Raw genomic sequence first — 57,274 nt, 5'->3', positions numbered from 1 at the left:
CTTTGACGGCAAGGCAATGGAAAATCTGGGGCTTCTCTGGGTGTATACCGGCGCGCCGCAGAATGTGATTGTGCGCGAAGATGCGGGAATCAGCAGCCTTGCGGAACTGGCCGGACAGCGTTTCAATCCCGGCATCAAAGGGTCTGCAACCGAAAGCACAACAGAGGCCGTTTTCCAGACACTTGGCCTGTCATCTGATTATGTCCGTGGTTCGACCACCGATGTCGTCGACATGATCAAGGATAACCGCGTGACTGGATATGTAAAATCCGGTGCGGGGCTTAAACTTGATAGCTCGACCCTTGATATCGCGACTTTTACACCGATCAAGGTTCTGAGCCTTACCGATGCGCAGAAACAGACCCTCCTTGAGAAAATGCCGGATGTGTCAGTGGTAGATATTCCTGAAGGTGCCGCTGATGGCGTTCCGGCCTATTCGACCTGGAGCTTTGGTGTCGGTGTTGGAGCTTCTGCCAATCTGTCCGAAGATGCGGCCTACAAGATTGTTGATGCCATCATGACCGACAAGGAAGTCCAGGGGGCCGCAATGGCGAGCGTCAAGGGCGTTAATCTTGCAGAGCTGACGCTCCAATATGCGACCATTCCCCTGCATCCGGGGGCCGCGAAATGGTTCCGTGAAAACGGGTATGAAATCCCGGCGAACCTCGATCCCGCAAAATAAAAACAAGCCTTGATACAAAGGGAAAACCGCCATGTCTGGACGTCTCCGGGACGGGTTTGCGTTGCTCGTCGGCATCTTCGTATTCTACACGGCCGCAACAGGTCCGTTTGAAAGTCTGATCCAAAGGGCGGTTTTTCTTGCGCTGGTTACCTGTCTTGGTCTGAGCCTTTTTCCGCTGGGGCAGGGCACGCCCTGGCGGAAGGCAGGCTTGGTTATAGATCTGGTTTTGGCTGCGGTAACAGTCACAGCCTGTTCCTATATTGTTGTGAACTACGACGAGATCATGACGACCCTGCCATGGGCGACCCGGCTTGATATGGTGTTGACACTTGGCCTTGTCGTCACGGTTCTTGAAGTAGGTCGTCGTGCCGTCGGCCTGATCTTCCCGGTACTGGTGATTGCCGGATTGATGTATGCGCTGCTTGGAAAATACATTCCCGGCAGCATGGGGCATCGTGGCTTTGACCTTGAATTTGTCACAGAAACCATTTTCCTCGGCGATCTGGGGATATGGGGGATGCTGACCGGAGTTGCGGCAACCGTGATTGCTGCCTTTGTCCTGTTCGGTGCCTTGCTGCTCCATACCGGCGGGGGGCAGAGCTTTATGGATCTGGCCATGCGGCTGGGCGGACGGCAAAGAGGTGGTGCAGCAAAAATCGCCATCATTTCCAGTGGCCTGTTTGGCATGATTTCCGGCTCGGCCGTTGCCAATGTTGCAACCACGGGAAATTTCACCATTCCGATGATGCGCCGTCTTGGTTATCCGGCGCCACTTGCCGCCGCCGTTGAAGCCGTGGCTTCAACCGGTGGGCAGATCGCCCCGCCCATCATGGGGGCAGCCGCCTTTGTCATGGCCGAGATCCTTGGCATTGCCTATGTCGATGTCATGGTGGCTGCGATTATTCCGGCTGTCCTGTTTTACCTTTCGGTTTTTGTGACGGTCCATATCGTTGCGACCCGCCGTAATCTTAGCCTTGTGCCAGAAGATGAACTTCCGGCATGGTCGGAAATTCTCGCACTGCGCAAGGTCTTGCCGATTGTGGCCGCCCTTGGCTGTCTTGCCATTGGCATTTTCATGGGGCGGTCGGTTGCGACTTCGGCCTTTTACGGCATGGCCGGTCTGCTGGTTGCGTTCATTGCGACCTCTGTCGGGCGGCTTTCCATGCGCGAAATGTGTGTGCGCGTTCTGGACGGGGTCACCGATGCCGGCAAGGGGATGGTGATTATTGGTGTCCTGCTTGCCGGGGCGCAAATCCTTGTTTCCATGATCAATATGACCGGCATTGGTGTGACGCTCAGTTCGATGATTGTCGCAATTGCCGGTGACTCAACCGTTCTGGTGGCGGTGATTGTTGGTCTGGTGTGCCTGATCATGGGCATGGGTTTGCCGACCACAGCGGCCTATGTGCTGGTTGCGGCTGTTCTGGCCCCGGCAATGACGGCGGTCGGAATTGACCCGCTGACCGCACATCTGTTTGTTTTCTACTTCGCGACCATTTCGGTGATCACGCCACCGGTATGTGTGGCGGTATTTGTCGGCGCAGGTATCGCGCAGACCAACTGGCTGCCAGCCGCATTTGAAGCCGTGCGTCTCGGGGCGCTGACCTATGTCGTGCCGTTCATGTTGCTGCTTTATCCCGGCATGATTGGTAGTGGCGGAACGCTGGCCGTGATCAATGCGGTTCTGTCGGGGCTTGTTCTGGTCGTTGCCATACCGGCATTGCTGGGCGGGCAGCCGCTTTGGGGGCGCCTGTGGGTGGATCGGGGCTTGTTACTGATTGTGATTGCCATTGCGCTGTGGCCTGCAATGCTGACCCCGTTGATTGCTGCGGGATTGCTTGGGGCGTGCCTGTTCTTCGGGCGGAGCGCCCGCCGCGCCATGCAGGAGGTCGGGCAATGAAAACCATCCGCATTGGGACTGGTGCCGGGTTTTCTGGCGACCGGGTGGAACCGGCGGTCGATCTGGCCCAACACGGCGACATTGATTATCTGGTTTTTGAATGTCTGGCTGAACGCACCATCGCCCTTGCCCAGCAGGCAAAGATGCGTGATCCGGATGCCGGGTTTGATCCGTTGCTTGAACGGCGTATGCGTGCCGTGCTTCCTGTGTGCCATGAAAAATCCATTCGGGTCATCTCCAATATGGGGGCAGCCAACCCGGTTGCCGCCGCCAGACATACAGTGGCGATTGCCCGTGAGCTTGGCTTGACCGGATTAAGGGTGGCGGCGGTTCTGGGTGATGACGTGCTTGATATCCTGTCGCCCGACGAATTCCACATTACCGAAACAGCCGCTACGTTACGTGATTTCAAAAAGCAGGTTGTATCGGCGAATGCCTATCTTGGTGCAGGCGGGATTGTTGATGCACTTGCGGCGGGGGCGGATGTGATCCTGACCGGCCGGGCTGCCGATCCGGCAATGTTCCTGGCACCACAAATCTTTGAATTTGACTGGAAAATGGATGACTGGACCCTGCTTGGCCGGGGAACGCTGGTTGGTCATCTTCTCGAATGTGGGGGGCAGATCACGGGCGGCTATTTTGCTGATCCCGGTCTTAAGGATGTCCCCGATCTTGCCCGTCTGGGCTTTCCGATTGCCGAAGTCAGTGCCGATGGAAACGCGGTGATTACCAAGCTTGAAGGTTCGGGCGGCTGTGTGACGGCTGCGACCTGCAAGGAACAACTGCTTTACGAAGTGCATGATCCGAAAAAATACATTCAGCCTGACGTGGTTGCCGATTTCTCGGGTGTCCGTATCGAAGAAATCGGGCCGGATCGGGTCGCCATATCCGGTGGTGATGGTTCGCCCAGAACAGGAAGCCTGAAAGTCTCGATCGGTTATATCGATTCCTGTATTGGCGAAGGTCAGATTTCATATGCAGGTCCGGGTGCTGTGGCACGCGGGCAGCTTGCACTCGATATCCTGGATCAACGCCTGGCTTTGGCCGGAATTGACTATGAGGAAAAGCGGGGCGAACTGATCGGGGTTAATTCGATTGTGACCAAGGCCGACATGGCAGGGGCACCGCCAAACGAGGTTCGCCTGCGCTTTGTTGTGCGGACAGATGACCTTGCGAGTGCAGCCCGTATCGGCGAGGAAGTCGAAAGCCTGTATCTGAATGGTCCCGCTGGTGGTGGGGGTGTTACCAAAACCGCACGCGAAATCGTCGCAATCGTGTCGGGGCTGCTGCCCGAACATCAGGTGCAGACACGTTTCGAAATGATGGAGGCCTGATGATGTTGTTACGTGACATTGCGCATTCCCGAACTGGCGACAAAGGCAATATTTCCAACGTGTCCGTTATCGCCTTTGACCCAAAGGACTGGGATGTTCTGGTCCGGCAGGTGACGGCAGAACGGGTGCGTGCCCATTTTGGTGCCATGATCACCGGCCCGGTCGAACGTTACGAACTGCCGCAGATATCGGCCCTCAATTTCGTCATGCATGATGCGCTGGCCGGTGGTGTTACCCGTTCGCTGGCCCTTGATCCGCACGGAAAATGCCTGAGTTCGCTGATCCTGACACTCGATATCGATATGTCAGCGGCTTAGGGCAGGCGGCGGGAAAACCGGAAAGTTATCTCGTCACGCCGCCTTGAAAATGATCGGGGTGTCGCCTTCGTGCCACTGGTCATACTTGATCATGGCGCACTCAAAGAAAGATGATTTCAGGAAGTCATTCAGCCAGCGTTGCAGATGGACAAACGGCATGGCGTCAAATGCTTCAAGGTCGGTATTGGCAAACTGGCGGATAAAGGGCGCAATGGCAAAATCAGCCAGTGCCGGGCGCGACCCGAACAGATATTTGCCAACCGCCAAACGGCCATCAAGCCGGTTAAGGATCTTTTCCGCATCCCGGCGATGTTCGGCCGGATCAGCATCCTCGTAGCGGTTGAAATATTTATAGCGATCAAGATGATATTTGAACGGGCCGTCATTTTGCGAAATCAGGGCCAGCATATCATCAAGTGTGCCGCTTTCGGGATTAAGCCAGTCATGCGGGTCATTCTCGGCCAGTGCCCAGACCATGATTTCAAGGCTTTCATCAATCACCGTGCCATCGGGCAGGATCAGGACCGGAACGGTGGCCTTTGGCGATGCATCAATCATGCTTTGCGGTTTGTCGCGCAAGACAACTTCGCGCAGTTCCACATCAATATCGGCTGCCAGAAGCGCAATACGTGCGCGCATGGCATAGGGACAGCGACGGAAGCTGTATAAAATCGGGCGAGCGGACCCGTCTGTTACACTGTCAGCAGAAGATTTGATTTCGGTGGTTTGGTCATGATTGGGCATATATCCGGATTAAACGGTGCATGCGGCGAATGCAACTGCTTATGCGTGCAAAGTCGGGCAGATGAATGTGATCTGGTGAAAATTGATCAAAACGGCGTTTTTTGATCAATTTTGGTCGTTGCGGGCTTGATTTTCAGGGGCAGTTTGTGAAAGGACAGTGCACCAGTTTTACGTCCGGGCCGAGGAAAGAGGGCAGACGCCAAAGCGTCGATGCGATATCCTGTGGCCTGACAGTTAAAAGCCGATTGGAAAGAACAAGGGGCAAGTCCTATGACACCGACCGAAATCGCGCGCGTTACCGATTATCTGCGCCGTACCTTTGACAATAACCAGATCGCGATTGATGCACCGAAGAAAAAAGGTCATCCGATCGAGATGCGCGTTGGTGACGAGTTCGTTGGCGTTCTGCATCGTGACGAGGATGAAGGCGAAGTCAGCTATTCGCTGAATATTGTCATCCTTGAAGAAGACCTGCCGCCGGCACCGTGATCGGCAAAGCCGTTCAGACATGAAAACGCCCCGCGCCATTTTGGTCGGGGCGTTTTTTTATATCACGACAGCATCTGGCGGATTTCATCTGGGGTCGGGACCTTGCCTTCGACCAGAATGTCATCATCAATCATCAGGGCCGGGGTGCGCATGATCCCGGCATCAATGATCCGGTTCACGTCGGTGACTTTTTCGATCTCATATTCAAGGTCAAGGGCCTGTGCAGCGGCTTCGGCGTTTTTGGCCAAGGCCTGACATTTTGCGCATCCGCTGCCGTAAATACTGATTTTCATCTGAGCACTCCTGTTGAGCGAGACTATTGGAAATTGCCATAGATAAAGCCTGAAACGGTGGCCATGACGACGACAAGCGCGCAGTAAACCAGTGTCTTCTGCGTGCCGATTACGGTTCTGATCACCAGCATATTGGGCAGGGACAGGGCAGGCCCCGCCAGCAAAAGCGCCAATGCCGGGCCTTTGCCCATGCCAGCCCCCATCAGGGCCTCGACAATCGGAACTTCCGTCAGGGTCGAGAAATACATGAAGGCCCCCAGAACCGATGCAAGTGCGGTCGAGGTCAGGGAATTATCCCCCACGGCGGCCTGCACCCATTGTTCGGGGACAAGTCCCTCGTGGCCCGGTCGGCCAAGCAGCAATCCTGCGATAAAGACACCGATCACCAGAAGCGGCAAAATCTGTTTGGTGAAATCCCAGCTTTGCGTCACCCATTCACGATCCTGATCACGCGAAAGCGCCACCATCATCAGGCCGATAATGCCGACGCCAAAGGTCAGTTGCGGATAGTGCGGAAACAAAAGCGCAATCGCGACAAGAAGGGCTGCAAGGACAAGAACCTGTTTGGGCGGCCAGTTCCATTGCCAGATCAAAAGCCCGGCAAAACCGGCCGCAAGCAAGGCCGTGATGACCCATTTAACCTGATAGACCGCCATCCAGCCCGGACTGTCAGGAACCGACGCCCAGTTGGCAAACACCAGAATACCGATCATCAGGCCGAAAAACGCGATGGTGATCGAAAGCGGCTTGCCTTCGTCATCTGCACCAAAACCGCGTCTGGATTTCAGGGCGCGTTCGCCTTCCTCGCGGCGATAGATCAGATGCATGATCAGGCCAATGACAATCGCAAAGGCGATGGCACCGATCCCGCGCGCAATGCCGATTTCTGCCCCCAGAACCTTGGATGTCACGACGATTGCAATCACATTGATTGCCGGACCGGAATATAAAAACGCGATGGCCGGGCCAAGTCCGGCACCACGTTTGTAAATGCCCCCGAAAAGCGGCAGGACCGTACAGGAACAAACCGCAAGCAGCGTTCCCGAAACGGACGCAACGCCAAGCGCGACCGGGCGTGATGCATCCGGCCCGAGATAGCGCATCACCGATCCCTGACTGATATAGATCGCCATGGCACCGGCAATGACAAAGGCCGGAAGCAGGCATAAAATGACATGCTCGCGTGCGTACCAGTTGGTCAGATAGACGGCTTCAAGCACGGCATTGTCAAACCGTCCTGTTCCTGCCGGAATGAAATAGATTGCCAGAAAGCCCAGTGCGATGACGGCAAACAGGCGGCCTTCACGGGGATTCTCGCGATAAAGCGTCATCAGGCTATTGAGCATTCACGGGCTCCCATTGGCGCCGTTCGGGCAGGTTGATCAATATCTGTTTTAAAATCTATCAAATGTCGGGGCATAAAACCTTGAGCTATCGCAACCTGTGATCACCGGACGGTTTTCGGATGTGCCAATAAAAAACGCCCCGAACCAATGCGGATCGGGGCGTTTTGCAATTGATATGCGGGGTGTGTGATCGGGGTTAAGCCGCGTTGCTGGCGTCTTCGGATTTGATGACCTTGTGGGTATCTTCATTCATGCCAAGCTTCCAATAGCTTGAAATATAAAGATCATCCTTGCCAAGTCCACGTTCCTCGCGGAAATAGCTCCGCAATTCCTTCATAGCACTGAATTCACATGCCGCCCAGACGGATGCCCGGCCTTCAAGCCAGCCAATCTTGCGCACCACATCAACAAGGGCGGTGGTGTTTTCACCCGGACGCGGGTTGATCACCCACTCAATCGTCATATTGGCGGGCTTTCGGATCGACTGAATATCGGCCTCGGACCGGACCTCGATCACGGCATAGCCGCGTGCATCTGCATGCAGGGTTTCAAGATTGACCGAAACAGCGGGCAGGGCCGTCATATCGCCAACAATCAGGAACCAGTCAGCCGTCGGATCAACCAGCTTTTTCGGGCCGGGGCCGCCAACCGTGATTACATCACCGGGTTTGCAATTTACCGCCCAGTTTGATGCCGGGCCGCCATGATCATGGTCGTCATCGGCATCGCCATGCATGACGAAATCAAGATCAATCTCGCGGCCCTGATCGGTCATGCGGTCATGACGCACCGTATAGGTCCGGCGCAACACACGGTCCTTGTCATCGCCATCAATCGGGAAGATCAGTTTGACATAGGCACTTTCCTGATCCTCAGGAAAGCCTGCCATGCCGTCACCGCCAAGGGTAACGCGCAGCATATTGGGGGTGACTTGCGTTTTTGCGATCACGACAAGATCGCGCGGGGCAGGTCTGTTCATTGAAGTCTCCTAGGAACCACAGGGGTCGAGGTTATCAGCCATCAGGTTGGCGATTTCGACAAAGTCCCTGATTTGTTGGGGCGTAAGGCCGCGTGTCATGCGGGATCTGACATCTTGCTCGACCGCACGGAAGGCTTCCATGCGGGTCTCGCCTGCGGTCGTCAAATGCAGCGTCTGACTGCGTCGATCAATGGGGTGCGGGCGGCGTTCAATCAGCCCGTCATTTACAAGTTCCTGCAAAAGCCGTGTGATGCGGCCTTTGTCCTGACCTGATTTTTCGGCCATCTGCTGGGCGGTGATGCCCGGAATGCGGACGATCCATTTCATTACGCGCTTGTGCGAAATCGGCATCGGCATATCGGCATCAACCATCGCATTCATCAGGCTGCGTTTATAGGCATGGACAAGCCGATGCAGGGTTTCACCCGGGACGTGTGCCTGATCCTGTTCGATCATGATCTCTCTCGCTTTCTTGTATTCACAGGCCCGCCGGGCTTGTGATCCTGCCGGTGCGAAGGGCATGGCGACGACCTTCGCAAATAAGGGCCGATGTCAGGGCGGCACCACTTGCCACCATCATGATGGTATCAAAGTCAAACGAAGTCCCCGTGCCGATCAGGATCGCGGCAAGGGCCGCACCGACCGATTGCCCGGTCAGGCGTGCGGTTGACAACATCCCGCTGGCCCCGCCCGAACGTTCGCGCGGCGCACTGGTCAGCATCAGGCGGTTATTTGGGGCCTGAAACAGTCCGAACCCGATCCCGCAGATCGCAAGGGCAGCAATAATTCCGCCATAGCTTCCACCTGCCGGAACAAAGGTGACGGCAGAAAGCCCGACGGCAAAGACCATCATGCCAAGCCCGGTCAGACGGATCGGCGAATATTTATCGGCCAGCCGTCCGGCAACGGGGGCGGCAACTGCGGTGGCAAGCGGCCAGGGCGTCATCAAAAGTCCGGTCATGGTCGGGCTATAACCCAGCACGTCATGGAAATAGAAAGGCAGGGTGACAAACGCAATCATCTGGGCGCAAAAGCCAAAGATCGATGACCCGATGGAACAGGCAAAAATCGGCAGCTTCAAAAGATCAAGCGGCAACATCGGCCGATCCTTGGACAATTGGCGTCGCACCAGAAACGCACCGGCAATGATCGCAATGGCAAATTGCGCAGTAATCAAAGCCGGGCTGCTTTCGGTGCCCACATTGCCAAGGGCCGAAATCAATCCGCCAAAGGCCAGGACATTCAAAAACGCACTGATGAAATCAAACCGGGTGCGGCTTGGCGCGTTAAAGGGCAGGGCGAAATAGCCGACAATGATCGCCAGAACCGAAATCGGCACATTGATCAAAAACAGCCAGTGCCAGCTTGCGACCGCCAGAATGGCCGAGGCAATGGTCGGTCCACCTGCGGCCGACACCGAAACCGTCATGGCGATCCAGCCAATCGCACGGCCAAGTTTGGCCTGCGGGAAGATATGGCGCATGACCGCACCATTGATGCTCATCAGTGCTGCGGCACCAAGGCCCTGCAACACGCGGGCTGCGGTCAGAATTTCGATATTCGGGGCCATGGCACACAGCAATGATGCGATCCCGAAGATCGCAATGCCGCTCAGATATACCTTGCGAAACCCGATGGCCTCGCCAAGGGCGGCAAGCGGTAACAGGGCAACAACAATGGCCAGCTGATAGGCAGTGACAACCCAGATGGCATGGGCGGGCGAAACGCCCTGATCCTGCGCAATGATCGGAAGCGCCACATTCATGATCGTGCCATCCAGCACGGCCATCATGATGGTCAGCAACACCGCGATGGCGGCAAATCCGGCCCGCGGGCTTGGCAATCCGTCCGGGTAAATGGTGGTCGAAATCTTCATGGGGCGATTTCACTTTCAGACTAACAATGGCGCAAGGCGGCACATTCCAGCGGACGGCAAAGCATTGCGCAATTCGGTGACACGCGAGGGGTGCGGGGCGGATACAGAAGCCGGGGAATGGGGGGCGAAAGGCGTCTGTATCTGCGAGCTTATTTGGTTGACTATATCAACTATATGAAAGTAGTTGATTGTGTCAACTATGTTTTCTGATCTTCTGGTCAGAGAGATGTCAACAGCCCTACAGCCGACATTAAACGATAATAACAGTGAACGTATGATGTCAGCTTTTCTGTATCGCTAACCGTTCGGGTAGTTGATCGTATTGATTGAGAAGGTATGGTTGGTGACGGCGTTACAAGAATGAAAACCTATCGTCGTCAATCCCTTGGGGGAGCTGTTATCAGCTAGAGGGACCACGTTTAATGGTGCGGATAAGATTCGCGACAGGGATGATTGCTGCACAAGCAAGTATATTGTTGGCGGGGTGCGACGTTGACGAAAATGTGAGCAAGCTGCTTTCCGAACGCACTGTCACCTTCCATGCAATCCTGTCTGACGATTATGTGACGTTCGGCTCGAACCGTGCATTCAATATCTTGATCCTCAAGGACAAGAACCTCGATGATCCCCTGGATGTCGACCTTGGGGTCCAAGGGACCAGATTTGTCGAAGGTGGGCATGGCAATGATCACATCCGTGCTGGCTCACAGCTTGAAGCGGTGATGTATGGCGGGCCCGGTGATGACGAAATCGTCGGCGGGCTGGAGGGAGATCTTCTTGTGGGTGATCAGGGTAAGGATACCCTGGACGCTGGTCCGGGCGATGACTATCTCGTCATTGACGAGTTTGACCGCTTTAACGGCGGGGCAGGCATGGATCGTGCGATCTATATCGGCAGTGCGGATTTCGACATCAATATTTCAGACCATGAAGTTGAAATATTCAACTCTGGCTCTGGCGATGATTTTATTCTTACGGACTTATCCAGTGAGGCCGCGATTGACGGAGGACCCGGCAGCGATCGCATTTATGGGAGTTGGGGACACGACTGGTTAATGGGTGGCAAAGGCAAGGACTTTCTCGAGGGCGGTTTCGGTAATGACACCTACATTTTTCGCCGTGGTGACGGGCGTGACACGATTAATGATTTCTCGTTCAATCGCCGCACCGATACTGTTTACGATCTGTATTCCGATGGCTCGAAACGTAACCTTAAGAAGCGAGAGGTTCGAGTAAGGGAACACGCGGGTTATGATCGCATCCTGTTTGGCAAAGAGATCGCGCCGCGTGATTTGATTGTTCGTTTTGACGGTTTGGATCTGCTGTTTGCCATCAAGGATTTAAAGAATTTCTCTGCATCTTTCGATGATTTTGAGGACCAGATCAGACTGGTAAACTGGACCGACATTTGTGATCGTCTGGAATATCTTGAATTCAGTTCCGGTTTGACAATCGATATTGCGACACTGATTCGCGTGAACGCTGTCAGTCAGGATAGCGGCAGTTTTGATTTTGCAACGCTTGGTACATTCAAGTCGTACGGGTTTAACATGGAAGCCAAACCGAAAGGCTGTGAGCCGCGCGACGTTATTCTAAGTACCCGTCCTGTGTCACAAGAACAGCAATTTACTGATACAGCCAAATAACCTAAGCCGTTCGAGGAGCCAAACACCCACTCAGCAAATACCCTCCCGTAGGTGCTTCCCAATCGACCATTTCCCCAAGGCAGTAAGTGCCGGGGCGTTTGACGAGTTGGAAATTCTCGTCGAGTTCTTCCCATGCCACGCCGCCTGCGGTGCTGATGGCCTCGTCGATTGGGCGGGGCTTTTTGATTTTGAGGGTGAGGTTCTTGATCGCAGCCGCCAGTTTGGCCGGATCGTTCTGGATGTCGCGCGGGGTGACTTCGAAAATGAGTGCGGTTTTGGTGGCATCAAGGCCAAGTGTCTTGCGCAGGTGATTGCCCAGCGAGTTCTTGCCGCGTGGTTTGGCAAGGCGTGTTGTGACGTCATCAAGCGTGCGGTCGGGGCAGAGGTCGAGCGTTAGGGTTCCGACCCCGGTTTCAAGCCATTGATCACGCAGCGTTGCCGAGATCGCGTAAACCGCGCTGCCTTCGATCCCGGTTTTGGAAATCACGAACTCGCCACGCACGGTCTGGTCGCCGCAGGTCAGGGTGACGGCCTTGACGGGGGATCCCGCACATTTGTCGATCAGATGATCCGTCCAGTTGATATCAAAGCCGCAATTGGCCGGTTTGAACGGATTGCATTTGATGCCCGCCCTGGTCAGGATTTCCATCCATTTACCGTCCGAACCCAATCGTTTCCAGCTTCCGCCGCCAAGGGCAAGGATGGTGATGTCGGCCTGTGCCGTGATTTCGCCATCGGTTGTTTTGAAAACCGCCTGACCGGCATCATTCCAGCCGGTCCAGTAATGGCGGTAATGGATGACACAGCCCAAACCATCAAGGCGTCGCAACCAGGCCCGCAAAAGCGGGCTTGCCTTCATCACGGTCGGGAAGACCCGGCCCGATGACCCGACAAAGGTTTCAACGCCAAGCCCCGCACACCATTCACGGATTTGATCGGGACCGAATTTGCGCAAATGCGATTCAAGGCGGGCCTGCGAGGTGCCATAGCGGGTCAGGAAAGTTTCCAGATCCTCGCCATGTGTGATGTTAAGCCCCGATTTCCCCGCCATCAGGAATTTGCGCCCGGCACTAGGCATGCCTTCATAGATCGTCACGCCGTAGCCTTCGCCCGCCAGCCGTTCGGCCGCCATCAGGCCAGCCGGACCCGCACCAATCACCATGGCGGTTTTGCCATTGGGGGCAGGTCTTGTGGAGGGCGTGGAAGATGCGGACATGATCTGCCTTATGATGTCATGAGGGTTGGTTTGGCAGTTGTAGTGGCTTTGACGTGGCTTGGCAATTTTGTGCTGGTATATCCTGTGGCACTTGCGGTGCGAGGCCCCCGCCTGCGCGGGGGTGACGAACGGGGCGGAGTGATGAAGGGGATTTGGAATAACGAAGATGTGCAGTAGTGACAAAGAGGCGCGGGGTAATGGCGAGAGGCATAACCCAACCCGTCATGCCCGCATAGGCGGGCGCTCATAGGGGCGGACGCAATGCGGGACGATGCGGGATAATTGGCACTTTATCAGCATTCTCAACCATATATGGAATGTGGTGCCGGGGATTTGCCGCGTGATTTAGTTTATTGTGAAATATCATTTCACGAACGGGTTGATATGGGGTGAATTCAACCCTTTTTGTCGCTGTTTGCGCCAAACATTGGCAATTTATCGGTAATTCGGCTAACAAAAAATCAGAAGAGGCAAACAAACCAAAAGACGACCAACAGGAGGAAACATGCGTTCTTACGATCTGGTGAAGGGGATCGGTGCGATCACCCGTCGTTCCATGCTGGCAACCGCCCTTGGCGCGATTGCATTTGGCGCGGTGTCATTCGGACAGGGGGCGGCACAGGCCGCTGAAAAAATCAACATCGCTGCCCTGACTTTCGTTTCAAGCTCGCCGCTGTTTATTGCCAAGGAAAAGGGCTATTTCGCGGACGAAGGCCTTGATGCAGAAATTACGTTCTTCCGCGCGGCCCAGCCGGTTGCGGTGGCGATTGCTTCGGGGGACGCGGATTTTGGTGTGACGGCCTTCACCGGCGGGTTCTTTAACCTTGCGGGCAAGGGCGCGCTTAAGGTTATCGGCGCACAGCTTCATGAAGATCCGGGCTATGACGGTTCGGCCATTCTGGCCTCGAACGCCGCATATGAAGCGGGTCTGACCTCGGTCGACAAGCTTGGCGGGCACAGCTTTGCCCTGTCGCAGGTGGGGTCATCCTTCCATTACATGATCGGCAATGTGGCGGAAAAGGCCGGTGTCGACATCGAAACCATGGAGCTTAAGCCGCTTCAGTCCGTACCGAACATGATCGGCGCGCTGAAAAGCGGTCAGGTCGATAGCATGATCATCGTCCCGCACATCGCCAAGCCGCTGGCCAATGCCGGTGCGGCGCATATCATCGGCTGGGTAAAGGATTACGTTCCCTATCAGGTAGGTGGTCTTTTCACGTCGTCGAAAAACGTTGAAGAACGTCGTGACGTGGTCGAGAAATTCGTGCGCGCCTATCAGAAAGGTGTGGCCGATTACCGTGCTGGCCTTTTGGCGACTGATGCGGATGGCAAGCTGATTGAAAGCGATACCACCAACGAAATCCTCGAGATCGTGCACAAATATGTTTATGCCGAAGACCCGGCAGAGAAGGCCTATCCGAAAATCCGTAATGGCGCGATGTTCATTACCGAGGAAGGCAAACTCAATGTCGAGGACGTCAAGGCACAGGTCAAATGGTATCAGGATCGCGGCTTTGTGTCGGATGCTGCCAATCCCGATACCTTCATCGATACCAGCTTCATCGCCCCGCTTGGTCAGTAAGCTGATGTGATTTCAAACCGGGCCGAAACAGATGCGTTCGGCCCGGTTATCTTTTGGAAAAGCTGTTTTCCGAAATTGCCACCATCCCTGTTTCATTACCCAAAGAGTTGGCCATGCGGCTTACCATCAAAAATGTCAGCCATCGTTACGATCAGGTCGAAGCCCTGCGCGACATCAACCTTGCGATTGAACCGGGCGAGGTCGTTGCCCTGATCGGACCTTCGGGCTGTGGCAAATCAACGCTTTTATCGATCATTGGCGGGATGCTTGCGCCCAGTTCCGGCGACGTCCTGATTGATGATCAGGCCAAACCCGAAGGGTGTCTTAACCCGCTGACCTATGTCTTTCAGGATTTTGCATTGCTGCCCTGGCGTACGGTCGCGGGCAATATCAGCCTTGTGCTTGAAGACCATCCGCTGTCCAAATCCGAACGCGATGCACGGATCGAGGAAGTTCTGGCGCAAACCAATTTGTCTGATTTCAGGTATGCCTATCCAAAGCAGCTTTCAGGCGGCATGAAACAGCGCGTCGGCATTGCGCGCGCCCTTGCGGTGCGTCCGGCGGTGTTGCTGATGGACGAACCCCTTTCGGCCCTTGATGCCCAGACCCGTATTTTGTTGCTTGATGAGTTTTCCGATCTGTTTGCACGCACCGGCATGACGGCGGTTTATGTCACCCATAACCTGAACGAGGCGGTGCGTCTGGCCCATCGGGTGGTGGCCTTGCGTCGTCGTCCGGGCACGATCAAGGAAATCCATAGCATCGATATTCCGATCCAGGATCGCCGCGAAGGCATGCCCGAACTGGTTTCCCATGAACAGGCCCTTTGGAACCTGATCCGCGACGAAGCGATTGCGGCGGACAAGGAGCTTGAAAATGTCGCGTGATATCGAAATGCAAACCGCTGAAAATACCGACAACAAGGTCCGTTTTCGTGCCACGGGCTTTAACCCCAAGGCCAACCCGGTTGCCGCATGGGCAAGCTTTTTTGTGGTGATTGCCCTTTGGCAGTTGGGATCAAGCACCGGATTTATTTCCGAACTTGCAATGCCAAGCCCGGTGGCGGTGGCCCAGGCGCTTTGGCAACTGATTGTTTCAGGTGATTTGTGGCGTCATTTGGCGGCGTCCTTGCAGCGTCTTGCCGGCGGCTGGATCATGGGGACCGTGGCGGGTTTGATCGTCGGATTTATGGTTGGCATGTTCACATGGGCACGCTCGCCCGGTGTGGCACTTGTTTCGGCCCTGTTTCCGATCCCGAAAATCGCGCTTTTGCCGCTGTTTATCATCTGGTTTGGCATTGGCGAGCCGTCCAAATTCGCCACCATTGCCTTTGGTGTGTTTTTCCCGACCGTGATCAATACCTTTGGCGGGGTTGATAACGTTCAACGTAATCTTATCCGCATGGGGCAAAGCTTTGACATGCCGATGTGGTCGGTGATCCGCAAGATCATCCTGCCCGGTGCACTGCCGACCATCCTGTCGGGCTTTCGCATTTCATCCTCGATCGCGATTATCCTTCTGATCGCAGCCGAGATGATTGGCGCGCAATACGGGATCGGGGCGCTGGTTCTTTCAGCCGGGCAACTTTACCAGACCGATCAGCTGATTGCCGGTGTATTGGTGCTTTCTGTTCTTGGATTGTGCGTATCGTGGTTGCTTGGCCGACTGGATCGCTGGTTACTGGCATGGCGATAGGGGAGTTGAAAATGACGGGAAGCTGGGAAGTCCCCACCAGGGATGAATTTCCACGCATCGTTGAGATGATGGAAGACGAAGCCTTCTATGATCAAATCGCGCGCGTCCCGGATGCGGACTTGAAAGCCGCATTAAACGGATCAAAGGAAGCTGCCCTTTGGGTTTATCGGGTCGACGGGCGGGCTGTGGCCTATGCCTATTTGTTGGACCTGGCGACAGCATTGCCGAAACTCGACGAGTTTGGGGTGTTTGAACGCGGGCGCGGCTTTGGCAAGGCAGCGCTTGCCGCACTTGCAGAAAAATGTGCGCAAACGCCAAGCTATGAGAAGCTTTGGCTAAATGTCGTGGATGGCAATGAAACGGCAATGGGGCTTTATCGCAGCCTTGGTTTTGGCGAGGAACTGTTTATCGCCAAGGGCTGGAAAACCCGATCTGGAAAGGTGGTTGATCAGGTCCGTATGTGGCTGACGCTTGATCGCTTGCGCGGGCAATCAGCATAAGGTTCGTCTATCGGTGATCTGATCGGAATTGGGCGGGCGGAATGCCCGCCTTTTTTGCAAAGAAGCGTGAAAAATACCCTGCATCGCGAAAGCCAAGTTCATCGGCGATCTGTTGAACGGCGATGTCGGTATAGATCAGGGTGCGTTTGGCCTCCAGCATCAGGCGGTTTTGCAGAACCTCGCTTGCGGTCATGCCGTAGATATCCTTGGCGATCCGGTTCAGCTGGGTGGTGGTGATACCAATCTCGCGGGCATAGAATTCAAGCGATTTGTGATGCTTGTAAAACCGTTCGACCAGCATCTGGAATTTGCGGAATTTGGCGGTTTTCTGTTCCTGCCGGGACAGATGGGCGGGATCGCCTTGCGGGGCAGAGCGTCCGACATCAAGCAACAGCAATCCAAGAAGATGACGAAGCGCAAAAAGCCGCCCGGTATTGTGGCTGTAATATTCCCGCACCAGCTGGGATATCAGGAAATCCACCGGTCCCGATGGCCGGGGCTGATCGGGGGACAAATTGCTGTCCACACAGATCGTCTGGTCAAGCCGGGCAAGCAGTTTCGGGGCCGGGGCCAGAATTTCCTGAAGATGATGATCGGTCAGTGAAATCACCCAGCCATCAATATCATCGCTGAACTTAAAGCCATGCACCGTGCCCGGCGGAACCGTGATCAGCTGACCGGCCTGCATTGTCAGGTTCTGGTCGTCAAAGCTGATTTTTGCCGTGCCGTTGGTGATGTAAAGCAACTGGAACAGGTTGGTATGGCGGTGCGGTTTGATATGAAGATCATGCAGGCGGGATCGTTCGGGGATGCTTTCAAGATGAAAGAATTCCGGTTCGGTGATCGGTTGCTGTTCGGTGACTTCCGGCCCATCAGACCCATCGGACAGATCCCGGTCAAACCCGTCCAGCTCCGTTTGCGGACGGTTGGCATCGCGTTCGCCATACAGTTTGTAAATCGGAATGCTATTGCGCATGGGGTTCCTGAAGCAACTCAATCGGGATGTCCTGAAGTCTAGCCGGTTTTATGCGCGATCAAAAGCAGGCAAAAGAAAAGCCCGCCACAGTTCAATGGCGGGCTTTGATGATCTGTTATCCTGTGTTTAACCGCCAAGTATCGACGGTACAAACAGTGTCAGGATCGGCACAAAGATCAGAAGCAGAATACGAATGATCTCGGCACCAAAGAACGGCATCACGCCCCGGAAGGTCTGGCTCATCGGGACACCCTTGGCGAGTGCATTGATGATGAATACGTTCAGTCCGACCGGCGGGGTTATCAGCCCCAGCTCCACGACAATCAGTGCGAGAATACCGAACCAGATTTTAAGGTCCTCGGTCCCCATGCCATAGGCTGCGGTAGCTGCGGTTGCCCAGTCGCCACCATTGATATCAACAAGGGCAGGCCAGAAGAACGGGATCACAACCACGATCATGGAAAGACTTTCCATGAAGCAGCCCAGCAGAATCAGCGCCATCAGCATCAGAACCATGATCAGCCATGGATCAAGGCCACTGGTCGCAGCAGCTTCTGCCATATAGGCCGGAAGGTTTGCACGGCTGAAAAAGCCCTTGAGGACTTCTGCACCCAGCAGGATGAAGAAGATCATCGAAGACGTAATCGCCGTATCCTTAAGCGACTGGCGCAGACCGGCCCATGACAGACCGCCTCTGCCGCGAAACCGCATATAGGCACCGTATACCAGGATCGCGAACACACCCACACCGGCCGCCGGGGTCGGGGTGAACAGGCCAGCCCCAAGGCCCAGAATGATTGATCCGAAAATCACCATGACCGGGATCAGACGCAGAAGGGCTTCCTTGCGTTCTGCGGCGGGCATCGGTTCGGGTTTCGGGGCCAGTGACGGATTGATGCGCACCTGAATGGCAATAACAGCCATAAAGAATACAACGGCAATCAGACCCGGAATGATCGCAGCCTGGAACATCTGAATGATCGATGCTTCCACCGTGACGGCGTAAATCACAAGTGCGACCGATGGCGGGATCAGAATGCCAAGCGTACCGCCTGCGGCCAGTGTGCCGGTTGCCAGACGCGGCGAATATTTCAGCCGGTCCAGTTCAGGCAGGGCAACCTTGCCCATGGTCGAAGCTGTTGCCAGCGACGATCCGCAGACCGCACCAAAACCGGCACAGGCACCGATTGCGGCCATGGCAACACCACCCCGGAAACGACCGAGAATGGCGTTCACGCCCTGAAACAGATCGCGTGACAGGTTGGCCTGACTTGCCAGATACCCCATCAGGACGAACAGCGGTACCACAGACAGTTCATAGTTTGACACAATCCCGTAGAGCAGGGATTTGAACTGCTGCAGGTAGGGATCAAACCGCAGGAACGGGAAAAACAGGCTCAGCACATAGTTGCCGCCGATACCAACACCAACCATGGCGAGGCCGACCGGAACACGCAAAGCCAGAACGAAAAAGAGAACAGCAAGGCCACCAAGGCCAATCAATTCGCGCTCAGACATCGGCCTCTCTTTCGAAAATCTGACTTCCGGCAATCGCGGCCCACAGGAACATCGAGATGATGCCCGGCACATAGAACGGCCAGATGGGCCAGCCCAGAATTGCGGAAAGGGTGTTGTCGCCACGAACCTCGATCAGGCCATTGACCATCATATAGCCAAGGAACAGCGCCAAGCCGGTCATGAGGATGCCCGAAAGCACGCTAACTGCGCGGGCAAACCAGTCCGGGAACATTTTGATGAACACGTCGACGGCAACGTGACCGTGATGTGCCTGGCAGTAGGGGAAGAACATCAGGGCAGCCGAGCTGACAATCATGCTGACGAAATCTTCATAGCCGATAATGGCGGGGAAGTTTGCGTCAAACAGCCGGGCGATCTTGTCCAGACCAAAGGCGGTAACGTTGACAATCGTTACAACGGCAATCAGCAGGGCAAGCAGGCCACCGGCAACGGCAAACCATGATGCAGCCTTGTAGAGCACGTTTTTCATATGTCTAACTTTTAGCGGGAAAAAGAGGGTCACGCGTCAATATGATACGTGACCCCACAAGATTTTCCAGTAACTTGGCGAAGTTACTTGGTATGGGTCAGAACAGCTGCTTTGGCGTCTTCGACGAGTTTTGCGCCATCAATGCCGTTGGACTTGGACTCTTCGATCCAGCGATCAACAACAGATGCAGCCGCATCATCGAAGGTTGCTTTCTCGGCAGCGGTCAGCTGAACAACCTGGCCTTTGCCCTCGTTGATCATCTTCTTGCCGACTTCCTCAACATTGTTGAAGATATCGCCAATCTCGGCTGCAAAATCACGACCAGAGTTACGGTCGATGATTTCCTTGAGATCGTCCGGAAGGCTTTCGTAACGATCCTTGTTCATCGCAAACAGGAAGGTCGAGGTGCCAAAGCGCGAATTTGCGCCTTCGCCTTCAACAGAGAAGGAAATCAGTTCAGCCAGTTTCAGCGGCGGCACAACTTCGAACGGAACCAGACCACCGTCAACAACGCCAAGCGACAATGCCTGCGGCAGGGCCGGGACCGGCATGCCGACCGGCTCTGCGCCCCAGGATTCAATTACCCAGGAACCGGTACGGGTCGGAGTACGCAGTTTCAGACCTTTGACATCGTCAACGGTGCGGACTTCTTTTTCCGTCAGGTGGATAGCCTGACCAGCATGGACGTGAACGGCCAGCGGGTGGATATCTTTAAGGTCTTCGGCGAATTGGTCCTTCAGGTCCCACATCGCAAGGTTGGTTGCGCGTGCGTCACCAAGGTGAACACCCGGAAGTTCAAAAACTTCGATGCGCGGGAAAACGCCCGGGGTATAACCCGGAAGCGTCCAGACGATGTCAGCAACGCCATCACGGACCTGGCGATACAGTTCCGGCGGGTTGCCGCCAAGCGACATGGACGGGAAGATTTCAAACTTGATACGGCCGTTTGACTCTTCTTCGATTTTCTTTGCCCAGGGTTCGATCATCTTCGACTGAGCCGGTGCTTTCGGACCCAGGAAATGGTGAACGGTCAGGGTGACTTCCTGCGCGTGAGCGCCGAACGACACCATGGTCGCAACAGCTGCACCCGCCAGCAATTTGGTGATGTGTTTCATTCTTCCTCCTTTGAACGTCTTGTCGTGGTAATGATACCGACAAGCGTCTCAGCCACGATGCGCATCTAGCGTGCGAAGTTTTCCAAGAAACTTAATTATTGTTTTTATTGTTATTTTTTTGAGGATGGCCTGCGTTTGACGCATTCCTGCCATACCGGATTGGAACCAATCTAATAGGCAGCAGCTGGTTATGTATAATGATATGTCCGCAAATTTACATAACCAAACGATTATGTCTCAGAGCTCGAATGGGTTGTGTGATGTTGTGTCGCTTCTTCGCGGACAGCGTTGATCAGCATCTCGACCGGCGGCGAAATCGGCGAGTCAATCCGGGTCGTCAGTCCGACCGGCCCGAAGGTGTCGCTTGTATCAATCGGTAATTCAACAAGGTGGCCCTCGGCGATGTCTGATGCAACGGCCCCGTTTGAAATGATCCAGATGGCATCGGTTTCACGCGTGAAGGCGCGCCCGAACGAAGTTGAAACTGTTTCAATCCGGTCGGGAAGGGCGCCAATCCCGTGCGCAATCAGCATCTTGTCAACGGTCGGGTGAATGATCGCCTGTTTTGGCGGTACAAGAACCGTAAATTCGCGGATGCGCGTGATGTCGGGATTTTCATCGGTTAGCAGCGGGTGGCCGGGGCGCGCCACCAGCGAAATATGTTCCGAATATAAATGTATGAATGAAAGACCCGACATTTGATCGGGTTCGGCCAGACGTCCGACCACAAGATCAAGCTCTCCAACACGCAACTGCCCCATCAGCATCATGTTCGGACCGGTAACCACCTTGACCGTGGTGTCGGGGCTCAGTGACTTGAACCGTCGGATGGCATTGGGCATAACGCTTGCTGCAACTGTTGGCAGGACACCAAGGTTGATTGAAAGTCCGCCTTGCATGCGGACCTGGCTGATGCTGTCGACACCCTGACGAAGGGCGGTGACACTGGCCCCGGCATAGCGCAGAAACACCTTGCCAAAATCGGTCAGGGTTACGCCGCGCTTTGAGCGGTCAAACAAACGGGCATCAAGATGTTCCTCGAGCTCGCGGATGGTCTTGGAAACAGCAGGCTGGGTAATGGCCAGCGTATCGGCAGCCTTGACGACGCTTCGCTGACGGGCCACTTCGAGAAAACAGGTCAAATGTCTGAATTTGATGCGTTGGTCGAGCATATGTGCCTACGTCACGTCATTGTAGAATAATGTTATTAGATGCCTATGCATAATTATATAGTTATGCAAAATACGCAATTCCTCATTTTACATAACCAAATCCGTCTGCGAAATTGTGCGCAAATAAGCAGGGTGGAAATGACATGAGTCTTCAAGTTGCCCCGGTCAACGGGACACATATCCATTACAGTCAGTCAGGGCCGAAAAACGCACCTGTACTGGTGTTTTCGAACTCGCTTGGAACCGATTTGCGCATCTGGGATGACGTGGTCAGTGTTCTTTCGGAACGGTTCAACATCGTTACCTATGACAAACGCGGTCACGGTCTTTCGGGCATTGGTGACGCGGAATATGATATTTCGCTGCATGCCAATGACCTGATCGGATTGCTTGATTACCTTGGTCTGGGTGAAGTGATCATTTGTGGTCTGTCTGTTGGCGGTCTGATCGCCCAGAAAGTGACCCAATTGCAGCCCGAACGTATTCGCGGCCTGATCCTGTGTGATACAGCCCCCAAACTTGGCGATTATAATGGCTGGAACACCCGGATCGAAGCCATCAAGGCCGACGGGATCGAAGTTCTGGGCGATGCAATCATCGAACGCTGGCTGTCGCCGACCTTCCGCAAGGAACGCCCGCTGGAAACCGCGATGTATCGCGACATGCTGGTGCGCACAACGAAGGCTGGCTACATCGGTACCTGTGTCGCATTGCGCGACGGGGACCTGCGCGAGGCCGCAGGCAAAATTGCCGTTCCGACATTATGTATTTGTGGATCGGCCGATCTCGCGACGCCGCCCGATGTTGTGCGCGAAATGGCAACCATGATCCCCGATGCCGAATTTGAACTGATAGACGGGGTCGGGCATTTGCCATGCATTGAAACCCCGGAATTGCTGACCCGGTTGATCGACCGATTTACCAAGGAGAAGAACCTTGTCTGAGAGCCGGTATGACATTGGCATGAAAACCCGCCGATCCGTTTTGGGCGATGCACATGTGGATCGTGCATCGAAAAACATCACCGAAATCGACGAGGGCTTTCAGCGCTACATCACCGAGAATGTCTGGAACGGTGTCTGGACAAGTGACCAATTCACCAAGCGCGAACGTTCGATTGTAACCATTGCCCTGCTTGCAGGTCTTGGTCATGAGGAAGAACTCGCCATGCATATCCGTGCGACCCTCAATACCGGGGCGACGCGCGAAGACATCCGTGAAGTACTGATGCATGTTGCGGTTTATGCCGGCGTTCCCGCCGCCAATACGGCATTCCGCATTGCCAAACAAACCTATGCCGAGATCGACGCGGCATCCAAGGGAGAGTAAGCCACATGTCCACCTTTAAACCGCGTGATTGGGGATCTCACGCCCCGTTAATCGCACCGGAATATAAATCGACCATCCTGCGTGGTCCGTCCCGTTCTCCGCTCGCCATCAAGTCGGGCCTGACCGAAGGCACCGGTCCGCGCTTCGCCCCGGCGGCCGTGCGCGAGCTTGACTTCGATCTGACCAGAAATGGCGTCGTCAATGGCGAACCGCAGGGCGAACGCATTGTTGTGCATGGTCGTGTCATGGACACCGATGGCCGTCCTCAATCCAACATTCTTGTCGAAATCTGGCAGGCCAATGCTGCTGGTCGTTATGTCCACAAGGTTGACCAGCACGACGCGCCGCTTGATCCGAACTTCCGTGGTTCGGGCCGCTGCTTTACCGATGAAGACGGTAACTACAAATTCTATACCATCAAGCCGGGTGCCTATCCGTGGGGGAACCATTTCAACGCATGGCGCCCGAACCATATTCACCTGTCGCTGTTCGGGCCGGGCTTTGCCACGCGTCTTGTCACCCAGATGTATTTCCCGGGTGACCCGTTGCTTGAACTCGATCCGATCTTCCTTGGCACCGAAGATGCGCGCGCCCGCGAACGCCTGATTGCCAAATTCTCGATCGACAGGACCGAGGAGGGCTTTGCCCTTGGTTATCAGTTCGACATTGTCCTGCGTGGACGCAACGGCACCCCGATGGAGAATTAAGTCATGTCATATGGTGAAACCCCCTCACAGACGGTTGGTCCGTATTTCGCCTATGGTCTGACAGCAGGCCAGTATGGTTACGACTTTACCGATATTGCCGATCCGGTTGTTGCCGGCCAGGACGCCAAGGGCGAGCATATCCGCATCACCGGCACGGTGTTTGATGCCAATGGCGCACCGGTCAATGACGCGATGATCGAAATCTGGCAGGCCGATGCCGATGGAAATTACAGTGAAAAGCCGATTGATGTTGCGGATACAGGTTTCCGTGGTCTTGGCCGTTGCGGCACGGGAACGGATGCCAAAAACCGTTTCTGGTTTGACACGGTAAAGCCCGGTGTCGTTGCCGATGCCGAAGCACCGTTCGTCAATGTGATCGTTTTTATGCGAGGCATGCTGGTTCATGCCTTTACCCGGTTCTATTTCGACGATGAAGCTGAGTTGAATGCAAAAGACCCTGTCTTGCAGTCGGTTCCCGCAGATCGTCGCGACACCCTGATTGCCAAGCGTGTCGAAACCTCGACCGGGATTGAATACCAGATCGATATCCACATGCAGGGGGACGCGGAAACCGTGTTCTTCGACGTGTAAGTCGATCTGGCGCGATGGCTGCGTCCGCTGCTTTGGGGAAAGCCGGCGGTCGCAGCCATCGACCCAATTTTCCAACGCAAAGGGGCAAGGCCCTGCGTTTGTTCTGTTTTGGTTAGATACCACAGGAGTTAGCCGTGGTTGCACGTTTCATGTCGCTTAAAGAGGCAGTCGCGTCCTGCGTTAAGGATGGCGATACCATCTCGATGGAAGGCTTCACCCATCTTATTCCGCACGCTGCCGGACACGAGATCATCCGTCAGGGCATCAAGGACCTGACCCTGATCCGTATGACGCCCGATATGATCTATGATCAGCTGATTGGTGCGGGCTGTGCCAAGAAGCTTGTTTTCTCTTGGGGTGGGAACCCTGGTGTCGGTTCGCTGCATCGTCTGCGCGAAGCCGTTCAGGAACACTGGCCGCACAAGCTTGAGATCGAAGAACACTCCCACGCGGCCATGGCCAATGCCTATGACGCCGGTGCGGCTGGTCTGCCCTGTGCAGTGTTCAAGGGCTATCGCGGGGCAGAACTGCCGCGTGTGAACCCGAATATCAAATTCATCAAATGCCCGTTCACCGGCGAAAGCCTTGCGGCGGTGCCGTCGATCCGTCCGGATGTGACTGTGGTCCACGCCCAGAAAGCCAACAAAAAGGGCGATGTCCTGTTTGAAGGTATTGTCGGTGTTCAGAAAGAAGCCGTTCTGGCAGCCAAGAAATCCATCGTGACGGTCGAAGAGATCGTTGATGATTTCGGTGATATTTCGTCGAATGCTGTGATGCTGCCAAACTGGGCAGTGACCGCAATTGTTGAAATCCCGGGTGGGGCGCATCCGTCCTACGCCCAAGGCTACTACAAGCGCGACAACGCGTTTTACAAGGCATGGGATCCGATTGCGCGTGATCGCGAAGCGTTCCTCGCATGGATCGAAGAACATGTCATGAATGGCGGTCCCGAAGATTTCGCGGCCAAGCGTGAAGCAAACAAAGGCTAAGCGGAGAAAAGATCATGGTTGAATATACCCCGACTGAAATGATGACGGTATCCGCCGCACGCGCGCTGAAAAACGACGATGTGTGCTTTGTTGGTATCGGAATGCCGTCTGCGGCCTGCAATCTGGCCCGTCTGACCCACGCGCCTGACATCACTCTGATTTATGAAAGTGGCACGATTGGCACCAAGCCCGATGTCCTGCCGCTGTCGATTGGTGATGGCGAGCTTTGCGAAACGGCTTTGAACACGGTTCCGGTGCCGGAAATGTTCCGTTACTGGCTGCAGGGCGGCAAGATTTCGGTTGGTTTCCTTGGTGCCGCCCAGCTTGACAAGTTTGGTAACATCAACACCACCGTGATTGGTGATTACGACAACCCCAAAGTCCGTCTTCCGGGCGGTGGCGGTGCGCCGGAAATCGCAACCAGCTGTGGCGAAGTCTTCCTTGTGATGAAACAAAGCAAGCGTGGTTTTGTTGAGAAGATCGATTTCGTGACCTCGCTTGGTCATGGCAAGGGTGGCGATGACCGCGCATCCTATGGCGTGGATACCAAGGGTCCGTCGCGTTTGATCACGGATCTTTGCATCATGGAACCGCACCCGGTTGGTAAGCAGTTCGTTGTGACCTCGATCCATCCGGGCGTAACCCGCGAAGAAATCATCGAAAATACCGGCTGGACAGTTGAGTTTGCCGACGAAGTCGCGGAAACTGCGATCCCGACCGAAAAAGAATTGCAGGTTCTGCGTGAACTGCATGCTCGTACCGCCAAGGCCCATGCGGGTCAGCAGTAAGAGCATTAACAAGGATCTTAGAAATGGCTGACGCATATATTTGCGATTACATCCGTACCCCGATTGGCCGCTTTGGTGGCAGCCTGTCACAGGTACGTGCCGACGATCTTGGTGCCGTGCCGCTCAAGGCGCTGGTTGACCGTAATCCGGGTCTGGATTTTGCCGCTGTTGACGACGTCATTTTTGGCTGTGCCAACCAGGCCGGTGAGGACAACCGTAACGTTGCGCGTATGTCTTCGCTTCTGGCAGGTCTTCCGGAAACCGTAACCGGCACCACGGTCAACCGTCTGTGCGGTTCGGGCATGGATGCAATCATCATTGCCGCACGCGCGATCAAGGCCGGTGAAGCAGATGTGATGATTGCCGGTGGCGTTGAAAGCATGTCACGTGCGCCGTTCGTGATGCCCAAGGCAACCTCGGCATTCTCGCGCAATGCGGAAATCTATGACACCACCATTGGCTGGCGCTTCGTTAACCCGGTGATGAAGAAACAGTATGGCGTGGATTCCATGCCTGAAACCGGCGAAAACGTTGCCGAGGATTTCAGCGTTTCGCGTGCTGATCAGGATGCGTTTGCTGTGCGTTCGCAGGAAAAAGCCGTTGCTGCCCAGCAGAACGGAACCCTGGCACAGGAAATCACCCCGGTCACCATTCCCCAGCGCAAAGGCGATCCGGTTGTCGTTGATAAAGACGAACATCCGCGCGCAGGCACCACGATTGAAACCCTTGCCAAACTGCCGACCCCGTTCCGCGAAGGCGGCTCGGTCACGGCCGGTAACGCATCGGGTGTCAATGACGGGGCGGCTGCCCTGATCATCGCGTCCGAAGCGGCAGTCAAAAAATATGGTCTGAAACCGATTGCCAAGGTTGTTGGCGGTGCGACCGCAGGCGTTGCCCCGCGTATCATGGGCTTTGGCCCGGCACCGGCTTCGAAAAAGCTTCTGGCACGTCTGGGCTGGACCACTGAACAGCTTGATGTGATCGAATTGAACGAAGCATTTGCATCGCAGGGTCTTGCGACCCTTCGCGATCTTGGCATTGCCGATGATGATGCACGCGTGAACCCGAATGGTGGTGCGATTGCCCTTGGCCATCCGCTGGGCATGTCGGGTGCACGTATTGCCGGTACCGCGGCCCTTCAGCTGAAGCGTACCGGTGGCAAATACGCACTGGCAACCATGTGCATCGGTGTCGGTCAGGGTATTGCGATCGCACTTGAAGCTGTCTGAGGCTGAGGGCGTTTTGCCGATCTTTTGAAAGATGCCCCTGTGCCGCTTGTCGGGCAGGGGCTTCTTTTTTGCGTTATTGACCAAACAGGTTGGCAGCGCGACACTATCGATCTGATTTTACACCTGTTTAACCCGGTGGATTACCCCTGATGACCATTTCGCCTTTTGATTCCGCCCTGCTTGGGGATCTGTTTTCCGACCCGGAAATTGCGGCCCTGTTTGATGACAAGGCACAGATTGCCTCGATGCTTCTGGTTGAATCTGCTCTTGCCGCCGCCGAGGCGCGCGCAGGCGTCATTCCCGACCAAAGTGCGGTACGCATTGCCGAAGTGTGTCGGGACTTCAATCCCGATCCGGCATCACTTGCGGCCGGGACGGCAAATGCAGGTGTGCCGGTGCCGGCATTGGTCAAGGCATTGAAAGCCGAAATTGGTGGCGAAGATGCGCGGTTCGCACATTTCGGGGCAACCAGCCAGGATGTGGTGGATACCGCCCTTGTTTTGCGTCTGCGCGAGGCCATTGGCATCATTCGTCGGCGTATCCGCAAACTGGCAAAGTCCCTTGGCGCACATGCGGATGCGCATCGGGCAACAGTGATGATCGGGCGTACCCGATCCCAGCAGGCGGTACCAACGACCTTTGGCCTTAAGGCCGCAGGGTGGCTTGCGCCTTTGGCGCGTATTGATCGCCGGATCGAAAGCCTGTCTTCGGATTTGCTGCGCCTGTCCTTTGGCGGGGCGGCGGGAACGCTTGCCTCTATCGGGGCAAAGGCCATCGATGTTGAAAGCAACCTTGCCGAGGAACTTGATCTTCCGGTTGCCGATATGCCCTGGCATGCGCAGCGCGATGTGCTGGTTGATTTTGCCAGTCAGTTAACAGCGTTAACCGGTGCGCTTGGCAAGATGGGGCAGGACCTTGTTTTGCTGGCTCAGTCGGAAATTGCCGAAGTGCAGCCGGGCAAGGGCGGCGGGTCGTCAACCATGCCCCATAAATCCAACCCGGTGCAGGCCGAAATGCTGGTGACTCTGGCACGTTTTAACGCCGGGCAGCTTGGCGTTTTCAGCCAGTCGCAATTGCATGACCATGAACGGTGCGGGTCAAGCTGGCTTCTGGAATGGCTGACCTTGCCGCAGATCATTATTGCGGCGGGGACGGCACTGGCGCAGGCGGTTGATATGGTACCGGACCTTAAAATCAATACCAACCGCATGACTGAAAACCTTGAACTATCGCGTGGTGCCATGCTGGCCGAGGCCGCGACATTTGCCCTTGCCGACCATCTTGGTCGGGATGCCGCAGACAAGCTGGTCAAGGAAGCGATTGCCAAATCAGCGGCAAACGGATCAAACCTGTTTGACGAATTACCCGGTCTGACCGATGCGCCGGTTGATTGGGCACATGTGCGTAATCCGGCCAATTATGTCGGGCAGTCCGACCTGTTTATTGACCGGGTTCTGGGGGCGGCAAAGCGCGGATTTCGGGAATAAACAGACATGAAAAAGGCTGCCCCGGGGCAGCCTTTTTGATTTTGCGGCTATGTCTAGCGCGGCGCGCGCAGTCGCTTTTCAACGGCATAGTTGTGGATGGGGACGCCATTGACTTCAAAGTCGCGGCGTTCCACCACCGAAAATCCCTGTTTGAGCAGGAAGGATTTGGCAAGCTCGCTGGCTTCTGAATAAAGCTTGCCGATATCCTGTTTTCTGGCCTCGGCCTCAAGGGCGGTATACAGCTGTGCCACGACACCGGTTCCGGCAACATCGGGTGCGGCATACAAAAAACCGATATGTCCGTCGCGTTCGATATCGCCAAATGCGACGACCTGATCGCTGTCATTGACCGCAACAAGGCAATAACGCCCGTCATTCATCACTTCGGCAAACCGCGCCGGGGCCGGTTGCAAACTGGCCCAGACGGCGACCTGTTCTGGGCCATATCCTTTGGGGCCAAGCTTTTTGACAGCGCGACGATAAATCTCGGACATCATCGCGGCATCTTCATCGCGAAAAGGACGTATCGTGATCATGCATCTTGATCCCATGCAGTATCAAAGAACTGAACTTCAAGTTCCGTGGCACGTTTGAAACAGGACAGGCAGCTCTGGCGTTCATCATTTGAAAGTGTGGGGCCAACCTGATCAAGCTGATCATTGAGATAGGCAACAACACTTTCGAAATACGCACCGACATGCAGATCAAGCCATTCGGAATACCAGAAATCCGTGGGGCGCGTTTCAAGCCCGCGATTGACCCGGTCCGCCCAGCCCAGATAGGTGCCCTCGGCAACGGCAAGAACCGCAAGCATATCGGCATATCGGTTGCTGTTGGTGGCATCGGCCATCAATTTCTTGAAATCTGCCGTAACAGGCCAGTCCGGCTGGTCTTTACGTGCCGTCTCGCTGACGCCAAGTGCCACAAAGGATCGTTCGAAATAGGTATTTTCCGCCCCGGTCACAAGGGCAAGAAACTGACAGCCCGGAATGCGATCCTTTAATGTCGGGGCACGCGAAACGGCGGCGGCCAAAAGTGCGACAAACCGGTCGATAAAACGATGGTCCTGAATAAGGTAGTTTTCAAGATTGCGTTTTGGAACTGCCGCCTTTCCCCATGCGTCGGTAAAGGGATGATGGGTCACACGGTGCCAGTCTTTGGCAACGGATGCCTTCAGCCAGTCGGAAAAGACCCCATCGGGATGTGACTGTTTCCAGACCGGGAAATCGGGAACTGGTTGGGTGTTGTTCATGGTCACGGCGCGTTTCCTGATATCTTTGATTTTTCTTCTTTTTACACGCGATTGTGGCAAGGGCAAGAACCCAATAATTTGCCCGGACATCTGTGACGTGATTGATGCTTGTCAATGTAAAACAACAAATAAGAATGTAATGGTATAGGCAGTTCTTCTCAATCATCCTTGGAGGATGTCATGGCAAATGTCGGAACCGTTGATCGCCTGTTGCGTGCCTGTGCTGGTGTCATTTTGCTTGCTTTGCCGTTCCTGATGGCCAATCCCGCAGAAGGTGCAATTGCATTTGGTGTTTATGGCTGGGTCATGATCGCAGCTGGTGTCGTCTTGCTGGTGACGGCCGCATTCCGTTTCTGCCCGCTTTATATGATTTTCGGTTTGCGGACCTGCCCGCTTTCAAAATAGGAGCCGTTCAGTAATCCCGCGCAGCAATTTCTGTTCGAGCTGTTGGCAACAGCGCGTTATAGTGACATCCGTAACAGTTACGGTGTGTGACGTTTGTCCTGTTTGACAGGGCATAATGTGATAACGCCACCGGCAATGAATAACGGAACAGAAAAATGAAACGCCTGAGCGACGATCTGACGGTATCCCCGCAATTGCCCCTTGAAGCGATCGACGAGATTGCCAAGGCCGGATACAAAACCATTATCTGTAACCGCCCGGATGATGAAGATCCGGGGCAGCCATCCTTTGCCGAAATTTCTGCCAAGGCCGAAGCCGCAGGCATAAAGGCGATTTTCCAGCCGGTCGTGAGCGGCAATGTCACGGATGCCGATGCCGATGCCTTTGCTGCCAATCTTGCCGATGCGGCCAAGCCGATTTTTGCCTATTGCCGTACGGGGACACGTTGCACGATCCTGTGGTCGCTGGCCAATGCCGGGGCACTTCCGGTTCAGGACATTATCAAGTCGGCGTCTGATGCCGGTTATGACATGTCGCCGCTTTTGCCGCGTATTGCTGCGCGCGCCTAGAATTTGGGATGAATTGATGCGGTGGGGTTGATCATGCCCCATCGCATAATCGCGCGGCACGCCTGCCAAAATTGCACTATCGATTTTTTGCAAATCGTGGCGATATGACATGACGGTATGTGATCCGTATGTCTGATTTTCTGGTGTGGATGTGAATTTGAAGACGCGCGAAGACGCCACGATAGAGTTTCGATTGGCGGTGCCCGGCGATATTGATGCGCTGTGCGATATTGAAAACCAGTCCTTTGATATAGACCTCCTGAACCGTCGTGCGTTCAAACGCTTTGTCGGAAGCGAAACCGCGCGCCTGATGGTTGCCTGCAAGAACGGCGGTGTTGTCGGATATGTACTGGTTATTTTCCGGCGCAATGTGGCTTTGGCGCGTCTTTATTCAATGGCGGTCTTGCCTGATATGCGAGGGCAGGGTATCGGCAGGCAACTGGTCACCCGGGCCGAAGACCTCAGTCTTGATTTCGGTGCGCCAATCCTGCGCCTTGAAGTCAGTCAGAAAAATGCCAGGGCGATTTCGCTATTCCGGGCCGCCGGATATCGCGAATTTGCCCTTTATCCGGGTTATTACCCGGACCATAGCGATGCTTTGCGTATGGAAAAGGTCCTTGTGCCCAATGCGCTTTCCCTGCCATCGCCCATTCATTTCTATCACCAGACCCTGCCATTTACCTGTGGTCCGGCGGCTTTGATGATGGCGATGAATGCGCTTGATCCGTCGCTTGAACTTGATCGCAATCTTGAAATTGCCCTGTGGCGCGAAGCCACCACTATTTTCATGACCTCAGGCCATGGCGGATGCGGACCGCTTGGTCTTGCTCTTGCGGCCAACCGGCGCGGCTTTGATGTCGAGGTTCTAAGCAGCCGCGATGGCCCGCTTTTTGTCGACACCGTACGCAAACCCAAGAACCGCGAAGTGGTCGAACTGGTGCATTATGATTTTGCCCGGCAGGCCCAGGATATGGGTATCCCCGTGACGACCGGACCCTTTGGCGTCGCTGAGATCGAGGAACGTGCCAAAAAAGGAAAAATGGCACTGGTCCTGATCAGTCAGTACCGGATTTACGGCGACAAGATCCCGCATTGGGTGGTGGTGTCGGGTTTTGATGACCGCTTTGTCTATGTCAGCGATCCGGATATCGGCGAAGACCACGAACCGTTCACGGGCAGTGACTGCCTGTCTGTCCCGATCCTGCGTCACGAGTTTGATCTGATGGCGCGATATGGGCGTGACAAGCTTCAGGCCGCCGTGTTCATTGACAAAAAGGCCGGGTAAAACCCGGCCTTTCTCGTTGGTGTGTTGACCGGATTACGGTCGCGCGATCTTGCCCAGAAGATGGGCGATGATGCGGCGGTAAAGGTCCATGCCCAGTACCACATCCTCGACCCCGGCATCGATATTGGGGTTGTCATTGACCTCGATGACCATCGGACCATGCGGGGTTTCCTTGACATCGACACCATAAAGCCCGTCACCCATCAGGCGCGCTGCGGCAAGGGCGGTTGAAACGATATCTGCTGGCGCGTCTTCAACAGCGACTGTTTCAAATCCGCCTTCCTCAAAGCTTTTGCCATCGTCTTCATGCTTGACGATCTGCCAGTGGCCCGGTGCCATGAAATAGCGGCTGGCAAAGATCGGCTCGCCGCCCAGAACACCAATGCGCCAGTCAAAGGTCGTTTCGACATATTCCTGAATGACCAGAAGTTCCGAATTCTTGAACATCTCGGTCGCAACTTCATTCAGGTGTTCGGGTGATTTTACCTTGCGCACCCCGCGCGAGAAGCAACCGTCCGGCACCTTAAGAACCGACGGGAAGCTGAATTGCTGAGCGATTTCGGTAATACGGCGTTTGTCAAAGATCGCACTTTTCGGGGCCGGAATACGGTGTGTGCGCAGCAATTCGGCCAGATAGACCTTGTTGGTACAGCGCAGCATCGAGTCCGGATCGTCGATCACCGGAATGCCTTCCTTTACCGCACGTTTGGCAAAGCGATAGGTATGGTGATCAAGGGCGGTGGTTTCACGGATCAGAAGGGCATCAAATTCTGACAAATGATGGAAATCCTTGGCCGTGATCAGTTCGGCCTTGGCACCAAGATCAGATGCAGCCTGAACAAAGTTTGCCAAGGCTTCCTTGTCAGACGGCGGCAAAACCTCGTCCGGGTCATGCAGGATCGCAACCAGTGCTGTTGGCGGGGTGACGTTGCCCTGTTTGCGCACGCGCCCGCGCAGATAGGCCCGAAGCGCTGCCTCAAACTCGGCAAGGTTGCTGTCATCAAGTTGGCCAAGTGACGGGGCTTCGATTTCGCGCAAAATCTTGCGATCCTGCCGGTTCAGATGCAGGCGCAGGATCGGGCAACGGAACTGATCAAAGGCCCGTTCGGCGATCTGGCGGAACCGTTTGTCGGCGGTGCGTCCGAAATAGACATCAATATGGTCCGGGGCTTGCTCCGGGCCGTGCCCCGATTTGGCAAGAGCGTCAATGATCTGCGGGCTCAGTTCGGAACGGGCGGTTTTCTGAAGACGTTTCCAGTTAAGGTCAAGAAGAACATCTGCCTCGGGGATCACGCGTTCGGCGCGGGCTGCGGCCAGAAGGCTGCAATAATAGCCGCGCGACAGATATTCGTAAGACTGGCACAGGTTGATCACACGGCGGTTACGCACCCCGTGATCAAGGGCCAGATAATCACGCACCCGCATCACACGTGCACCCGAAACAGCAAAACGCTGATCGGACAGTCGATCCACCAGAATCAGCGGTGCACCGGTGGCAACCGCCGGAGTGACATCGGTCTGCCCGTTATAAAGTGCATGTTCAAGGCGAATGCCATCGCCGCCATCTTCGTAATAGCCCGGCAGATCTGCAATTTTCTGATAGCCGTGCCGTTCATAAAGATTGCGTGCTGTATCGTTCTTTACGCGGACTTCCAGTCGCATGCGCAGGCAGCCGGCATCCATCGCCAGATTCTCAAGACCGGCCAGAAGTTGCGTGCCCAGACCCTTGCCACGCCATTGCTGTGCAATCGCCAGTGAATAGATACGTGCGGTGACCGTGTTAGCGCGCAACAGCAACATTCCGTAACCGACGATTGCCGGTTTGTCGGCATCCCCGGCATCCGCGACCAAAAGGCGTGCGGTTGCCTGACGCAGGAAACGGGAAAAGGACGGGCGCGAAATCAGGTCAGTTTCAAAATTTGCCTGCTCAAGGGCGCAAAGCCCGTCAAGGTCGGCGCGTACAGCATTGCGAATAATGACGGTATTGGTCTGGGTTGAAGCCACGAGATGGACCTCCTGCAATGTGGGGTGTGACGCATATGGTGCGCTCAACTCCCGGTACGCTCAAACCAAAAAGCTCACAAGTGCGTTTATTGTTCACAGCCATGCCATTTTTTCATGGGAATTGGCATAGGTGACACTCGACCTGTAAGATGAATAAAAATATGGTATTTCGTGATAGCAGTTTTGAAAATAACAATAATTCCGCTTGCACGAAGCCCCGCCATGAGCGTCGGATGTAAAATGGATCGGGCTGGTGGAACCTGCATCAGTCGACCGGGCATGAAGCACAAAGGACAAGATATTCTTGAACAGGCACAATCCCCGCAATCTGGCATCACTTGGACGGTATCGGGCAATTGTTCCGCTTTTGCTGGCGGGAACGATTTTGGGTGCATGTTCATCTGATGAAGGATCAGGGGGGCTGGGGTTCGGTTTTGGAAATGAGGATGCGGTGGAGCAGGGCGATCTGCGATCAACCATCCCCTATGAGGTCGAACTGGTCGGGATTGACGCGCAGGAAAGCGATCTGCTTTCCGCCCTTGAGGCGGTAAGTACGGCACGTCGCCTGCAATCGCGCCCGACAGCGTCACGGGCAGGTCTGCAACGCCGGGCCGAGGACGATATTGAACGTTTTCAGGCGGTTCTGCGCTCAAACGGTTTTTATGACGGTCAGATCACCTTCGATATTCAGGAAAAGCCCGTTGTCCCGCAATCTGGCAACGAAAACGCCGAGCTATCGGAAAATGCAGATGCGGGAGATGCAACAAGTGATACCGCGAACGGTGCTGCATCCGGAGATGCCGTTTCACCGGCAGACACGCCGACGCCGCTTGTTCTGACCTATAATATCGATACAGGTGCGCCATATCTGATTTCATCGGTTGATCTGGTGATTGTCCGTCCCGATGAAACCATCGAACGTCCGGCCACCGACGAGGAACTGGTCAGAACCCGCCTGCAGATCGGACAACGTGCAACGGCACAGCCGATTATCCTTGCCGAGCAATATGGTGTCGATGTTCTGAAGGATCAGGGATATCCGCTGGTGAAATCGACCAAGCGGACCGTGATGGCCGATACTGCCCGGAAAACCATTTCGATCAAATATGCCTTTGAAACCGGTCCCGCGGCCAATTTCGGTGCGGTCACGGTCAATGGTGCCGAACAGGTTGATAAGGACTTTATCGCCGGATATCGCAGTTGGGATCCGGGCGAGCAATACAGCCCCGAGGAGGTCAGAACCACACGACGAGATCTGGCGCAGACCAACCTGTTTGACAGTGTGATTGTAAAGGTTGCCGGTCCGGTTGGTGAAAATGGTGAAATCCCTGTCGAGATCAATGTGGTTGAACGCAAAATGCGCTCGATTGGTGGCGGGCTTGATTTCTCGACTGCCGAAGGTCCCGGTGGCAATGCTTTCTGGGAACATCGCAACCTGTTTGGTGCGGGTGAAAGGTTGCGGTTGGGGATGGATGTCTCAAGTCTTGAGCAGGGTGTCAGTGCGGAATTCAAAAAGCCGCAATTCCTGGAACGGAAGCAATCCTTTGTTGCAGATGCCCATGCCAAGAACAACGACACGGATGCCTATAAGGGCTCAACGATTGACAGTTTTGTCGGTATAGAACGGCCACTTGGCGAAAACTGGTCAGCGAGCCTTGGTGTGACAGCGGAATATTCCGATCTGACCGGATCTGACTCCCCGAATGAGGAATTCTATCTGGCGGGTCTGCGCGGTATTTTGCGTCACGACAACACCGATAATCCGCTTGATCCGACCAAAGGCACGCGCTTTGAAATCAACGTGTCGCCTTATATGGGACTGACGGATCAGGATACGGGATTTACCTCGGTCTCGCTTGCCGGTTCGCAATATCTGTCAGTTGATAAAGACGGCGATTATGTGTTTGCCGCACGCGCGCGCACCGGGACGATCATTGGTGAAGAACGCGGCAACCTGCCGTCCAACAAACGCTATTATTCTGGTGGCGGTGGATCGATCCGTGGCTATGAATATCAAAAGGTCGGACCGCTTGATGATGATCACGATCCGCTTGGCGGACGGTCTGTTCTGGAAGTCGGATTTGAATTTCGTGCACGGGTAACGGAATCATTTGGCATCGTTCCGTTTGTTGAAGGCGGCAATGTCTATGCCCGAAGCGAACCTGAAGACATCTCGTTACTTTGGGCGGCAGGGCTTGGTTTCCGCTATTACACGGCGGTCGGGCCGCTGCGTTTTGATGTGGCCGTGCCGCTTGATAAACGTGACAATGTCGATGACGATTTCCAGCTTTATATCAGTTTGGGGCAGGCATTTTGACCGGGGCTGAACAACCGTCCAGCAAGGCATCACAGAAAACAAGACGTTCTCGTTCTGCATCAAGATGGGGGCGTTATGCTGCCTATGGTCTGGGCGGTGCCGTGCTTGGCGTTACCGGTATTGTGGCGATTGCCGGAACCGGCCCGGTTCTGCGTGCGCTTACCCCGATGATCAATGAAACGGTATCGACCGCAACGGACAGCACCTTTGAGATTGGCCGCATAGAAGGAAGTCTTTGGACTGGTCTGACGCTTGATCGTCTTTTGATGGACCGGGCGGGCGATGGTTTTCATCTTGAACTGGGATCGGCTGATTTTGACTGGTCGCCACTGGCCTTGTTGGGCGGGACATTAAAGGTCAATCATCTTGGACTTCAAAGTGCAAAGGTTGTTCTGCCAAATACGACAGGCCCGGAAGAGGTCGAGGAAGAGACATCTGATTCAGAAAGCGGTTTTTCTCTTCCGCTTGCCGTTGCAATTGACGCTGTCGCGCTTCGCGAGATAGCGCTGATTGATCCGCTGTCAGGCAAAGAGTTTCTGTATGGGCTTAATGCCAAGGCAGCGGTTGGAACCAATCTTTCGGCAACGGCGAAGATTGATTTGCACCCGCTGGATGACGGGTCTGACCGGTTCGATGTTGATCTGGATTTCGATGGAGCGGATCAGCGACTGGCTGCGAAAATCGATGGCGCGCTTGGGCGAGAAGGCCTTGTCATGACCCTTGCCGGGGTGGCACCCGATGTGGCCACCGATATCGATATCAAGCTTGCCGGGAATGGTCCGGCGAATGACTGGCGGGGAACACTTGATGTCGGGGCGGATGGCTATGGTGCACTGTCAACTGACATCGGTGTTCGGCTCTCATCTGATATTCTGGCTTTCACACTTGATGGTGGTCTTGAGACATTTGATCGTATCTCTGATCAGTTGCCAGAGCAGTTGCGCAAGAAAATCGATCTTGGCATTGGCGGGGCGTTTGATGCTGATCATCAGCGCCTGTCGTTTGATCGTGTTTCGGTTGCTATGGCGGATGCGGTGGCGATTTCTGCCACGGCTGATCTTGATCTGGCAGAAAGCACTGTGGCGGCAAAGCTTGATGGCAAGATCGATCCGGCATTGTCCGCACTTGTTGATGACGCGGTGACATGGGAGCAGCTTGATCTTGGTGTTTCAGCCAAGGGTGATCTTGCCATGCCTGGGGTTGAGGTCACGATTGACGGGCGCGATGTCACAACACCGGTCTCGACCATTGCGAATGTGACAGTGCGCGCCGATATGCCCGAACCCGAAAATGATGATGCGATTACGGCAAGTCTTATGGCATCGACATCGGGAAGTGACTGGCAGGATACGGGGCTTGCGGCGTTTCTTGGCGCGGGTCAGGAGTTTTCCCTTAATGCTTTGATATCGCCTGATTTTTCCAGTGTGGCACTGCGGGATGTGCTGGTTTCAGCACCCCAAATGAAGCTGCATGGTGATGCCGAACTTGATGGTGCCTTTGCCATCACGACGGCCAAGCTGACCGGTGATGTTGCCGATCTTTCGATCTTTGCCCCGATTTCCGGACTTGATCTGAGCGGGCAGGGGCAGGTCACGCTTGGCAACATGTCGTGGTCGACAGAAGCCGGATTAAAAAGCGATCTGGCAATATCAACAACCGAAACCGGATTTGGCATTGCCGATCTTGACCGGATTGTCGGACCATCCCCAACGATCACCGGTCAGGCCACGCTGATGCCAAATCTTGATCTGACAGTTGATCTGGCATCGGTCGAGACCGCGATGATCAAGGGACCGGTCAGGGTTGATATCACCGAAGAATTTGAACGTCTTGCCGTAGTTGGTGATCTTGATGTTGCCCCGGGAACTGTCCCGCCAGAAATAGGTGTTTCAATCGCACCGGCAAAGCTTTCCGTGCGGCTGGATGGCGATATATCAGCGCCGCCGGGCCAGATAGAACTTGTGGTGCCAAGCGTCGAGGCCGGTGGGCAACGCTTTGACAAGGTTGCACTCTCAACCCGGATGGAATGGTCGGATCAGGCGGTATTGTCGCTGCTTAATCGCGGTGCGTTTACTCTTGGCAAACATGGTTATGAACTTGCGGCAAATGTGCGACTGCCTGACGACGGTCTGAGGGTTGAGGGGATTTCATTGCGTGGTGATTATCTGGTGCTGCGCGGTGATCTGGTGCTGCCCGATTATGCCACGCCGATCCAGGGCAACATTGCGCTTGAAAGTCTTGATGCCGAATTGCTTGGTGATTTCGGTGTGCCCTTTGCCAATGGCACTGTGACAGCCGATCTTGGATTTACTCCCGATGGCGAACGTCAGACAGTCACTGTTTCCGCACTTGCCATGGGGCTTCGCATGATTGTGGAAAGTGATGGCAACCCGTCGATGATCGAGGATGTCGAACTTGATGCCACGGTTCGCGATGCCTTCGCCGCCCCGGATATCACAGCCAAGCTTGAAGGACGCGATATCGTCTTTTCGCCAGTCGCAATTGATGACATATCGCTGGACGTAAAAGGCGGGCTGGAAGCGCTTGATATCGTTTTAAATACCAGCGGTCTTTATCAGGGAAATGTCCCGATATCAGCCGACCTTGTTGCAGATGTTGCTCTTGGCCCGGACATCAGTGTGACAGCGCAGAAATTTGATTTCGATGTCAGTGATCAGGCAGTCACCCTGCGTCGTCCGTTGCAATTCGTTATGGCCGCAAACGGGCAACAGAAACTTGACGTCGATCTTGCGGTCGGGTCCGGGCAACTTGTCGCACGCATGACACAGGAAGCCGGTCAGAAATCGATCAAGGGTGATGTGTCTCTTGACGGTGTCGATCTTGCCCCATGGGGTCGCATTGCCGGGTATGACGGACTAAGCGGGACAGCCAACCTGTCGGCAAACTTGCGGGAAAGCAGGGGAACCTTGCCAGCCGCACAGGTCAAAGGGCGGATCACAGGTATTACTGCCAAGGCGGTCAAGGATCTCGAACCGTTTGAGATGGCACTCGATATTGATCTGGCCAAGGGCATTCTGAACGGTACGGCAAATCTCGCCAATTCGGATATCGAGGCGCTGTCAGCAAAGGGTACGGTGCCGCTTGCGATTTCGGTCCTGGAACAGAACTTTAGTCCCGATCTTTCGGCACCTGTATCGGCCAGCGTTCGCATGAATGGCCAGATTGCCGAATTCTGGCCCTATGTCCCGGCACCGGACCATCAGGTTTCGGGCAAGATCAGGCTTGAGCTTGATGTCGCCGGAACGCTTGATGATATCGGTTGGAATGGCAATCTGGATCTTTCGGATGGCCATTATGAAAATCTGGTCTATGGCACGATCCTTGATCAACTGGCCCTTAAGGGGGAATTTGATCAGAACGGGCTTTCCATCCCGTCGATCACGGCAACGGATGGCGGGAATGGCAGTTTTGATGCGTCGGTTGATCTGAAAATGAAGGATGGCGGTGAGGCCGCCTATGAGGTGACCACCAAGCTGCGTAATTTTGCCTTGTCGCGGGTCGATGAATTGCGGTTCTGGGCGGATGTCGATACCAAGGTCAATGGCAATCAGAACGGTGCCGATATCAAAAGTACCGTTGCCGTTCAGCGCGGCGAGGTTGATCTGTCACTGGCATTGCCAGAATCCGTTCCGACGATCGAGATTTCGAACCTTCCTGACGAAGCGGAAAAGGAAAAGGCCCGCAAGGCCGCCGACAAGGATACCGGTTTTGTCGGTAATCTGGATGTTACGGTCGATATCCCCGGACGATTGTTTGTACGCGGCAAGGGGCTTGATTCCGAGTGGGGCGGGTCACTTGAAATTTCAGGGACGACCGACGATCCCCGGATTGTCGGGCAGTTGTCTGCGCTTCGCGGGCAGCTTGATATCATTGGCAAAACCTTTGTGATCAAGGATTCCAAAATCACCTTTGCCGGGGGCTCGCCGCCTGATCCGATGCTTGATATCAAGGGTATCTACACGACAACCGATCTTGAAGTTTCCGCGGGCTTCCAGGGACCGGCAAGCGATCCTGAACTGGTCCTGTCATCCAATCCGTCCTTGCCCGAGGATGAAATTCTGTCGCAGGTCCTGTTTGGCAAATCACAAGGCAGTCTGAGTGCTGTCGAAGCCGTGCAGTTGGCAAGTGCGCTTAATGAATTGTCCGGCGGCGGCAGTGGTCTTGATGTGGTTGGCAGTGTGCGCCGTTTTATCGGGGCTGACGTGCTTCAGGTTGGCGGTGGCGAAGACGGGCCCGAGGTCAAGGTTGGCAAATATCTGAGCGAGGGCGTCTATGTCGGCACCAAGGCCGGGGCAACACCGGGATCAAGCGGGGTCGAAGTCGAAATCGAGGTCACGCCGAATATCAGCGTGACCAGTGAAAGCACCGAGATCGACAGCAAGGCCGGTGTGCAGTATCGGCTGGATTACTAACCGAGTTCCAGATCGCTGATATCAACCAGTGCTCCGTGACGGCAGATCACCCGGCCGGCCACGTTCTGGGCAATACCGATGGCACCTTCGACACTTTGGCCATGCGAACGTGCGGCCAGAAACGCCCCGTTAAAGGAATCACCGGCCGATGTTGTATCGACGATCTCGGTGATGACGGGCGGGGTAACGAAACCGGACTGGCCGTCCTTGTTGCACCAATAGGTCGGATCGCCCCCCGATTTGACGATGACTTCGCGCACTCCGGCTTCAAGCCAGCGCTGCCCGGTTTCCTGCGCGGATTTGTCGCCAAACAGGGCCGCATCATCATCAAAGGTCGGAAGAACAGTGTCACAGAACGGGGCAATGGCGCGATAAATGTCCATCGCGGTCTGATCGCCGGACCAAAGACGCGGGCGATGATTGGTGTCGAAATAGACCTTGCCGCCCTTGTTGGCGTAATCGGCGACAAGGGCGATCATTTTCTGGCGATCATCGGGCGACAGGATCGCAAGACTGATCCCCGAAAGGTAAAAGCCGTCAAAACGCCCGAAAGAATCCCTGATTTGTGCGTCATGACCGCCACCAAGAACCTGCTTTGCTGCGGCCTGATCACGCCAGTAGGAAAAACTGCGCTCGCCGTCTGCGTCGGTCTGGATGGTATAAAGGCCGGGAAGGGCACCATCGATCCGGCGAACAAGATCTGTGGCAATGCCGTCGGACTGCCAGGCTTCGATCATCGCGTTGCTATAGGCGTCGGTGCCAAGTGCGGTGATATAGGAAGCACATTTAATGCTGGCCGGGTCAAGAAGACGGCTGGTGCGCGCCATATAGGTTGCGGCATTCAGGGTATCCCCGGCAAAGCCAAGCTTTGCTGCACCAAAAACCGTGCCGGGCTGCGCACCGGAAAGCTCAAGCATACATTCACCGATAAACGCGATGTGGGGCATTGGGTAACCTTTGAACTTGGGTAAGATAATTCCGTGACAATGCGCCTAGTCGCCGATCGGCTGACGCCCGGTAGGCGGGTTGAGCGTCAAAAGCGACGACCGGATGCGACGCAGCTTCTCTTTTGCCTGATCAGGCATGCGTCGCGCAACTGCTGTTGCAATCACGTCAATGGTTGCCAGAAAGGCATGGCGCGTTGCGGTCGGTTTGTAGATGTCCGGGTTTTCGGGCATTTCGATCCCGATCACCAGATCGCTCTCAGCCGCAAGGGGGCTGTCAGGATGGGTCAGGGAAATGACCTTGGCGCCATATTGCCGGGCAATGGCCGCAGAATGGATGAGCTCGGTCGGGCGACCGCTGGTTGAGATGGCAAACACCACATCTTCCGGGCCAAGGGTCGAAGACAGCATGCGCTGCAAATAGCCGTCACTTTGTGACTGTGCGGGAATGCCAAGCCTGAAAAAGCGGTTGGCCGCATCGAAGGCTACCATGGTCGACCCGCCCCCGACACCAAAAAAGGCAATCTGGCGTGCCTTGACCAGAATGTCGGCGGCCTTGTCGATCTGTTCGGATGAAATCTGATCGCGGAGCAGGCGCAGGTTATCAATGATCACACCCAGAACGTGACTTGAAAGTACGTCTGCGGCAGTTGTGTCATCCGAAATATCCTCGGATGTCAGATACTGCATGCTGACCGCAAGATTTTGCGCCAGACGCATTTTGAAATCACGAAAACCGTCACAGCCCAGTGTCCGGCAAAAACGGATAACCGTTGGCTCGCTGACCCCGACATTACTGGCAAGATCGGAAAGGGCAATCGTGGTGACAGCTTCCAGATTTTCACTGACATAATCGGCGACCAGCTGTTCCCGGTTGGGAAAGCTTCCCGACTGGCTGCGCAGCAGGCTGATGATGTCGGCGGTCGGTTGCATCACACTGGTCCGGTTCTGTTTTCAGGGACGGGTAGGGGCGCCACAGACAATTGCCGTTCATGGCACCCCTTTGGCAAGTATCACTTTTCCGGCTTGTAAGCGATAGCTTCAATTTCAATTTTGGCGTCAACCATCATCTGGGACTGTACCGTAGAACGTGCAGGACGCTCATTGGGGAAGAATTCCGCATAGACGCGGTTAAAGGTCCAGAAATCGCGGGTATCAGCCAGCCAGACATTGATCTTGAAAACATCGTCAAGGGTGCAATCGGCAAGTGCGAGGGCGGCTTTGACATTTTCCATGGTCAGGCGTGTCTGGTCCTCGATACCGCCATAGGCGATTTCACCATTTTCCTTCATGGCAACCTGACCGGAAATATAAACGTAGTCGCCCGCACGAACGGCCGGAGAAAAAGGTAGTTTCTGTCCGCCGGCACCGCTGCGCTCATTGCCATAATGTTTGATCGCCATGGAAATCTCCCTGCTTTGGCTTGCGGGTGCAGATCAGAACGCACCCTGTTTAAAATGTAGTTTAACTACCTAAAACAGTTTCAATATTCGGTCAATAGCGGAAAAATTGCGCCGATGATGTTAAAAATGTGTAGACAAGCTACAAAAATGATCTCAGGATGTAGAAAAATTACACAAAAGATTCATCAGCGGAGAGATTGGCGAAGATGGCATTACGCCGTGTTGAAACCATTGCAGCGACCCTAAGCCGTTCCCTGAACTGGGTTGTCGAACGCGTTATTGCGCTTTTGATGCTTGTTCTGGTTCTGGATGTCTGGCTTGGCGTTATTGATCGATACATTTTCCATTGGCAACTACCCTGGCCCGAGGAACTCGCCCGTTATCTGATGATCTGGGCGGCACTTCTGGCGATTTCGGCCGGGATTGCGCGCCGCGAGCATATCGGGATCGGGATGTTTGTTCTGAGCCTGCCAATGCCGATCCAGCGCAGCATCCTGTTTCTGGTCGATCTGATTGCACTCGCCGCATTCCTCTATCTTGCGATCTATGGATTGGGCTTTGCCGAAGGCGGCATGCGCCGTCAGGCCATGATTTTCGGGATGTCGCTCGCACTTCCCTATGCCGCAGTACCGGTCTCAAGCCTGTTGGCGGCAATCCAGCTTCTTCTTGTAGCCTTGCGTGATCAGGGCCGCTTCATCCCGGTTGATCTTGCGGAGGGCGCGGAATGATCGTCGCCATTATTTTTGTCGTTCTGATGGTTTTGGGCATGCCGATCGGTTTTGCCCTGGGTGTGGCAGGTGTCGTTGGCCTGTTTGACATGGGCGGGGGGATGTTTCTGTCCCAGGGCCCAAGCAAGGTATTTAACGGATTGAACGTTTTTCCGTTCCTTGCCATGCCTTTCTTTATTCTTGCTGGCGAAATCATGAACCATATCGGCATCACAAGCCGTCTGGTGAAATTTGCCCAGGCCCTTGTCGGGCATATGCGTGGTGGTCTGGCCCATACCAATATGCTGGCATCCGTTTTCTTTGCGGGGCTTACGGGTGCCGCAACGGCGGATGCGGCGGCCTTTGGCAAGACGCTTGTTCCTGCCATGGTCGAACGCGGATATCGCCGGGACTATGCCTGTGCGGTGACTGCCGCCGGGTCGATCATCGGCCCGACCATTCCCCCATCGGGATTGATGGTGGTGTATGGCTCACTGATGGGGGTTTCGATTGGTGGTCTGTTTGCGGCAGGTATTTTGCCGGGTCTTATGATCTGTCTGATCTGCATGACCGTGATTGCGGTGACGGCACGCGCCAAGAACCTGCCGAAAAATGAACGTCGGGCCACGCTTCTTGAAATCTGGCAGATTTTCAAATCATCGATTACCGCACTGATCATGCCCCTGATCATTCTGGGCGGCATTCTTGGCGGGATTGTCACGCCGACCGAGGCCGCATCGGTTGCGGTTGCCTATGCGCTGTTTATCGGTGTGTTCATCTATCGTGCGCTGAGCTTTGCCGATTTCTTCGGGATGCTGGTGCGCACAGCCCGCGTCACAGGCGTGATTTTTGTGATCATTGCTTTTGCGTCGATCCTCGGCTGGTGGCTGAGCTTCAATCGCATTCCGCAAGAAGTCGCAAGCCTTGTTCTGGGCGTGTCCGGGAACCCCTATATCGTGATCTTCATGATTGTCGGTCTGCTTCTGCTGATCGGTATGGTGATGGATATCAACGCCATCCTGATCATTCTGGCACCGGTTCTGGTTCCGCTGACAGTCCAGATCGGAATGGACCCGATCCATGCCGGGATCATCTTTATCCTTGCGCTCAATATCTCGCTGATGACGCCGCCTGTTGGGGCATGTCTGTTCGTGTTGTCATCGGTGACGGGTGAAAAGCTTGAAAAAATCGCAGCACAGCTTTGGCCATTCCTTTTGGCTGAACTGGGTGTGCTGTTCCTGTTTGCCTTCTGGTCGGATCTGGCGCTCGCGATACCGCGACTGCTTGGCTTCCGCTAGGCCTGCGGGGTGAAGACAGCCCCGGTCAGTCCGGGCCGGGGCACGCACCAAAACAAAATGCCGGACACCATAAAGTCGTTACATCAAGGAGAGGTAAGAATGAAAACCGTAAAGCGTTTGGGCGCAGCCGCCCTGGCAACTGCGATGCTGATGGGCAGCACCTCGATGGCATTTGCCGAGGCCAAAGTCCTGAAATTCGCCCACGACAATAAAACCGACCCGTTCGAAAACCCGGCACATGCCTGTACTGCTGTTTTTGCCAATATTGTCGAAGCTGACACCAATGGCGAAATCAAGGTTGAAGTCTATCCGTCCAACCAGCTTGGTTCGGCCGCCGAACATGTTCAGATGGTTCGTGATGGTCTGATTCAGGGTACCCTGACCTCGACCGGGGCGCTGGCATCCTATTATCCGCGCATCGATGTTCTGAACCTTGCATTCGCATTTGACAGCAACGCGTCCACCTATGACGTATTTGATGGTCCTTTCGGCTCGGCGCTTGCGTCTGACATCGAAGGTACCCTTGGTGATGTCAAGGTTCTGGGCTTCCCTGATACCGGCGGGTTCTTTGCTGTGACCAACTCCCAGCATGCGATTGCCACCCTTGAGGATTTCAAGGGCATTCGTATCCGCACCATGTCACTGCCGTCACACCAGAAAATCATGCAGGCACTGGGTGCAGAAGCATATCCGATGGCCTGGGGCGAAGTTTATGCCGGCCTTCAGACCGGCGTGATCGACGGTCAGATGAACCCGGTTCCGACCGTGACCTTTGCCAAGTTCAACGAAGTTCAGGGATACCTGACCCTGACCAATCACCTGTTCTCGCCTTACACCATGATGCTGTCCAAAGCATTCTGGGATGACCTGACCGCTGATCAGCAGAAAATCATCCGCTACGCTGCCCAGTCTTGCGTTGTTGCAAGCCGCGGTGTGTCACGCGTGATCGAGGCGTCTGATCGTGGTCTTGCCGGTCTTAAGGACAAAATGGAAATCACCGCTCTGTCGGCTGAAGACCGTGAAAAGTTCAAAGAGGCAACCCAGCCGGTCGTGATCCAGCACGTACAGGAAAGCCTTGGCGATGAAGGTGTGAAACTTCTGAACCTGTTCAAGGAAGAAGTCGAGAAAGCCAACGCCAGCCGCTACATGGAATAAGCCATTCCACCCACCGAAGGGGCGGCTTTCTGCCCCTTCGGATTTCATTAGCTGATATCAAAAGACCAATAACAAAGGCACGGGCCATGCGGATTTTTTGCGCCTCGATTGCAACCGAGACCAATACATTTTCACCTTTAAGAACCGATTTTTCCGATTTTCAGGAAAGCTTTTACGCGCCGCCTGGTCAGCATCCGGTGACCCCGACGCTGTGCAGTGCCGTCTTTACCGAAGGCCGCCTTCGTGCCGCAAAGGAAGGCTGGGACCTGATCGAAGGCACTGCAACCTGGGCTGAGCCCGGCGGGCTTGTCAGCCGCGAAACCTATGAACAGCTTCGCGACGAGGTTCTGGGGCAGCTCCGCGCGGCCATGCCGGTTGATGGCGTGATCCTTGGCCTGCATGGCGCGATGGTTGCGCAGGATTATCTTGATTGCGAGGGCGATCTTATTTCGCGCATTCGCGCGCTTGTTGGTCCGAAAGTTGTGATCGGCACCAGCTTTGACCCGCATAGCCATCTGACTGCATTGCGTGTAGATAATGCCGACATCATCGTCGCCTTCAAGGAATTCCCCCATACCGATTTCGTCGAAACCGGGCGTGCGGTGGTTGATCTTGTGTTGCGCACGCTGCGCGGTGAAATCACGCCGACCAAGGCAGTCTTTGATTGCCATATGATCGAAGTCCTGCCGACATCGCGTGAACCGATGCGGTCCTTTATCGACCGGGCAAAGGATATGGAAGGGACGGGCGATATTTTATCGGTTTCCTTCATTCACGGCTTTATGGCCGGTGACGTGCCCGACCTTGGTGCCAAGGTCATTGTCACCACCAACAATAACCCTGCGGAAGCCAAGCAGATTGCACGAGACCTGGGGGTTGAGTTGTTTGGTTTCCGTGGGGCCACCCGGCCGACATTCCTTAAACCCGAAGCGGCCCTTGATCAGGCATTGGCATCTGATGCCAAACCGATAGTGCTAACCGATGTCTGGGATAATCCGGGCGGAGGCGTACCGGGCGACAGCACGATTTTACTGCGCGCGGTGATGGAACGCGGGCTTTCTGATTATGCCTTTGGCACGCTTTGGGACCCGATGGCGGTAAAGACCTGTTTTTCTGCGGGCGAGGGCGCGACATTGCCGCTGCGCTTTGGCGGTAAAACCGGTGCCCATGCCGGAGCCCCGATTGACGCCGAGGTCACGGTCAAGAAGCTTGAACGCAATGCCTGGCAGTATTTCGGCGAAAGCATTGTGCCGCTTGGCGATTGTGCGGTGATCGTTCTTCCGGGCGGGGGTGAGGTGATCCTTAATACCAACCGGTCGCAAAGTTTCGATCCCAGCCTGTTTTCGAATATGGGGATCGATCCGAAATCAAAAAAATATTTGTTTATCAAATCGACCAATCACTTCTACGATGCCTTCGCCAAAATCGCGGGCGAGATCATCTATATTGATGTGCATGGTCCTTATCCGTCGGATCCGAAAACCAATGGATACCGCCATGTCAAACGTCCGCTTTGGCCGATTGTCGATGATCCGTTTGCCCAAAAGGCCAGCTGATTGTTGATTGCCATCGCCCCTTCGCGTCACCACCGAAAATCAAAGGACGTTTTTCATGACCCGTTCACCGCAATATCCCCAACTTGATACGCCTTGCGCGGTGATCAATCTTGATACGGTCGATCGCAACGTAAATGCCTATCAGGCCTATTGCGACAAGCACGGCATTGCGCTGCGCCCGCATATCAAGACCCACAAGATCCCGGCCTTTGCCAAACAGCAAATCGATGCCGGGGCCAGGGGAATTACCTGTCAGAAAATTGGCGAGGCCGAAATTATGGCCGATGCCGGACTGGATGACATTCTTCTGACCTATAACGTGTTGGGTGAACGCAAGCTTGCTCGTCTGCGTGCCTTGTTTGACCGGATCAAAACGCTTCGTGTTGTTGCCGATAACGAGGCCGTCATCGAAGGCCTGTCGCGGGCCTTTTCTGACAGTGCCAAGCCGCTGGAAATCCTGATTGAATGTGATACCGGCGGCGGACGTTGTGGTGTGCAAAGCCCCGATGCAGCAGTGGTTCTTGCACAAAAGATCCAATCCCTTCCGGGCATTGCCTTTGCCGGTCTGATGACCTATCCGGCGGCCGGTGGTGGACCGAAAGTTGGCGGGTTCTTCGGCGATGCCATGGCCAAGCTCGACGCGGTCGGGATTGACTGCCCGATCAGAAGTTCGGGCGGGACACCCGATATGTGGAAGGCCCACGAAGTATCGAACGTCACCGAACATCGTATCGGCACCTATATCTATAACGACCGGTCATTGATGGCGCGTGAGGTCTGTGGCGAGGATGATTGTGCACTTCGTGTTCTGGCCGAGGTGGTTTCACTCCCGGTACCCGGACGTGCAATCATTGATGCGGGATCAAAGGTTCTGACTTCCGATCTTTTGGGTCTTGAGGGATATGGCTGTGTCGTTGGCCATCCCGAGGTCAATGTGGTCGGTCTTTCCGAAGAACACGGCATCCTGCATTTCGAGGCCGATCTGAGCCCGTTTGAAATCGGCGAGCGGATCGAAATCATCCCCAACCATGTCTGCGTGGTCAGCAATATGCTTGATCAGGTGCATCTGGTGCGTGGGGACGTGATCTCAACGGTCGATGTCACCGCACGCGGCAAGGTTTTGTAACCAAACAATCCATATCGCGGGAAGGCCCGGCGGTCACGCCGGGTCGTGATTGGGCAGATAGCCGGTGAAACCGGTGATCAGCCATTTCCCGTCATCCTGTTTTTCGCAGTAATAATGGGTTTTCCAAAGCAGACGGTCTTCTGTGCCGTCTGCTTTTTTGATGCGCCCGTTGAAATGTTTGCGCACCAATGCGCGGTTGCCGGTAATGTCGATTTTCTCAAGTCTGGTTGCGCGAAATACACCCGCATAAAGGTCTTCGGCAAACGCGATTTTTTGCGCTTCGATCGCCTGACGCAGCCATTCATCGCGATAGGCCCCAAGATCGGGAAACATCATTTTCCAGTCATCGGGATTATCGGATTTACAGGCATCAATCGCATAAAACCCGTCTGCCTTGAAATCATCTTCGACCATCGACCAGTCGGCGGCAACGAAGGCCGCAATATCGCGCGGAACCAGCATTTCCCATATTTGATTGCGGTCGGTATCAGATGGCGGAAACGGGCTTTGATCGGTGGGGCGCATTGCTGTCTATCCAGTTGATATAAAAATGATTTAACCCATTTTTGCATCCCGGCGATGGCGGTTCAATCACAGAAGAAACAAACGCGTAAAAATACGCATCCCCGATGCGAAGTGATTGCAAACAGGGAAAAATTGAAGAAAGATCGGTATTGAAGATCAGATCGTATACAGATCTAACCCATAAAATCAGAGGTGCCGATGGCTTGGGGTGGTTTCACATCAGCTGAACTTGAATGGCAATATAATCCGCGCGAAACCGTGCCGGAATTCATGACGCATTTCGAACGGTTTGTGAAACTGTCCGGTGAAACCCGCGCACAGTTGGGCGGCAAAATTGATGTCCGGTTCGGTGACGGACCCAAGGAAACCATGGATGTTTTCATGGCATCCGATCCCGGTGCCCCGGTTCATATCTTCTTCCATGGCGGATACTGGCGCAGTCAGGACAAAAAGGATTATGCCTTTGTCGCCCGTGATCTGGTGGCGGCCGGGTTTACGGTGATTTGCCCGAACTATGATCTTTGTCCTGATGTCACGGTGGCCGATATCACCGAGGAAGCCGTCCGTTGCATCGACTATGTCTATCGCAATGTCGAAGCTTTTAACGGGGATCGGGACAATATCTCGATCTCTGGCCATTCAGCAGGCGGGCAGATTGTCGCGCGCCTTGCCACCCATGACTGGGAAGAAACACTTGGCGATGCGACACCGTTTTCGGCTGTGATTCCGATTTCGGGTGTTTTTGATCTTGAGCCGATCCGTCACACCAGTCTGAATGACGATATTCGTCTTGATGAAGCATCGGCTGCCGATAATTCCCCGATGCTTGATGCTGTGCCGATGGATGTGCATATGATGGTCATTGTCGGCGGCAATGAAAGCCCGGAATTCGTGCGCCAAAGTGATGCCTATGCCGCCTATTGCGGAAGTGCGGGGCACAAGGTCCCGGTCTACAAGGCCTGGGGGGCGAACCACTTTACCGTGCTTGAAGAAGTGTTTTTGGGCACCGGTTCGTTGTTTGGGCATCTCAAGCGGTTCCTGCAACCGTAAATCACGGAAAATCACCTAAAAACAGCATGAAAAACCATCGCACTTCCTGTGACGCGGGCAGTCTGACGTGATATAAAAAATGTCCGCTACCATACTGAAACACAAATAATTCTACAGGAAGGCCCATGCGTTTCGTTACTGCCGAAGATATCGACAAATTTGTATCGCCCCGTGATCTGGTTGAAGCCCTTCGTGACGGTTTTGCGCAAGGCTGCGAAGCGCCGTTGCGCAGTCATTTCAACATGGAACGCAGTAACGAGGATGATGCGACTTTCCTGATCATGCCAGCCTGGCAAAAAGACGGGGCAGCGGGGGTTAAAATCGCCGCTGTTGTGCCGGGGAATTCTGCACGCAATCTTCCGGCGGTTTCGGGAACCTATGTGCTGCTTGATGCGGTCACCGGACAGCCGTCTGCTGTTCTCGATGGTACCAAGCTGACCACGCGCCGCACGGCGGCGGCATCGGCGCTGGCGGCTGACTATCTGGCACGCCAGGATGCGACGGATATGGTTATGGTCGGTTCAGGTGCCATGGCCCCGCAATTGATCAAGGCTCATGCGTCGGTGCGTCCGATCAAAAATGTCACGATCTGGAACCGCAATGCCGACAAGGCGACGAAACTTGCTGCCGAGATTGCCGAACTTGGTTTCAATGCGTCGGGAACCGATGATCTTGAAACCGCCTGCAAGTCCGCAGACCTGATTTCATGTGCGACCCTTTCGACCGAGCCGCTGGTAAGCGGTGACTGGCTACGTGATGGCACCCATGTCGATCTGGTGGGTGCGTTCAAGCCGACCATGCGCGAAAGTGATGATGCCGTCATGGCGAAATCGCGCATCTATGTCGACAGCTTCGAAGGGGCCAGCGCCGAAGGCGGCGATGTCGTTCAGGCAATCAAAAGCGGTGCAATCACCAAGTCCGATATCATCGGTGATCTGTTTGGCCTGACCCGTGGTGAAGTCAAAGGACGTGAAACCGATGGCGAATGCACGGTGTTTAAATCCGTCGGGCATTCGCTGGAAGATTTCTTTGCCGCTGTTGCTGTAGTCAAGGCGGTTGAAAAATGATCAGCAAGGATCTGTTTGCCAAAGAACCGCTCGAAGTATTTCGCGGAACCATCAAACCGGAATGGATTGATTTTAATGGCCATATGAATGTCGGATATTACGTGGTTGCATTCGATCTGGGGTCCATGGCGTTCCTGAATGCGGTGGGTATGGGCTTGAACTATCCCGAACAGCGCAATGGATCGACCTTTGCCCTTGAAATGCATGTGACCTATGACCGGGAAATTCATCAGGATGAACCGTTTGTCATTCACACCCGTGTACTCGATTGCGACCAGAAGCGTGTTCACATGTATCACGAAATGCGTCATGGCACCGAAGGCTGGCTGGCATCAACCAACGAAATCATCACCATGCATATCAATATGACGGAACGCCGGTCGGCCCCGTTCCCCGACGATATCATGGCGACACTCAACAAGATCAGGGAAGCCCATGCTGATCTTCCGATCCCGTCCGGTGTAGGGCGCAAGATCGGCATCCGCCGCAAGTAAAATGATAAACCCCGCATCGGATGGATGCGGGGTTTTCTTTTTGCGAAATGTACCGGCCTAGGGACGGCTTGCCATATAAAGTCGGCACATTTCACCCGACTGATTGACATCCTGATCCCGTAAAAATGTCAGGCCCAGCTTTTCAAGCATGTGAATGGACGGGCCATTATCGGGCAGGCAATACCCGTAAACCTTGTCAAAACCATAGACGTTCCAGCCGTGATCAAGCAGCGCGGAACAGACTTCATAGGCGTATCCCTTGCCCTGATGGGGCTCCGTCACGGCATAACCGATATCAGGCGCATCAAGGGTATCGCGTTTGACAAAGCCGATCAGTCCAATCGGGCTTTGTGTTTCCTTTTCCAGCGCAACGCACATTCCGAAGCCAAGCTTTTCATAATTCTCACGAAAGCGCAGATCAATGTAATCGCGTGCGGCCTGAAGGTCGTGGATGTTGCGATCACCGATAAAACGGATCCATCCCGGCTCGTTGAGCAGTTGCAGAATGAACGGGGCATCGTCATGGGTGGCTTCGCGCAGGATTGTGCGCGGTGTTTCAAGAATGGTCATGATGTGGGGCGCTTGTTATGGTGGAAAAAGACGTTCAGAACTTTACCGTGAATTCCATGTAATCAAAGCCGTTTTTCGGTCTGCAGACACGGAGAGATCAATGCCGGTCAAGCCCATTAAACTGACATTCGAAGGTGCCCATGGGGCCGAGCTGGCCGCAAGGCTGGATTTGCCGGTGGGGCCCGTACGGGCCTATGCGCTGTTTGCCCATTGTTTCACCTGTAGCAAGGATTTAACCGCGGCACGCAAAATCGCCCAGTCCCTGACCTTGCAGGGGATTGGTGTGTTGCGGTTTGATTTTACCGGGCTTGGCGGTTCGGGCGGGGATTTCTCGTCGACCAATTTCACCTCCAACCTTGAAGATCTGCGGCGCGCGGCGGATTTTATGCGGCATGAATTTGCGGCCCCCAGACTTCTGATCGGCCATTCACTGGGCGGGGCGGCGGTTCTGGCCGTTGCCGATAGCGTGCCCGAAGCAACCGCCGTGGCAACTATTGCCGCACCTGCCGATGTCGAACATGTGACGCATAATTTTGATGGTTATCTTGATGATATCGAACGCGACGGGCAGGCGGAGGTATCACTGGGCGGGCGACCCTTTGTGATCAAGCGCCAGTTTGTCGAAGATCTGCGTCATCACAGTGTCGAAGCCGCAGTTGGCAAATTGCACAAGGCGTTGCTGGTGCTCCACGCGCCAATGGATCAGACCGTCGGGATCGAAAATGCCGGGCGGATTTATGATGCGGCCAAACATCCCAAAAGCTATGTCTCGCTTGATAGCGCCGACCATCTTTTACGCAATCCCGATGACGCCGAATATGCAGCAAACGTCATTGCGGCATGGGCGAAACGCTATCTTCCCGACGATACGCCCGAGCAGCCGGAAGTGGCCGAAGGTGTGGTGGTGCGCGAGACCGGCCTTGGCAAATTCCAGTCGATGGTGATTGCCGGGCAGCACCGCATGATTGCCGATGAACCGGAAAATGTCGGTGGCTTTGACAGCGGCCCGTCTCCCTATGATTTTCTGTCAGCCGCCCTTGGTTCCTGCACGGTAATGACGCTTCGACTTTATGCCGATCAGAAGCAGATCCCGCTTGATAGTGTCCGGGTTGAAGTCCGTCACGAAAAAATCCACGCCGAAGACTGTGCAGAATGCGCCGGAAAACCGGTGTCGAAGTCGGGCAAGATTGATCGGTTTGAACGCCTGATTACGCTTCATGGCGATTTCACCGATGACGTGCGCACAAGGCTTCTTGAAATTGCCGATAAATGCCCGGTTCACAGAACACTTGAAGCCAGTTCCGTGATTGTGACACAGGAACATTCGGCTTGAGTGCGAAAACAAAAACGCCCGGCATACATTCCATATGCCGGGCGTTTTGCGATGATATCGATCAGATTACGGTTTTGCCGCAACCACGATGAACTCAACAAGGTAATCCGGGGTGGCAAGCTTTGCTTCGCCGCATGCACGTGCCGGGGTGTGACCCTGCGGGACCCATGCGTCCCAGATTTCGTTCATTGCTGCGAAATCTTTCATGTCAGCCAGCCAGATGGTGGTCGACAGGATGTTTTCCTTGCTCGAACCGCATTCGGCCAGAAGCGCGTCTACCTTTGCCAGGCATTCTTTGGTCTGGTTGGTAACGTCGCTGCCCGGTTCGCCGACCTGACCAGCAAGATAGATGGTGTTGCCATGAACAACGGCCTGGCTCATACGCGGGCCGGTGTGGAAACGTTGAACGCTCATGAAGCTCTCCTTTGGTGACAAAATTGAATAATTTATTCGGGTTTAGCTACCACGCTTTTGCACGCCGCACCAGTCAGCAATGAACAGGGCAAGCACTTCGGTAACTTCCATCATGGAGGCGATTGAAACCCGTTCGTCAATGCCATGAATTCGTTCGGCTTTTGGGCCATAACAGGTTGCCGGAATGTTACCGTAAATCTGGAAAAAACGGGCATCCGTGGTCGCGGTCGAGGCATAGTTTTTGATCGCGTTTCCGGTGACTTCCTGATGGATGTCGCCAATCATCGTCATCATCGGATGATTGACATCCATTTCGCATCCTTCGGCCTGAAAACCGCGATAGGTGATCTCGATCTTGGCACCCTTGCAGGACGGATGATTATCAAGCGCGCTTTGTTTCACCGCTTCGATGGTTTCGCGCACTTTTTCAAGTTCCATTCCCGGATAGAAACCAACCCGGATATCAGCCGTGCAAACCGGCGGTACGGTTGATGCCCATTCGCCGCCCTCGATCTTGCCAAGGTTGAAGTTCACGGGGTGAACATGCGCCCCGTATGCACAATGCCGGTCCGTCGGATGGTTCCAGATATCCTCGACCTCCTTAAGGACTTCAAAGAAGCCAAATGCGGCTTCAATGGCGTTACTTCCGGCTGAGGTATCAAGAACATGGGCGGGGCTTCCCGAAACATGGATCTGGAACCACATCACGCCAAGCTGTGCGGTCATCAGTGTCTGGTTAAACGGTTCAGGGATGATTGCACAATCGGCACGATATCCGGCATGAAGACAGGCAAGCGCGCCGTTGCCGGTACATTCTTCCTCGATCACCGATTGCAGGGTAACAAGGGCAGCGGGTTCAAGCCCGATATCGTGCAGGGCCTGAAGGGCATGGCAATAGGCAATGATACCGGCCTTCATGTCGCCCGCACCGCGCCCATAAAGCCAGTCGCCTTCGACATACGGATCAAACGGTCCGCGACGCCATTGTTCAACCGGTCCGGTCGGTACAACATCCATATGTCCGTTGAGGATCAGACTTCTTCCCGTCGGGTTTTGCGGTCGATGCAGGCCAACCACATTTTCGCGCCCGTCATAATTTTCGATTACGGGCGGGGAGAAGCCGGGTTGATCCCGCAGGGCTTCGATATCGATTGTGACACGTTCGACATCCAGTCCCATTTTGGCAAACTGTTCGGCGATCCAGTCCTGCGCCGATGCTTCGTTACCCAGAAGGCTGTCGTGACGCACCAGCGTGCAAAGATCATCAACCGCCGCAGATGTGCGCTCTGCTACGGCCTTGCGAAGGGCGGCGCGATCAAAACCGGTCATAGTGTCTTCTCCGTTCAGGCAAGGCTTGGTAGCCGATTGCCTGTGTCGTCATCATTTGCCAGTGGCAAGGGTCGGTCGGGTGGCCGAAAGGGCATCCTTGGTCACGCCAAGCTTTTCCATATGCGTCGGGACGCCATCGCCACAAATCAGGCTTGCGGCATATTCACCCATGGCGGGTGCCGTCTGAATGCCATAGCCGCCCTGACCGGCAAGCCAGTAAAACCCGTTTTCGTCCGCATCAAAGCCGGAAACCGGATCACCATCGGCAAAGAAGCTGCGCAGTCCGGCCCATGATTCACCGGGGCGACGCACAACAACATTGGTCGCCGTCATCAGGCGGTCAATGGCAATGGCGATATCAAGTTCTTCTGGCTGAACATCATGGGGTTCGGTCGGTGTCTTATCGGCTGGCGATACCAGCAAACGACCGGCGTCTTCCTTGAAGTAAAGGGACTCATCAAGGGCTGCGACCATGGGCATTCCATGGATGTTGATATCTGCCGGGGCATCAATCATTACGGCCGTTCTGCGCTTGGGAACGATGCCAAGCGGTTTGACACCAGCCTTGGTTGCGATGTCATCGGCCCATGCGCCTGCGGCATTCACAACGATATCACCCCCATAAACCGAACCGTTGGCAAGCGTGACCTGCCATTTTCCATCGGCCTTGGTGATTGAATGCACGTCGGCCTTGGTGACAAGCGTTCCGCCATTGGCTTTGAACTGACGGATAAAGCCCCAATGCAGCGCGTGAACATCGATGTCCATGGCATCGGTTTCATGGGCGCCCTTGCCAATCAGATCGATATTAAGGATCGGAACTATTTCCTTGAGTTCCGCAGGGCTTAATTCTGTGAAAGTGGCCCCGTTGGCGCGTCCTTCGGAAATCAGTGCATCCAGTTCGGCTTCTTCGCCCGGGGCTGCATACATCACGATCCCGCGTGGGGTCAGGATCGGGTTTTCGGTGAAACCGGCTGGCGGGTTCAAAAAGAAGTCCCGGCTGGCGGTTGACATCTTGCGAATGATCTTGGGGCCATAGGTCTCGCTA

General features: G+C 54.8%; 55 protein-coding genes (2 of these 55 cut by a window edge). 32 read left to right on the top strand and 23 right to left on the bottom strand.

Annotated features, from left to right (window positions below):
* The 4 genes in view from ACTU44_RS14670 to ACTU44_RS14655 are tightly spaced (at most 31 nt apart) and all read left to right on the top strand, a layout consistent with a single transcriptional unit that may run on beyond the window.
* On the top strand, positions 1-682 hold the 3' portion of the coding sequence (locus ACTU44_RS14670) for a TAXI family TRAP transporter solute-binding subunit (RefSeq protein ID WP_114097250.1). 287 nt of this gene lie to the left of the window's left edge; only the last 682 of its 969 coding nucleotides appear in the window; the start codon falls outside the window, past its left edge; it ends in the stop codon at positions 680-682.
* A gap of 31 nt (positions 683-713) precedes the next feature.
* The gene (locus tag ACTU44_RS14665) at positions 714-2,582 is read left to right on the top strand and encodes a TRAP transporter permease (protein WP_114097251.1); all 1,869 of its coding nucleotides are present in this window, start codon (positions 714-716) and stop codon (positions 2,580-2,582) included.
* Complete coding sequence (locus ACTU44_RS14660) at positions 2,579-3,916, top strand: acyclic terpene utilization AtuA family protein (RefSeq protein WP_462095764.1); 1,338 nt, start codon at positions 2,579-2,581, stop codon at positions 3,914-3,916. The genes ACTU44_RS14665 and ACTU44_RS14660 overlap by 4 nt, the downstream gene beginning before the upstream one ends.
* Positions 3,916-4,233 carry an AtuA-related protein gene (locus ACTU44_RS14655; protein ID WP_462095763.1) on the top strand — a complete coding sequence of 106 codons (318 nt, stop codon included), beginning with the start codon at positions 3,916-3,918 and terminating at the stop codon, positions 4,231-4,233. Before ACTU44_RS14660 ends, ACTU44_RS14655 begins: the two co-directional genes overlap by 1 nt.
* A gap of 33 nt (positions 4,234-4,266) precedes the next feature.
* On the opposite strand, the gene ACTU44_RS14650 is transcribed toward ACTU44_RS14655, so the two are convergent.
* Entirely contained in the window at positions 4,267-4,977 is a 711-nt protein-coding gene (locus tag ACTU44_RS14650; protein ID WP_462095762.1) for a glutathione S-transferase, read from the bottom strand.
* Between the two features lie 270 nt (positions 4,978-5,247).
* On the opposite strand from ACTU44_RS14650, the gene ACTU44_RS14645 reads away from it, so the two are divergent.
* Positions 5,248-5,466: a DUF3126 family protein gene (locus tag ACTU44_RS14645; RefSeq protein WP_114097254.1), complete on the top strand. Its 219-nt coding sequence runs from the start codon at positions 5,248-5,250 to the stop codon at positions 5,464-5,466.
* 62 nt (positions 5,467-5,528) lie between these two features.
* Here ACTU44_RS14645 and ACTU44_RS14640 read toward each other — a convergent pair whose 3' ends face one another.
* The 5 genes from ACTU44_RS14640 to ACTU44_RS14620 form a co-directional block, all read right to left on the bottom strand.
* On the bottom strand, positions 5,529-5,759 hold the full coding sequence (locus ACTU44_RS14640; protein WP_462095761.1) for a thioredoxin family protein: 231 nt from the start codon (positions 5,757-5,759) through the stop codon (positions 5,529-5,531).
* Between the two features lie 23 nt (positions 5,760-5,782).
* Complete coding sequence (locus tag ACTU44_RS14635) at positions 5,783-7,105, bottom strand: permease (RefSeq protein WP_462095760.1); 1,323 nt, start codon at positions 7,103-7,105, stop codon at positions 5,783-5,785.
* A 196-nt stretch (positions 7,106-7,301) separates the two neighbouring features.
* A complete protein-coding gene (locus tag ACTU44_RS14630; RefSeq protein ID WP_462095759.1) occupies positions 7,302-8,084 on the bottom strand; it encodes a siderophore-interacting protein in 783 nt (260 codons plus the stop codon).
* Positions 8,085-8,093: 9 nt separating this feature from the next.
* Positions 8,094-8,540, bottom strand: a complete 447-nt coding sequence (locus tag ACTU44_RS14625; RefSeq protein WP_114097258.1) for a MarR family winged helix-turn-helix transcriptional regulator — start codon at positions 8,538-8,540, stop codon at positions 8,094-8,096.
* Between the two features lie 22 nt (positions 8,541-8,562).
* Positions 8,563-9,960, bottom strand: a complete 1,398-nt coding sequence (locus tag ACTU44_RS14620; protein ID WP_462095758.1) for an MFS transporter — start codon at positions 9,958-9,960, stop codon at positions 8,563-8,565.
* A 503-nt stretch (positions 9,961-10,463) separates the two neighbouring features.
* Between ACTU44_RS14620 and ACTU44_RS14615 the strand changes: the two genes are divergently transcribed.
* Positions 10,464-11,606 carry a calcium-binding protein gene (locus ACTU44_RS14615; RefSeq protein ID WP_462095757.1) on the top strand — a complete coding sequence of 381 codons (1,143 nt, stop codon included), beginning with the start codon at positions 10,464-10,466 and terminating at the stop codon, positions 11,604-11,606.
* A 1-nt stretch (position 11,607) separates the two neighbouring features.
* On the opposite strand, the gene ACTU44_RS14610 is transcribed toward ACTU44_RS14615, so the two are convergent.
* Positions 11,608-12,822 (bottom strand): TIGR03862 family flavoprotein, encoded by a 1,215-nt coding sequence (locus tag ACTU44_RS14610; protein WP_462095756.1) that lies wholly within the window; start codon positions 12,820-12,822, stop codon positions 11,608-11,610.
* Positions 12,823-13,327: 505 nt separating this feature from the next.
* Between ACTU44_RS14610 and ACTU44_RS14605 the strand changes: the two genes are divergently transcribed.
* From ACTU44_RS14605 to ACTU44_RS14590, 4 genes are all read left to right on the top strand, one after another.
* Entirely contained in the window at positions 13,328-14,404 is a 1,077-nt protein-coding gene (locus ACTU44_RS14605) for an ABC transporter substrate-binding protein (protein WP_462095755.1), read from the top strand.
* A gap of 113 nt (positions 14,405-14,517) precedes the next feature.
* Positions 14,518-15,291, top strand: coding sequence for an ABC transporter ATP-binding protein (locus ACTU44_RS14600; RefSeq protein WP_462095754.1), 774 nt, complete (start codon positions 14,518-14,520; stop codon positions 15,289-15,291).
* On the top strand, positions 15,281-16,099 hold the full coding sequence (locus ACTU44_RS14595) for an ABC transporter permease (RefSeq protein ID WP_181850168.1): 819 nt from the start codon (positions 15,281-15,283) through the stop codon (positions 16,097-16,099). Before ACTU44_RS14600 ends, ACTU44_RS14595 begins: the two co-directional genes overlap by 11 nt.
* 11 nt (positions 16,100-16,110) lie before the next feature.
* Positions 16,111-16,599, top strand: coding sequence for a GNAT family N-acetyltransferase (locus ACTU44_RS14590; protein ID WP_336081396.1), 489 nt, complete (start codon positions 16,111-16,113; stop codon positions 16,597-16,599).
* Between the two features lie 7 nt (positions 16,600-16,606).
* Here ACTU44_RS14590 and ACTU44_RS14585 read toward each other — a convergent pair whose 3' ends face one another.
* The 5 genes from ACTU44_RS14585 to pcaQ all read right to left on the bottom strand — a co-directional run bounded on the left by ACTU44_RS14585 (position 16,607) and on the right by pcaQ (position 21,870).
* The gene (locus ACTU44_RS14585) at positions 16,607-17,575 is read right to left on the bottom strand and encodes a helix-turn-helix domain-containing protein (RefSeq protein WP_462095753.1); all 969 of its coding nucleotides are present in this window, start codon (positions 17,573-17,575) and stop codon (positions 16,607-16,609) included.
* A gap of 126 nt (positions 17,576-17,701) precedes the next feature.
* A complete protein-coding gene (locus tag ACTU44_RS14580; protein ID WP_114097265.1) occupies positions 17,702-19,093 on the bottom strand; it encodes a TRAP transporter large permease in 1,392 nt (463 codons plus the stop codon).
* Complete coding sequence (locus tag ACTU44_RS14575; RefSeq protein WP_114097266.1) at positions 19,086-19,583, bottom strand: TRAP transporter small permease; 498 nt, start codon at positions 19,581-19,583, stop codon at positions 19,086-19,088. Before ACTU44_RS14575 ends, ACTU44_RS14580 begins: the two co-directional genes overlap by 8 nt.
* A gap of 83 nt (positions 19,584-19,666) precedes the next feature.
* Positions 19,667-20,698, bottom strand: coding sequence for a TRAP transporter substrate-binding protein (locus tag ACTU44_RS14570; RefSeq protein ID WP_114097267.1), 1,032 nt, complete (start codon positions 20,696-20,698; stop codon positions 19,667-19,669).
* A 230-nt stretch (positions 20,699-20,928) separates the two neighbouring features.
* On the bottom strand, positions 20,929-21,870 hold the full coding sequence (pcaQ, locus tag ACTU44_RS14565; RefSeq protein ID WP_114097268.1) for a pca operon transcription factor PcaQ: 942 nt from the start codon (positions 21,868-21,870) through the stop codon (positions 20,929-20,931).
* 143 nt (positions 21,871-22,013) lie between these two features.
* On the opposite strand from pcaQ, the gene pcaD reads away from it, so the two are divergent.
* The 8 genes from pcaD to pcaB all read left to right on the top strand — a co-directional run bounded on the left by pcaD (position 22,014) and on the right by pcaB (position 28,990).
* Positions 22,014-22,814: a 3-oxoadipate enol-lactonase gene (pcaD, locus tag ACTU44_RS14560; RefSeq protein ID WP_462095752.1), complete on the top strand. Its 801-nt coding sequence runs from the start codon at positions 22,014-22,016 to the stop codon at positions 22,812-22,814.
* Positions 22,807-23,199, top strand: coding sequence for a 4-carboxymuconolactone decarboxylase (pcaC, locus tag ACTU44_RS14555; protein ID WP_114097270.1), 393 nt, complete (start codon positions 22,807-22,809; stop codon positions 23,197-23,199). The genes pcaD and pcaC overlap by 8 nt, the downstream gene beginning before the upstream one ends.
* 5 nt (positions 23,200-23,204) lie before the next feature.
* Entirely contained in the window at positions 23,205-23,906 is a 702-nt protein-coding gene (gene pcaH / locus ACTU44_RS14550; protein ID WP_114097271.1) for a protocatechuate 3,4-dioxygenase subunit beta, read from the top strand.
* 3 nt (positions 23,907-23,909) lie between these two features.
* Positions 23,910-24,497, top strand: a complete 588-nt coding sequence (gene pcaG, locus ACTU44_RS14545; protein WP_114097272.1) for a protocatechuate 3,4-dioxygenase subunit alpha — start codon at positions 23,910-23,912, stop codon at positions 24,495-24,497.
* A gap of 134 nt (positions 24,498-24,631) precedes the next feature.
* Positions 24,632-25,486 carry a CoA transferase subunit A gene (locus ACTU44_RS14540; RefSeq protein ID WP_114097273.1) on the top strand — a complete coding sequence of 285 codons (855 nt, stop codon included), beginning with the start codon at positions 24,632-24,634 and terminating at the stop codon, positions 25,484-25,486.
* Positions 25,487-25,500: 14 nt separating this feature from the next.
* Positions 25,501-26,274 carry a CoA-transferase subunit beta gene (locus tag ACTU44_RS14535; protein WP_336081386.1) on the top strand — a complete coding sequence of 258 codons (774 nt, stop codon included), beginning with the start codon at positions 25,501-25,503 and terminating at the stop codon, positions 26,272-26,274.
* A 23-nt stretch (positions 26,275-26,297) separates the two neighbouring features.
* Positions 26,298-27,503, top strand: a complete 1,206-nt coding sequence (gene pcaF / locus ACTU44_RS14530) for a 3-oxoadipyl-CoA thiolase (RefSeq protein WP_462095751.1) — start codon at positions 26,298-26,300, stop codon at positions 27,501-27,503.
* A gap of 149 nt (positions 27,504-27,652) precedes the next feature.
* Complete coding sequence (gene pcaB, locus ACTU44_RS14525; protein WP_462095750.1) at positions 27,653-28,990, top strand: 3-carboxy-cis,cis-muconate cycloisomerase; 1,338 nt, start codon at positions 27,653-27,655, stop codon at positions 28,988-28,990.
* A gap of 53 nt (positions 28,991-29,043) precedes the next feature.
* Here the strand turns inward: pcaB and ACTU44_RS14520 are convergent, their stop codons facing one another.
* Together ACTU44_RS14520 and ACTU44_RS14515 are read right to left on the bottom strand one after the other, a co-directional pair.
* The gene (locus ACTU44_RS14520) at positions 29,044-29,526 is read right to left on the bottom strand and encodes an N-acetyltransferase family protein (RefSeq protein WP_462095749.1); all 483 of its coding nucleotides are present in this window, start codon (positions 29,524-29,526) and stop codon (positions 29,044-29,046) included.
* Positions 29,523-30,242 carry a TenA family protein gene (locus ACTU44_RS14515; RefSeq protein WP_462097441.1) on the bottom strand — a complete coding sequence of 240 codons (720 nt, stop codon included), beginning with the start codon at positions 30,240-30,242 and terminating at the stop codon, positions 29,523-29,525. Before ACTU44_RS14515 ends, ACTU44_RS14520 begins: the two co-directional genes overlap by 4 nt.
* A 180-nt stretch (positions 30,243-30,422) precedes the next feature.
* On the opposite strand from ACTU44_RS14515, the gene ACTU44_RS14510 reads away from it, so the two are divergent.
* The 3 genes from ACTU44_RS14510 to ACTU44_RS14500 all read left to right on the top strand — a co-directional run bounded on the left by ACTU44_RS14510 (position 30,423) and on the right by ACTU44_RS14500 (position 32,501).
* Entirely contained in the window at positions 30,423-30,647 is a 225-nt protein-coding gene (locus ACTU44_RS14510; protein ID WP_114097279.1) for a YgaP family membrane protein, read from the top strand.
* 155 nt (positions 30,648-30,802) lie between these two features.
* Positions 30,803-31,216 carry a protein tyrosine phosphatase family protein gene (locus ACTU44_RS14505; RefSeq protein WP_114097280.1) on the top strand — a complete coding sequence of 138 codons (414 nt, stop codon included), beginning with the start codon at positions 30,803-30,805 and terminating at the stop codon, positions 31,214-31,216.
* A gap of 151 nt (positions 31,217-31,367) precedes the next feature.
* Entirely contained in the window at positions 31,368-32,501 is a 1,134-nt protein-coding gene (locus ACTU44_RS14500; RefSeq protein WP_462095748.1) for a GNAT family N-acetyltransferase/peptidase C39 family protein, read from the top strand.
* A 33-nt stretch (positions 32,502-32,534) separates the two neighbouring features.
* On the opposite strand, the gene ACTU44_RS14495 is transcribed toward ACTU44_RS14500, so the two are convergent.
* Positions 32,535-34,505, bottom strand: coding sequence for a GNAT family N-acetyltransferase (locus ACTU44_RS14495; protein WP_114097281.1), 1,971 nt, complete (start codon positions 34,503-34,505; stop codon positions 32,535-32,537).
* Positions 34,506-34,809: 304 nt separating this feature from the next.
* Between ACTU44_RS14495 and ACTU44_RS14490 the strand changes: the two genes are divergently transcribed.
* Both ACTU44_RS14490 and ACTU44_RS14485 read left to right on the top strand, forming a co-directional pair.
* A complete protein-coding gene (locus ACTU44_RS14490; protein ID WP_462095747.1) occupies positions 34,810-36,822 on the top strand; it encodes an autotransporter assembly complex protein TamA in 2,013 nt (670 codons plus the stop codon).
* Positions 36,819-41,255 (top strand): translocation/assembly module TamB domain-containing protein, encoded by a 4,437-nt coding sequence (locus ACTU44_RS14485; protein WP_462095746.1) that lies wholly within the window; start codon positions 36,819-36,821, stop codon positions 41,253-41,255. The genes ACTU44_RS14490 and ACTU44_RS14485 overlap by 4 nt, the downstream gene beginning before the upstream one ends.
* On the opposite strand, the gene ACTU44_RS14480 is transcribed toward ACTU44_RS14485, so the two are convergent.
* The 3 genes from ACTU44_RS14480 to ACTU44_RS14470 form a co-directional block, all read right to left on the bottom strand.
* Positions 41,252-42,202: a sugar kinase gene (locus ACTU44_RS14480; protein ID WP_462095745.1), complete on the bottom strand. Its 951-nt coding sequence runs from the start codon at positions 42,200-42,202 to the stop codon at positions 41,252-41,254. The genes ACTU44_RS14485 and ACTU44_RS14480 overlap by 4 nt on opposite strands.
* 45 nt (positions 42,203-42,247) lie before the next feature.
* Positions 42,248-43,132, bottom strand: coding sequence for a MurR/RpiR family transcriptional regulator (locus ACTU44_RS14475; RefSeq protein ID WP_114097284.1), 885 nt, complete (start codon positions 43,130-43,132; stop codon positions 42,248-42,250).
* 80 nt (positions 43,133-43,212) lie between these two features.
* Positions 43,213-43,602, bottom strand: coding sequence for a RidA family protein (locus tag ACTU44_RS14470; RefSeq protein WP_114097285.1), 390 nt, complete (start codon positions 43,600-43,602; stop codon positions 43,213-43,215).
* A 206-nt stretch (positions 43,603-43,808) separates the two neighbouring features.
* On the opposite strand from ACTU44_RS14470, the gene ACTU44_RS14465 reads away from it, so the two are divergent.
* From ACTU44_RS14465 to ACTU44_RS14445, 5 genes are all read left to right on the top strand, one after another.
* On the top strand, positions 43,809-44,330 hold the full coding sequence (locus ACTU44_RS14465) for a TRAP transporter small permease (RefSeq protein ID WP_114097286.1): 522 nt from the start codon (positions 43,809-43,811) through the stop codon (positions 44,328-44,330).
* Complete coding sequence (locus ACTU44_RS14460) at positions 44,327-45,607, top strand: TRAP transporter large permease (protein ID WP_114097287.1); 1,281 nt, start codon at positions 44,327-44,329, stop codon at positions 45,605-45,607. Before ACTU44_RS14465 ends, ACTU44_RS14460 begins: the two co-directional genes overlap by 4 nt.
* Positions 45,608-45,706: 99 nt before the next feature.
* Positions 45,707-46,762, top strand: coding sequence for a TRAP transporter substrate-binding protein (locus ACTU44_RS14455; protein WP_114097288.1), 1,056 nt, complete (start codon positions 45,707-45,709; stop codon positions 46,760-46,762).
* An 86-nt stretch (positions 46,763-46,848) separates the two neighbouring features.
* Positions 46,849-48,318 (top strand): M81 family metallopeptidase, encoded by a 1,470-nt coding sequence (locus tag ACTU44_RS14450; RefSeq protein WP_462095744.1) that lies wholly within the window; start codon positions 46,849-46,851, stop codon positions 48,316-48,318.
* A 55-nt stretch (positions 48,319-48,373) separates the two neighbouring features.
* Entirely contained in the window at positions 48,374-49,444 is a 1,071-nt protein-coding gene (locus ACTU44_RS14445; protein WP_462095743.1) for a D-TA family PLP-dependent enzyme, read from the top strand.
* A 33-nt stretch (positions 49,445-49,477) separates the two neighbouring features.
* Here the strand turns inward: ACTU44_RS14445 and ACTU44_RS14440 are convergent, their stop codons facing one another.
* On the bottom strand, positions 49,478-49,969 hold the full coding sequence (locus ACTU44_RS14440) for a hypothetical protein (RefSeq protein WP_462095742.1): 492 nt from the start codon (positions 49,967-49,969) through the stop codon (positions 49,478-49,480).
* A 198-nt stretch (positions 49,970-50,167) separates the two neighbouring features.
* On the opposite strand from ACTU44_RS14440, the gene ACTU44_RS14435 reads away from it, so the two are divergent.
* The 3 genes from ACTU44_RS14435 (at position 50,168) to ACTU44_RS14425 (ending at position 52,580) form a co-directional block, all read left to right on the top strand.
* A complete protein-coding gene (locus tag ACTU44_RS14435) occupies positions 50,168-51,019 on the top strand; it encodes an alpha/beta hydrolase (protein ID WP_462095741.1) in 852 nt (283 codons plus the stop codon).
* Positions 51,020-51,144: 125 nt separating this feature from the next.
* Positions 51,145-52,086 carry a bifunctional Delta(1)-pyrroline-2-carboxylate/Delta(1)-piperideine-2-carboxylate reductase gene (lhpI, locus tag ACTU44_RS14430; RefSeq protein ID WP_462095740.1) on the top strand — a complete coding sequence of 314 codons (942 nt, stop codon included), beginning with the start codon at positions 51,145-51,147 and terminating at the stop codon, positions 52,084-52,086.
* Positions 52,083-52,580, top strand: coding sequence for a thioesterase family protein (locus ACTU44_RS14425; protein WP_114097294.1), 498 nt, complete (start codon positions 52,083-52,085; stop codon positions 52,578-52,580). Before lhpI ends, ACTU44_RS14425 begins: the two co-directional genes overlap by 4 nt.
* Before the next feature lie 57 nt (positions 52,581-52,637).
* On the opposite strand, the gene ACTU44_RS14420 is transcribed toward ACTU44_RS14425, so the two are convergent.
* Entirely contained in the window at positions 52,638-53,150 is a 513-nt protein-coding gene (locus tag ACTU44_RS14420) for a GNAT family N-acetyltransferase (protein WP_336081350.1), read from the bottom strand.
* Between the two features lie 100 nt (positions 53,151-53,250).
* On the opposite strand from ACTU44_RS14420, the gene ACTU44_RS14415 reads away from it, so the two are divergent.
* Positions 53,251-54,483: a bifunctional alpha/beta hydrolase/OsmC family protein gene (locus tag ACTU44_RS14415; RefSeq protein WP_462095739.1), complete on the top strand. Its 1,233-nt coding sequence runs from the start codon at positions 53,251-53,253 to the stop codon at positions 54,481-54,483.
* A 66-nt stretch (positions 54,484-54,549) separates the two neighbouring features.
* On the opposite strand, the gene ACTU44_RS14410 is transcribed toward ACTU44_RS14415, so the two are convergent.
* The 3 genes in view from ACTU44_RS14410 to ACTU44_RS14400 are tightly spaced (at most 51 nt apart) and all read right to left on the bottom strand, a layout consistent with a single transcriptional unit that may run on beyond the window.
* The gene (locus tag ACTU44_RS14410; protein ID WP_336081345.1) at positions 54,550-54,897 is read right to left on the bottom strand and encodes a RidA family protein; all 348 of its coding nucleotides are present in this window, start codon (positions 54,895-54,897) and stop codon (positions 54,550-54,552) included.
* Positions 54,898-54,939: 42 nt separating this feature from the next.
* Positions 54,940-56,226: a M20 family metallopeptidase gene (locus tag ACTU44_RS14405; RefSeq protein ID WP_462095738.1), complete on the bottom strand. Its 1,287-nt coding sequence runs from the start codon at positions 56,224-56,226 to the stop codon at positions 54,940-54,942.
* A 51-nt stretch (positions 56,227-56,277) separates the two neighbouring features.
* Positions 56,278-57,274, bottom strand: partial view of an NAD(P)/FAD-dependent oxidoreductase gene (locus tag ACTU44_RS14400; protein WP_462095737.1) — the 3' portion only. 149 nt of this gene lie beyond the right edge of the window; only the last 997 of its 1,146 coding nucleotides appear in the window; its start codon lies beyond the right edge, outside the window; its stop codon occupies positions 56,278-56,280.

The sequence above is a fragment of the Thalassospira sp. SM2505 genome (assembly GCF_054901115.1).
Note: the sequence above shows the minus strand (reverse complement) of the source record. Positions and strands in the feature narration are given on the sequence as shown.

Bases quoted from the DNA above. Each gene is read 5' to 3' on its own strand.
- ACTU44_RS14420 (WP_336081350.1), bottom strand. From the start codon at position 53,150: ATGACCATTCTTGAAACACCGCGCACAATCCTGCGCGAAGCCACCCAT.
- ACTU44_RS14630 (WP_462095759.1), bottom strand. From the start codon at position 8,084: ATGAACAGACCTGCCCCGCGCGATCTTGTCGTGATCGCAAAAACGCAA.
- ACTU44_RS14635 (WP_462095760.1), bottom strand. From the start codon at position 7,105: ATGCTCAATAGCCTGATGACGCTTTATCGCGAGAATCCCCGTGAAGGC.
- ACTU44_RS14640 (WP_462095761.1), bottom strand. From the start codon at position 5,759: ATGAAAATCAGTATTTACGGCAGCGGATGCGCAAAATGTCAGGCCTTG.
- ACTU44_RS14575 (WP_114097266.1), bottom strand. From the start codon at position 19,583: ATGAAAAACGTGCTCTACAAGGCTGCATCATGGTTTGCCGTTGCCGGT.
- ACTU44_RS14650 (WP_462095762.1), bottom strand. From the start codon at position 4,977: ATGCCCAATCATGACCAAACCACCGAAATCAAATCTTCTGCTGACAGT.
- ACTU44_RS14440 (WP_462095742.1), bottom strand. From the start codon at position 49,969: ATGCGCCCCACCGATCAAAGCCCGTTTCCGCCATCTGATACCGACCGC.
- ACTU44_RS14435 (WP_462095741.1), top strand. From the start codon at position 50,168: ATGGCTTGGGGTGGTTTCACATCAGCTGAACTTGAATGGCAATATAAT.
- ACTU44_RS14480 (WP_462095745.1), bottom strand. From the start codon at position 42,202: ATGCCCCACATCGCGTTTATCGGTGAATGTATGCTTGAGCTTTCCGGT.
- pcaG (WP_114097272.1), top strand. From the start codon at position 23,910: ATGTCATATGGTGAAACCCCCTCACAGACGGTTGGTCCGTATTTCGCC.
- ACTU44_RS14600 (WP_462095754.1), top strand. From the start codon at position 14,518: ATGCGGCTTACCATCAAAAATGTCAGCCATCGTTACGATCAGGTCGAA.
- ACTU44_RS14570 (WP_114097267.1), bottom strand. From the start codon at position 20,698: ATGAAACACATCACCAAATTGCTGGCGGGTGCAGCTGTTGCGACCATG.
- pcaB (WP_462095750.1), top strand. From the start codon at position 27,653: ATGACCATTTCGCCTTTTGATTCCGCCCTGCTTGGGGATCTGTTTTCC.
- ACTU44_RS14620 (WP_462095758.1), bottom strand. From the start codon at position 9,960: ATGAAGATTTCGACCACCATTTACCCGGACGGATTGCCAAGCCCGCGG.
- ACTU44_RS14410 (WP_336081345.1), bottom strand. From the start codon at position 54,897: ATGAGCGTTCAACGTTTCCACACCGGCCCGCGTATGAGCCAGGCCGTT.
- pcaQ (WP_114097268.1), bottom strand. From the start codon at position 21,870: ATGCTCGACCAACGCATCAAATTCAGACATTTGACCTGTTTTCTCGAA.
- ACTU44_RS14405 (WP_462095738.1), bottom strand. From the start codon at position 56,226: ATGACCGGTTTTGATCGCGCCGCCCTTCGCAAGGCCGTAGCAGAGCGC.
- ACTU44_RS14665 (WP_114097251.1), top strand. From the start codon at position 714: ATGTCTGGACGTCTCCGGGACGGGTTTGCGTTGCTCGTCGGCATCTTC.
- ACTU44_RS14535 (WP_336081386.1), top strand. From the start codon at position 25,501: ATGGTTGAATATACCCCGACTGAAATGATGACGGTATCCGCCGCACGC.
- lhpI (WP_462095740.1), top strand. From the start codon at position 51,145: ATGCGTTTCGTTACTGCCGAAGATATCGACAAATTTGTATCGCCCCGT.
- pcaH (WP_114097271.1), top strand. From the start codon at position 23,205: ATGTCCACCTTTAAACCGCGTGATTGGGGATCTCACGCCCCGTTAATC.
- ACTU44_RS14610 (WP_462095756.1), bottom strand. From the start codon at position 12,822: ATGTCCGCATCTTCCACGCCCTCCACAAGACCTGCCCCCAATGGCAAA.
- ACTU44_RS14450 (WP_462095744.1), top strand. From the start codon at position 46,849: ATGCGGATTTTTTGCGCCTCGATTGCAACCGAGACCAATACATTTTCA.
- ACTU44_RS14465 (WP_114097286.1), top strand. From the start codon at position 43,809: ATGGCATTACGCCGTGTTGAAACCATTGCAGCGACCCTAAGCCGTTCC.
- pcaD (WP_462095752.1), top strand. From the start codon at position 22,014: ATGAGTCTTCAAGTTGCCCCGGTCAACGGGACACATATCCATTACAGT.
- ACTU44_RS14425 (WP_114097294.1), top strand. From the start codon at position 52,083: ATGATCAGCAAGGATCTGTTTGCCAAAGAACCGCTCGAAGTATTTCGC.
- ACTU44_RS14475 (WP_114097284.1), bottom strand. From the start codon at position 43,132: ATGCAACCGACCGCCGACATCATCAGCCTGCTGCGCAGCCAGTCGGGA.
- ACTU44_RS14625 (WP_114097258.1), bottom strand. From the start codon at position 8,540: ATGATCGAACAGGATCAGGCACACGTCCCGGGTGAAACCCTGCATCGG.
- ACTU44_RS14645 (WP_114097254.1), top strand. From the start codon at position 5,248: ATGACACCGACCGAAATCGCGCGCGTTACCGATTATCTGCGCCGTACC.
- ACTU44_RS14470 (WP_114097285.1), bottom strand. From the start codon at position 43,602: ATGGCGATCAAACATTATGGCAATGAGCGCAGCGGTGCCGGCGGACAG.
- ACTU44_RS14460 (WP_114097287.1), top strand. From the start codon at position 44,327: ATGATCGTCGCCATTATTTTTGTCGTTCTGATGGTTTTGGGCATGCCG.
- ACTU44_RS14515 (WP_462097441.1), bottom strand. From the start codon at position 30,242: ATGAACAACACCCAACCAGTTCCCGATTTCCCGGTCTGGAAACAGTCA.
- ACTU44_RS14455 (WP_114097288.1), top strand. From the start codon at position 45,707: ATGAAAACCGTAAAGCGTTTGGGCGCAGCCGCCCTGGCAACTGCGATG.
- ACTU44_RS14590 (WP_336081396.1), top strand. From the start codon at position 16,111: ATGACGGGAAGCTGGGAAGTCCCCACCAGGGATGAATTTCCACGCATC.
- ACTU44_RS14585 (WP_462095753.1), bottom strand. From the start codon at position 17,575: ATGCGCAATAGCATTCCGATTTACAAACTGTATGGCGAACGCGATGCC.
- pcaF (WP_462095751.1), top strand. From the start codon at position 26,298: ATGGCTGACGCATATATTTGCGATTACATCCGTACCCCGATTGGCCGC.
- ACTU44_RS14415 (WP_462095739.1), top strand. From the start codon at position 53,251: ATGCCGGTCAAGCCCATTAAACTGACATTCGAAGGTGCCCATGGGGCC.
- ACTU44_RS14510 (WP_114097279.1), top strand. From the start codon at position 30,423: ATGGCAAATGTCGGAACCGTTGATCGCCTGTTGCGTGCCTGTGCTGGT.
- ACTU44_RS14580 (WP_114097265.1), bottom strand. From the start codon at position 19,093: ATGTCTGAGCGCGAATTGATTGGCCTTGGTGGCCTTGCTGTTCTCTTT.
- ACTU44_RS14655 (WP_462095763.1), top strand. From the start codon at position 3,916: ATGATGTTGTTACGTGACATTGCGCATTCCCGAACTGGCGACAAAGGC.
- ACTU44_RS14660 (WP_462095764.1), top strand. From the start codon at position 2,579: ATGAAAACCATCCGCATTGGGACTGGTGCCGGGTTTTCTGGCGACCGG.
- ACTU44_RS14520 (WP_462095749.1), bottom strand. From the start codon at position 29,526: ATGATCACGATACGTCCTTTTCGCGATGAAGATGCCGCGATGATGTCC.
- ACTU44_RS14505 (WP_114097280.1), top strand. From the start codon at position 30,803: ATGAAACGCCTGAGCGACGATCTGACGGTATCCCCGCAATTGCCCCTT.
- ACTU44_RS14595 (WP_181850168.1), top strand. From the start codon at position 15,281: ATGTCGCGTGATATCGAAATGCAAACCGCTGAAAATACCGACAACAAG.
- ACTU44_RS14605 (WP_462095755.1), top strand. From the start codon at position 13,328: ATGCGTTCTTACGATCTGGTGAAGGGGATCGGTGCGATCACCCGTCGT.
- ACTU44_RS14445 (WP_462095743.1), top strand. From the start codon at position 48,374: ATGACCCGTTCACCGCAATATCCCCAACTTGATACGCCTTGCGCGGTG.